The sequence below is a fragment of the Pseudonocardia nigra genome, from assembly GCF_019396355.1.
GTDB classification, from domain to species: domain Bacteria; phylum Actinomycetota; class Actinomycetes; order Mycobacteriales; family Pseudonocardiaceae; genus Pseudonocardia; species Pseudonocardia nigra.
In genome coordinates this window covers 20,303-75,754 of sequence record NZ_JAHKRK010000007.1, presented here as the reverse complement: position 1 = coordinate 75,754, position 55,452 = coordinate 20,303, and the positions used below count along the sequence as shown (strand labels likewise).

Annotated in this window: 52 protein-coding genes and 1 pseudogene (1 of these 53 running past the window's edge); 24 read left to right on the top strand and 29 right to left on the bottom strand. The window is 73.1% G+C overall.

Annotated elements, in window-relative coordinates; all coding sequences use genetic code 11:
- Nucleotides 1-856: the 5' portion of a D-mannonate dehydratase ManD gene (gene manD / locus KME75_RS03545; protein WP_308282527.1), read on the bottom strand. The gene continues 353 nt to the left of window position 1, outside the view; the window shows 856 of its 1,209 coding nt (coding positions 1-856); it begins with the start codon at nucleotides 854-856; the stop codon falls past the left edge of the window.
- A 154-nt stretch (nucleotides 857-1,010) separates the two neighbouring features.
- Here manD and KME75_RS03540 point away from each other — a divergent pair, with 154 nt between their 5' ends.
- Nucleotides 1,011-1,721, top strand: a complete 711-nt coding sequence (locus tag KME75_RS03540) for a GntR family transcriptional regulator (protein ID WP_219413056.1) — start codon at nucleotides 1,011-1,013, stop codon at nucleotides 1,719-1,721.
- Between the two features lie 123 nt (nucleotides 1,722-1,844).
- Here KME75_RS03540 and KME75_RS03535 read toward each other — a convergent pair whose 3' ends face one another.
- Together KME75_RS03535 and KME75_RS03530 are read right to left on the bottom strand one after the other, a co-directional pair.
- On the bottom strand, nucleotides 1,845-2,510 hold the full coding sequence (locus KME75_RS03535) for an NAD(P)-dependent oxidoreductase (protein ID WP_219413055.1): 666 nt from the start codon (nucleotides 2,508-2,510) through the stop codon (nucleotides 1,845-1,847).
- Nucleotides 2,507-3,439, bottom strand: a complete 933-nt coding sequence (locus KME75_RS03530; RefSeq protein ID WP_219413054.1) for an EamA family transporter — start codon at nucleotides 3,437-3,439, stop codon at nucleotides 2,507-2,509. The genes KME75_RS03535 and KME75_RS03530 overlap by 4 nt, the downstream gene beginning before the upstream one ends.
- Nucleotides 3,440-3,535: 96 nt before the next feature.
- Between KME75_RS03530 and KME75_RS03525 the strand changes: the two genes are divergently transcribed.
- The 3 genes from KME75_RS03525 (at nucleotide 3,536) to KME75_RS03515 (ending at nucleotide 5,651) form a co-directional block, all read left to right on the top strand.
- The gene (locus KME75_RS03525) at nucleotides 3,536-4,042 is read left to right on the top strand and encodes a MarR family winged helix-turn-helix transcriptional regulator (protein WP_219413053.1); all 507 of its coding nucleotides are present in this window, start codon (nucleotides 3,536-3,538) and stop codon (nucleotides 4,040-4,042) included.
- Between the two features lie 154 nt (nucleotides 4,043-4,196).
- Nucleotides 4,197-5,213, top strand: coding sequence for an anti-sigma factor RsbA family regulatory protein (locus KME75_RS44705; protein ID WP_219413052.1), 1,017 nt, complete (start codon nucleotides 4,197-4,199; stop codon nucleotides 5,211-5,213).
- Nucleotides 5,214-5,246: 33 nt separating this feature from the next.
- The gene (locus tag KME75_RS03515; RefSeq protein WP_219413051.1) at nucleotides 5,247-5,651 is read left to right on the top strand and encodes a GNAT family N-acetyltransferase; all 405 of its coding nucleotides are present in this window, start codon (nucleotides 5,247-5,249) and stop codon (nucleotides 5,649-5,651) included.
- On the opposite strand, the gene KME75_RS45580 is transcribed toward KME75_RS03515, so the two are convergent.
- Nucleotides 5,594-5,884 (bottom strand): hypothetical protein, encoded by a 291-nt coding sequence (locus tag KME75_RS45580; RefSeq protein ID WP_308282526.1) that lies wholly within the window; start codon nucleotides 5,882-5,884, stop codon nucleotides 5,594-5,596. The two genes, KME75_RS03515 and KME75_RS45580, sit on opposite strands and share 58 nt — an antisense overlap.
- Nucleotides 5,885-6,000: 116 nt before the next feature.
- Between KME75_RS45580 and KME75_RS03505 the strand changes: the two genes are divergently transcribed.
- Entirely contained in the window at nucleotides 6,001-6,744 is a 744-nt protein-coding gene (locus tag KME75_RS03505; RefSeq protein WP_219413050.1) for an SDR family oxidoreductase, read from the top strand.
- Between the two features lie 60 nt (nucleotides 6,745-6,804).
- Nucleotides 6,805-6,939, top strand: coding sequence for a helix-turn-helix domain-containing protein (locus KME75_RS03500; RefSeq protein WP_219413049.1), 135 nt, complete (start codon nucleotides 6,805-6,807; stop codon nucleotides 6,937-6,939).
- An 84-nt stretch (nucleotides 6,940-7,023) separates the two neighbouring features.
- Here the strand turns inward: KME75_RS03500 and KME75_RS03495 are convergent, their stop codons facing one another.
- The 5 genes from KME75_RS03495 to KME75_RS03475 all read right to left on the bottom strand — a co-directional run bounded on the left by KME75_RS03495 (nucleotide 7,024) and on the right by KME75_RS03475 (nucleotide 12,100).
- Nucleotides 7,024-7,875, bottom strand: a complete 852-nt coding sequence (locus KME75_RS03495) for a nucleotidyltransferase domain-containing protein (protein WP_219413048.1) — start codon at nucleotides 7,873-7,875, stop codon at nucleotides 7,024-7,026.
- 15 nt (nucleotides 7,876-7,890) lie between these two features.
- Nucleotides 7,891-9,210 carry an MFS transporter gene (locus KME75_RS03490; protein ID WP_219413047.1) on the bottom strand — a complete coding sequence of 440 codons (1,320 nt, stop codon included), beginning with the start codon at nucleotides 9,208-9,210 and terminating at the stop codon, nucleotides 7,891-7,893.
- On the bottom strand, nucleotides 9,207-9,662 hold the full coding sequence (locus KME75_RS03485) for a MarR family winged helix-turn-helix transcriptional regulator (RefSeq protein ID WP_219413046.1): 456 nt from the start codon (nucleotides 9,660-9,662) through the stop codon (nucleotides 9,207-9,209). Before KME75_RS03485 ends, KME75_RS03490 begins: the two co-directional genes overlap by 4 nt.
- A gap of 149 nt (nucleotides 9,663-9,811) precedes the next feature.
- Nucleotides 9,812-10,933, bottom strand: coding sequence for an endo-1,4-beta-xylanase (locus tag KME75_RS03480; RefSeq protein WP_219413045.1), 1,122 nt, complete (start codon nucleotides 10,931-10,933; stop codon nucleotides 9,812-9,814).
- 159 nt (nucleotides 10,934-11,092) lie between these two features.
- Nucleotides 11,093-12,100, bottom strand: a complete 1,008-nt coding sequence (locus KME75_RS03475; RefSeq protein ID WP_308282525.1) for a LacI family DNA-binding transcriptional regulator — start codon at nucleotides 12,098-12,100, stop codon at nucleotides 11,093-11,095.
- 196 nt (nucleotides 12,101-12,296) lie between these two features.
- Here KME75_RS03475 and KME75_RS03470 point away from each other — a divergent pair, with 196 nt between their 5' ends.
- Genes KME75_RS03470 through KME75_RS03445 form a run of 6 tightly spaced genes read left to right on the top strand, consistent with a single transcriptional unit; the run spans nucleotide 12,297 to nucleotide 19,130 of the window.
- On the top strand, nucleotides 12,297-13,370 hold the full coding sequence (locus KME75_RS03470) for an extracellular solute-binding protein (protein ID WP_219413044.1): 1,074 nt from the start codon (nucleotides 12,297-12,299) through the stop codon (nucleotides 13,368-13,370).
- The gene (locus KME75_RS03465) at nucleotides 13,259-13,609 is read left to right on the top strand and encodes a hypothetical protein (RefSeq protein WP_219413043.1); all 351 of its coding nucleotides are present in this window, start codon (nucleotides 13,259-13,261) and stop codon (nucleotides 13,607-13,609) included. Before KME75_RS03470 ends, KME75_RS03465 begins: the two co-directional genes overlap by 112 nt.
- Nucleotides 13,610-13,662: 53 nt before the next feature.
- Nucleotides 13,663-14,979, top strand: coding sequence for an extracellular solute-binding protein (locus tag KME75_RS03460; RefSeq protein WP_219413042.1), 1,317 nt, complete (start codon nucleotides 13,663-13,665; stop codon nucleotides 14,977-14,979).
- Nucleotides 14,976-15,884 (top strand): carbohydrate ABC transporter permease, encoded by a 909-nt coding sequence (locus KME75_RS03455; RefSeq protein WP_308282524.1) that lies wholly within the window; start codon nucleotides 14,976-14,978, stop codon nucleotides 15,882-15,884. Before KME75_RS03460 ends, KME75_RS03455 begins: the two co-directional genes overlap by 4 nt.
- Nucleotides 15,881-16,777, top strand: a complete 897-nt coding sequence (locus KME75_RS03450) for a carbohydrate ABC transporter permease (protein ID WP_308282523.1) — start codon at nucleotides 15,881-15,883, stop codon at nucleotides 16,775-16,777. The genes KME75_RS03455 and KME75_RS03450 overlap by 4 nt, the downstream gene beginning before the upstream one ends.
- 37 nt (nucleotides 16,778-16,814) lie before the next feature.
- Nucleotides 16,815-19,130 carry a beta-xylosidase/alpha-l-arabinosidase gene (locus KME75_RS03445; RefSeq protein WP_219413041.1) on the top strand — a complete coding sequence of 772 codons (2,316 nt, stop codon included), beginning with the start codon at nucleotides 16,815-16,817 and terminating at the stop codon, nucleotides 19,128-19,130.
- A gap of 89 nt (nucleotides 19,131-19,219) precedes the next feature.
- On the opposite strand, the gene KME75_RS03440 is transcribed toward KME75_RS03445, so the two are convergent.
- Nucleotides 19,220-19,447, bottom strand: coding sequence for a hypothetical protein (locus tag KME75_RS03440; protein ID WP_219413040.1), 228 nt, complete (start codon nucleotides 19,445-19,447; stop codon nucleotides 19,220-19,222).
- Nucleotides 19,444-21,171 (bottom strand): TPM domain-containing protein, encoded by a 1,728-nt coding sequence (locus tag KME75_RS03435; RefSeq protein ID WP_219413039.1) that lies wholly within the window; start codon nucleotides 21,169-21,171, stop codon nucleotides 19,444-19,446. The genes KME75_RS03440 and KME75_RS03435 overlap by 4 nt, the downstream gene beginning before the upstream one ends.
- A 117-nt stretch (nucleotides 21,172-21,288) precedes the next feature.
- Between KME75_RS03435 and yczE the strand changes: the two genes are divergently transcribed.
- A complete protein-coding gene (gene yczE, locus KME75_RS03430) occupies nucleotides 21,289-21,915 on the top strand; it encodes a membrane protein YczE (protein ID WP_372452553.1) in 627 nt (208 codons plus the stop codon).
- A gap of 65 nt (nucleotides 21,916-21,980) precedes the next feature.
- On the opposite strand, the gene KME75_RS03425 is transcribed toward yczE, so the two are convergent.
- A complete protein-coding gene (locus tag KME75_RS03425; protein WP_219413037.1) occupies nucleotides 21,981-23,222 on the bottom strand; it encodes a multidrug effflux MFS transporter in 1,242 nt (413 codons plus the stop codon).
- A 98-nt stretch (nucleotides 23,223-23,320) separates the two neighbouring features.
- Entirely contained in the window at nucleotides 23,321-24,445 is a 1,125-nt protein-coding gene (gene srmL / locus KME75_RS03420) for a PheS-related mystery ligase SrmL (protein WP_219413036.1), read from the bottom strand.
- Nucleotides 24,446-24,678: 233 nt separating this feature from the next.
- On the opposite strand from srmL, the gene KME75_RS03415 reads away from it, so the two are divergent.
- A complete protein-coding gene (locus tag KME75_RS03415) occupies nucleotides 24,679-25,854 on the top strand; it encodes a pyridoxal phosphate-dependent aminotransferase (RefSeq protein ID WP_219413035.1) in 1,176 nt (391 codons plus the stop codon).
- A 202-nt stretch (nucleotides 25,855-26,056) separates the two neighbouring features.
- Here the strand turns inward: KME75_RS03415 and KME75_RS03410 are convergent, their stop codons facing one another.
- The 3 genes from KME75_RS03410 to KME75_RS03400 form a co-directional block, all read right to left on the bottom strand.
- A complete protein-coding gene (locus KME75_RS03410; RefSeq protein WP_246631387.1) occupies nucleotides 26,057-26,521 on the bottom strand; it encodes a hypothetical protein in 465 nt (154 codons plus the stop codon).
- A gap of 101 nt (nucleotides 26,522-26,622) precedes the next feature.
- The gene (locus tag KME75_RS03405) at nucleotides 26,623-27,594 is read right to left on the bottom strand and encodes a zinc-binding dehydrogenase (RefSeq protein ID WP_219413034.1); all 972 of its coding nucleotides are present in this window, start codon (nucleotides 27,592-27,594) and stop codon (nucleotides 26,623-26,625) included.
- A gap of 88 nt (nucleotides 27,595-27,682) precedes the next feature.
- Complete coding sequence (locus KME75_RS03400) at nucleotides 27,683-27,952, bottom strand: helix-turn-helix domain-containing protein (protein WP_219413033.1); 270 nt, start codon at nucleotides 27,950-27,952, stop codon at nucleotides 27,683-27,685.
- Between the two features lie 34 nt (nucleotides 27,953-27,986).
- On the opposite strand from KME75_RS03400, the pseudogene map reads away from it, so the two are divergent.
- Nucleotides 27,987-28,789: pseudogene (gene map, locus KME75_RS03395) on the top strand (type I methionyl aminopeptidase).
- Between the two features lie 9 nt (nucleotides 28,790-28,798).
- On the top strand, nucleotides 28,799-29,686 hold the full coding sequence (locus tag KME75_RS03390; protein ID WP_219413031.1) for an MOSC domain-containing protein: 888 nt from the start codon (nucleotides 28,799-28,801) through the stop codon (nucleotides 29,684-29,686).
- 99 nt (nucleotides 29,687-29,785) lie between these two features.
- Here the strand turns inward: KME75_RS03390 and KME75_RS03385 are convergent, their stop codons facing one another.
- From KME75_RS03385 to KME75_RS03340, 10 genes are all read right to left on the bottom strand, one after another.
- The gene (locus KME75_RS03385) at nucleotides 29,786-32,614 is read right to left on the bottom strand and encodes a family 78 glycoside hydrolase catalytic domain (protein WP_219413030.1); all 2,829 of its coding nucleotides are present in this window, start codon (nucleotides 32,612-32,614) and stop codon (nucleotides 29,786-29,788) included.
- Between the two features lie 90 nt (nucleotides 32,615-32,704).
- The gene (locus tag KME75_RS03380; protein ID WP_219413029.1) at nucleotides 32,705-33,526 is read right to left on the bottom strand and encodes a carbohydrate ABC transporter permease; all 822 of its coding nucleotides are present in this window, start codon (nucleotides 33,524-33,526) and stop codon (nucleotides 32,705-32,707) included.
- Nucleotides 33,523-34,452 carry a carbohydrate ABC transporter permease gene (locus tag KME75_RS03375; RefSeq protein WP_219413028.1) on the bottom strand — a complete coding sequence of 310 codons (930 nt, stop codon included), beginning with the start codon at nucleotides 34,450-34,452 and terminating at the stop codon, nucleotides 33,523-33,525. Before KME75_RS03375 ends, KME75_RS03380 begins: the two co-directional genes overlap by 4 nt.
- A gap of 101 nt (nucleotides 34,453-34,553) precedes the next feature.
- On the bottom strand, nucleotides 34,554-35,879 hold the full coding sequence (locus KME75_RS03370; RefSeq protein ID WP_219413027.1) for an ABC transporter substrate-binding protein: 1,326 nt from the start codon (nucleotides 35,877-35,879) through the stop codon (nucleotides 34,554-34,556).
- Between the two features lie 184 nt (nucleotides 35,880-36,063).
- A complete protein-coding gene (locus KME75_RS03365; protein ID WP_219413026.1) occupies nucleotides 36,064-36,711 on the bottom strand; it encodes a GntR family transcriptional regulator in 648 nt (215 codons plus the stop codon).
- 38 nt (nucleotides 36,712-36,749) lie between these two features.
- Nucleotides 36,750-38,429: a dipeptide ABC transporter ATP-binding protein gene (locus KME75_RS03360; RefSeq protein WP_219413025.1), complete on the bottom strand. Its 1,680-nt coding sequence runs from the start codon at nucleotides 38,427-38,429 to the stop codon at nucleotides 36,750-36,752.
- 10 nt (nucleotides 38,430-38,439) lie between these two features.
- On the bottom strand, nucleotides 38,440-40,170 hold the full coding sequence (locus tag KME75_RS03355; protein ID WP_219413068.1) for a gamma-glutamyltransferase family protein: 1,731 nt from the start codon (nucleotides 40,168-40,170) through the stop codon (nucleotides 38,440-38,442).
- Between the two features lie 75 nt (nucleotides 40,171-40,245).
- Nucleotides 40,246-41,130 carry an ABC transporter permease gene (locus KME75_RS03350; protein ID WP_219413024.1) on the bottom strand — a complete coding sequence of 295 codons (885 nt, stop codon included), beginning with the start codon at nucleotides 41,128-41,130 and terminating at the stop codon, nucleotides 40,246-40,248.
- Nucleotides 41,130-42,083, bottom strand: coding sequence for an ABC transporter permease (locus KME75_RS03345; RefSeq protein ID WP_219413023.1), 954 nt, complete (start codon nucleotides 42,081-42,083; stop codon nucleotides 41,130-41,132). The genes KME75_RS03350 and KME75_RS03345 overlap by 1 nt, the downstream gene beginning before the upstream one ends.
- A gap of 1 nt (nucleotide 42,084) precedes the next feature.
- A complete protein-coding gene (locus tag KME75_RS03340) occupies nucleotides 42,085-43,695 on the bottom strand; it encodes an ABC transporter substrate-binding protein (RefSeq protein WP_308282522.1) in 1,611 nt (536 codons plus the stop codon).
- Between the two features lie 119 nt (nucleotides 43,696-43,814).
- Here KME75_RS03340 and KME75_RS03335 point away from each other — a divergent pair, with 119 nt between their 5' ends.
- Both KME75_RS03335 and KME75_RS03330 read left to right on the top strand, forming a co-directional pair.
- Nucleotides 43,815-44,546 carry a YoaK family protein gene (locus KME75_RS03335; protein ID WP_219413022.1) on the top strand — a complete coding sequence of 244 codons (732 nt, stop codon included), beginning with the start codon at nucleotides 43,815-43,817 and terminating at the stop codon, nucleotides 44,544-44,546.
- Between the two features lie 65 nt (nucleotides 44,547-44,611).
- Nucleotides 44,612-46,204 (top strand): acyl-CoA synthetase, encoded by a 1,593-nt coding sequence (locus KME75_RS03330; RefSeq protein ID WP_219413021.1) that lies wholly within the window; start codon nucleotides 44,612-44,614, stop codon nucleotides 46,202-46,204.
- A gap of 26 nt (nucleotides 46,205-46,230) precedes the next feature.
- On the opposite strand, the gene KME75_RS03325 is transcribed toward KME75_RS03330, so the two are convergent.
- Together KME75_RS03325 and KME75_RS03320 are read right to left on the bottom strand one after the other, a co-directional pair.
- A complete protein-coding gene (locus KME75_RS03325) occupies nucleotides 46,231-48,180 on the bottom strand; it encodes an acyl-CoA dehydrogenase family protein (RefSeq protein WP_219413020.1) in 1,950 nt (649 codons plus the stop codon).
- Entirely contained in the window at nucleotides 48,177-48,797 is a 621-nt protein-coding gene (locus KME75_RS03320; RefSeq protein ID WP_219413019.1) for a TetR family transcriptional regulator, read from the bottom strand. The genes KME75_RS03325 and KME75_RS03320 overlap by 4 nt, the downstream gene beginning before the upstream one ends.
- An 81-nt stretch (nucleotides 48,798-48,878) precedes the next feature.
- Between KME75_RS03320 and KME75_RS03315 the strand changes: the two genes are divergently transcribed.
- From KME75_RS03315 to KME75_RS03295, 5 genes are all read left to right on the top strand, one after another.
- Nucleotides 48,879-50,192, top strand: a complete 1,314-nt coding sequence (locus KME75_RS03315) for an acetyl-CoA C-acetyltransferase (protein ID WP_219413018.1) — start codon at nucleotides 48,879-48,881, stop codon at nucleotides 50,190-50,192.
- 72 nt (nucleotides 50,193-50,264) lie between these two features.
- Nucleotides 50,265-51,602, top strand: a complete 1,338-nt coding sequence (locus KME75_RS03310; RefSeq protein WP_219413017.1) for a 3-oxoacyl-ACP reductase — start codon at nucleotides 50,265-50,267, stop codon at nucleotides 51,600-51,602.
- Nucleotides 51,602-52,456: a MaoC/PaaZ C-terminal domain-containing protein gene (locus KME75_RS03305; RefSeq protein WP_219413066.1), complete on the top strand. Its 855-nt coding sequence runs from the start codon at nucleotides 51,602-51,604 to the stop codon at nucleotides 52,454-52,456. Before KME75_RS03310 ends, KME75_RS03305 begins: the two co-directional genes overlap by 1 nt.
- A gap of 169 nt (nucleotides 52,457-52,625) precedes the next feature.
- Nucleotides 52,626-53,276: a hypothetical protein gene (locus KME75_RS03300; RefSeq protein WP_219413016.1), complete on the top strand. Its 651-nt coding sequence runs from the start codon at nucleotides 52,626-52,628 to the stop codon at nucleotides 53,274-53,276.
- Between the two features lie 122 nt (nucleotides 53,277-53,398).
- Nucleotides 53,399-53,617 (top strand): hypothetical protein, encoded by a 219-nt coding sequence (locus KME75_RS03295; protein WP_219413015.1) that lies wholly within the window; start codon nucleotides 53,399-53,401, stop codon nucleotides 53,615-53,617.
- A gap of 221 nt (nucleotides 53,618-53,838) precedes the next feature.
- Here KME75_RS03295 and KME75_RS03290 read toward each other — a convergent pair whose 3' ends face one another.
- Entirely contained in the window at nucleotides 53,839-54,192 is a 354-nt protein-coding gene (locus KME75_RS03290) for a hypothetical protein (protein WP_219413014.1), read from the bottom strand.
- A 49-nt stretch (nucleotides 54,193-54,241) separates the two neighbouring features.
- On the opposite strand from KME75_RS03290, the gene KME75_RS03285 reads away from it, so the two are divergent.
- The gene (locus KME75_RS03285; protein WP_219413013.1) at nucleotides 54,242-55,231 is read left to right on the top strand and encodes a hypothetical protein; all 990 of its coding nucleotides are present in this window, start codon (nucleotides 54,242-54,244) and stop codon (nucleotides 55,229-55,231) included.
- Nucleotides 55,232-55,452 lie beyond the last annotated feature (221 nt).

Here is a 55,452-nt window from a genome sequence, read left to right as displayed (position 1 = left end):
CGGTCGTGCGCACGTAGTCGATCAGTTGCTCGGTGATGAGCCGCTGCACGTCCCAGATCGAGGTCAGCGCCTCGCCGACGGCGATCGGGGTGGTGGTGTGCTGCCGGATCAGCCGGAACGCCTCCTGGTCCTCGGCCGGGGTGGGGTCCTCCATCCAGAACAGCCGGCAGTCCTCCACGCGTTTGCCGAACCGGGCCGCCTCGATGGGCGTGAGCCGGTGGTGCACGTCGTGCAGCAGGTGGAAGTCGAACCCGAAGCGGTCCCGGACGGCCTCGAGGTAGGTGGGGGCGAAGTCCAGATAGGCCTCGGTCGACCACGGCTGCTCGTCGGGCAGTGCGCTCGCCGCCGGCTCGTACACCGACCCCTTGCGGACGCCGTACGTGCCGCCGACGTCGGGGACCGCGGCCTGGGCCCGCACCGCCCGGTAGCCGAGGTCGCGGAACCGGGCGACGTCGTCGAGCAGCGACGGCACATCGGTCCCGCTCGCGTGCGCGTAGACCATGACGGCGTCGCGCGAGCGCCCGCCGAGGAGCTGGTACACCGGCAGCCCGGCGACCTTGCCCTTGATGTCCCACAGCGCGGTGTCGACCGCCGCGATCGCCGTCATCGTCACCGGCCCGCGCCGCCAGTAGGCCCCGCGGTAGAAGTACTGCCAGGTGTCCTCGATGCGTGCGGGGTCCCGCCCGACGAGCAGCGGGACGACGTGCTCGCGCAGGTAGGCGGCCACCGCCAGCTCCCGGCCGTTGAGCGTCGCGTCGCCGAGGCCGGTGACGCCGTCGGACGTGGTGATCCGCAGCGTGACGAAGTTGCGGCCGGGGGAGGCGACGAAGACCTCGGCCCTCTCGATGGTGCTCACGGACCCACTTCCTCGGGCGATCGTACTGGTGTGGCAGTCCTGGTATACAAGCATCGGTCGCGAAGCGCGTCAAGGCGCTGGAGGCATGCGGATGCGGCGTGCGGCCTGGTCAGAGCACCGCGGTGCGGCTGCCCGGGTCGACTACGGTGGAGGAATGGCCGCCCCCCGCCCGCAGCGGACGAACCGCCGCACCGTCTACGAGGCGCTGCGGCGCAAGGTGCTGACGCTCGAGCTGCCGCCGGGGACCGCCCTGTCGGAGAACGAGCTCGCCGCGTCACTCGGGGTGAGCCGCACACCGGTGCGGGAGAGCCTCATCCTCCTCGCCCAGGAGGGCCTCGTTCAGGTCTTCCCGCAGGTGGGCTCGTTCGTCTCCCGCGTCGATCCGCAGCGGGTCGCCGACGCCCAGTTCCTGCGCGAGGCCGTCGAGCTGGCCGCGCTCGACGACATTCCCGCGGAGCCGGACCCCGACGTCGTCGGCCGGCTGCGCGCCAACCTCGACCGCCAGCTCTCCCCCGACATCGACGTGGAGGAGTTCTTCGCCCTCGACGAGGCGTTCCACCACGGGCTGCTGGAGCTCAGCGGGCACGCGAGCGCGTGGCCGACCGTCGTGTCGGCGAAGGGGCACCTCGACCGCGCACGGCGCCTCGGGCTCTCCGAGACGGACCCGGACGTGTTCGTGCACCAGCACGTCGAGATCTTCGAGGCCGTCGTCGGCGGGGACACCGCGCTCGCCAGGGGCATCATGCGCAAGCACCTCCGCGCGGTCTTCGAGGACATCGAGCAGGTCCGCCTGCGCTCGCCGGAGCTCTTCGCCGCGAACACCGGAGCGGCCCCGGTCCGGCGCAACGTCGTGGTCTGGGAATGAGCGAGCTTGCGAGCGAATCATCAATACAGCGCCCGCGCGAAGCGCCGGCCGAGCGCCAGCGAGGCCGAGCGATGAGCGAGCTTGCGAGCGAATCATCAACACAGCGCCTGCGCTCGGTCGCGGTCAGTACGCCACGGTGAACCGGGTCCGCCGGTGCCGGGCCTGCTCGGCCTCGTCGACCAGCGCCACTGCAAGGTCCTCCACCGAGATCGCCGAGCTGCCCTCCGCGTCGACGAGCAGCTCGTCGGTGCCCAGCCGGTAGCGGCCGGTGCGCTCGCCGGGCTCGAGCAGCGCGGGCGGGCTCAGGTAGGTCCAGTCGACCGCGGTCTCGGCGCGGCAGACCGCGAGCTGCTCGGCGCAGGCCAGCGCGATGGGGCGGTACTCGGGCGAGAGGAACCGCGGGTCGTCGACGACGGTGGTACCGCCCGTTCCGGGCACCGTCAGCGTGGCGGCGCCGCCGACGACGATCAGGCGTGTCCCGCTCCCGGCGAGGCCGGCCAGCAGCGCCTTGGTGGTCGTAGGGAGCGCGCTCTCGCCGCCCGTCACCGGGCGGGTCGCGCTGATGACGACGTCGTGGTCGGCGCCCAGCCCGGCGACGTCCTCGACGTTCCCGGCATCGCCGCTGCGGGCGCGAGCGGCGGGATCGAGCTCGGGGAACCGCGCCGGGTCGCGCACCACCGCGGTGACCTGGTGGCCCCGCGACAGCGCCTCGGCGACCACGCGGCTGCCGACGCTGCCCGCGGCGCCGATCACGGCGATCCGGAGGGTCGTGGGGGTCGTCGTGGTCATCGCGGGCTCCGTCGGGTGAGGCGGCGGATGAGCCGGCGTGCGGTGTCGGGGGTGAGCTGTGCGGCGGCGACCGCGGTCAGGGCGAGTGCGATGCCCAGGGTCTGGGCGGGGGTGAGGGACTGGCCCAGCGCGAGCCAGCCCAGGACGGTGGCCACGGCGGGCGAGAGCAGCGGGAGGAACGACAGCGCGGCCACCGGCAGCCGAGCCACACCGTGGAACCACAGGGCGTAGGCCAGCAGGGTGCCCACGATCGCCAGCCACGCGTATCCGGCGAGCGCCGGGACGTCCAGCGCCGGCGGCGGCCCCTCGACGGCGAGGGCGACCGGCGCGAGCACGAGGCCGCCCGCGGTGAGCTGCCAGCCGGTGAAGGTGACCACTCCGACCGGGCGGCCCCACCGCTTGGTGAGCACGATCCCGGCCGCCATCGCCGCTGTGCCGGCGAGGCCGGCCAGGATGCCGACGAGATCCAACGCGAGCTGCCCGCGCAGCACCATCAGCCCGACGCCCGCCGTTCCGGCCAGGCCCCAGCCGAGGCGCCAGCGCGTCGGGCGGTCCCCGAGCAGTGCGAACGCGAGCGCGGCGACCGCGAGCGGCTGCACTGCACCCAAGGTGGCTGCCACGCCACCGGGCAGCCGGTAGGCCGCCACGAACAGCAGCGCGAAGAACGCCCCGATGTTCAGCGTGCCCAGGACGGCCGAGCGCCACCACCATGAGCCGCGGGGCAGCGTGCGGGTGACCGCGAGCGCGGCCAGGCCCACCGGGAGCGCCCGGATCACCCCGGAGAGCAGTGGTCGATCCGGGGGGAGGTACTCCGTCGTCACCAGGTACGTGGTGCCCCAGGCCACCGGCGCCAGTGCGGTCAGGGCGGTGATTGTCCAGACCGCGCTGCGGACCTCGCGCGGCGCGGCCGCCTCACGAACCAGAACCATCGTCGCTCCTCAGTGTTGAACTATTCAATATTAAGACGAGTAGGACGCTAGCGCTCCTGCTACTGTTCGTCAAACAGTTCAACGTTGAGGAGTCCCGTGGCTGACCACGTCGACCGCGTGCTGGAGCAGTGGGCCGCCGAGCGACCGGACGTCGACGCCGCGCCCATGGGCGTCGTCGGTCGCATCCAGCGGACCGCCCGGTTGCTCGAGCGCGGGCTGCGCGACCACTTCGCCGCTCACGACCTGCAGACCTGGGAGTTCGACATCCTGGCGACGCTGCGCCGGTCGGGGCATCCGTACCAGCTGACCGCCGGTGGGCTCGTCGAGTCCGCGATGGTCACCTCCGGCGCCATCACCAACCGGATCGACCGGCTGGTCGCCCGCGAGCTGGTGACCAGGGAGACCGACCCCGGCAACCGCCGGTCCGTGCTGATCACCCTCACCGAGCGGGGTCGCCAGCTCGTCGACGAGGTCGTCGTCTGCCACGTCGAGAACGAGGCGCGGATGCTGTCGCCGCTCGCCGCGCCCGATCAGGAGCAGCTCGCCGGCCTCCTGCGCACACTGCTCGTGGGCCTCGGGGACGAGTCCGTCGACGCGGCGTGAGGCCCGTCCCACCGCGTGCAGGGATTCCCGTCATGGATCCGAAAGGATTACCTCGCGGGCGCCCGAGTGGCCGACATCACCGGCGGGTACCTGGCGGAGGTGCGGCGAGCAGACAACGGCAGCGAAGCCCCGGGGGAACACCTCTGCGAACCCGGTGGGAACCCAGGACCGGCTGATCGGTGACCCGGACATGGTCGACGAGCACGCGTCCGACGGGAGCGCCCCGTCCCGTTTCGTGCACGAGGCGGCGATCTACGACTCCGACGAGGCCTTCCTCGGAGTCGCCGTGCCGTTCCTGCGGGACGGTGTGCTGGCGGGCGTGCCGACCCTGCTCAGCATCGGTGCCCGGCAGCACCGGCTCGTGCGGGAGGCGCTGGGCGACGTCGCCGGCGTGACCGTGCTCGACGACCGGTACGCCCAGCCGTTCACGGCGTTGCAGCTCAACCACGAGATGTTCCGCGAGTACGTCGCGGCGGGGGTGCGGCAGGTCCGGATCCTCGGCGAGGTGCCGCATCCGGGGACGGGTGCGCCGTGGGACGGCTGGGTCCGCTACGAGGCCGCGATCAACCACCTCTTCGCCGCGTTCCCCGTGTGGGCGATCTGCCCCTACGACCTGCGCAACACGCCCCCCGACGTGCTCGTTGACGTCACTCGCACCCACGACAGGCTCGCGAGCGCCGACGGGGGCCACCGCGCCAACCCGGACTACGCCGAGCCCGCCGAGTTCCTTGCCGAGCGGGTCCGCCGCGAGGTCGACCCGCTCGAACGCACCCGGCCCGACCTGGACCTGGTGGACGCGTCCCCGGCAGCGGCCCGGCGCGCGGTCGCGCAGCTGGGTCGCTCCACCGAGGTCCCCGCGAGCCGGGTGGAGGACCTCGTGGTCGCGGTGAACGAGGTGGTCACCAACGCCATCGTCCACGGGCGGCCCCCGGTGGTGCTCCGCGCGTGGGGCGTGCCGGACCGCGTCGTGGTCGCAGTGCGCGACCAGGGCGCCGGGCCGGCCGATCCCTACGCCGGCCTCCTCCCGGACACGAGCGCCGGCGTGCCGGAACGCCACGGGCTGTGGATGGCCCACCAGCTCTGCAGCCGGGTGAGTCTGACCAGGGCGTCGGACGGTTTCACCGTGCGGCTGGTCGCGGGTACCCCGCGGCCGATGACCAGCGGCGCCTGACGGCGGCACCCGAGCGCGCCTACCGTCGCTCGCATGGACGCAACCGTCGTGCTGCGTGAGCGGTTCCCGGTGGACGACGCGGTGCTGTCGGCGCTGCACGCCGCAGCGTTCGGCGGGACCGACGGGCGGCAGCGGTGGGCGCAGCGGCTGGACGGGCACAGCCTGACGTGGGTGGGCGCGTTCGAGGGCGAGCGCCTCGTCGGCTTCGCGAACGTGGCCTGGGACGGCGGGGTGCACGCGTTCCTGGTCGACGTGATGGTCGAGCCGGAGCGGCAGGGCTGCGGCCTCGGCGCCGCAGTGGTCGCCGAGGCCGTACGGCTCGCGGCAGCGGCCGGATGCGCGTGGCTGCACGTCGACTTCGTGGCCGACCTCGCCCCGTTCTACCTCGGCCGCTGCGGGTTCTCCCCGACCGCGGGCGGTCTGATCGCGCTGCGCTGAGCGCCAGGCCGGACCCCGAGCACCGGTGTCGTCAGCCCTTCGCCGAGCAGGTCGTCGAGCATGCCCTTGCGCACGTCGGCCACCAGGTCGGCGAGCTGGCCGAGGCTCATGTGGATGCGCTGCCCGAAGTCGTCGGTGATCACCACCCGCTTGTCGTCCGGCGCCGCGTCGTCGATGAACAGCTCCGGGCATCCGCAGTTGCACTGGCCGCAGAACGTGGCGATGTGGCGCATGGCGAACCTCTCGACGGAAACGGGCGGTCGTGCACCGGGTCGGCCCCGCCGGGCCGCGGGTTCCGCGCCGACGGCAGGATCGCCCGATCGGGTGCGAGGATCTCGGGAGGCGTGCGATGGCGGACGGTGGCGTGGCGGTGGTGACCGGGGCGGGCTCGGGCATCGGGAGAGTGGTCGCCGAGGCCCTGCTCGGCGCGGGGTACCGCGTGGCGCTGGCCGGGCGGCGCCGGGAGGCGTTGGCCGGGACGGCCGCGGGGCACGACGACGCGCTGGTCGCCCCGACCGACGTCGGCGACCCGGCGTCGGTGGAGGCACTGTTCCGCACCGTCCGGGACGCGTGGGGCCGGGTCGACCTGCTGTTCAACAACGCCGGGACGTTCGGCCGCGGGGGTCTGCCCGACGAGGTGTCGGACGAGGACTGGCGCACGTGCGTGGACGTCAACCTCACCGGTGCGTTCCTCTGCGCCCGCGCGGCGTTCGCGATGATGCGGGCACAGGAACCCGGCGGCGGCCGGATCGTCAACAACGGTTCGGTCTCCGCGCACGCTCCGCGGCCCGGCAGCATCGCCTACACGGCGACCAAGCATGCCGTCACCGGCCTGACGAAGTCGCTCTCGCTCGACGGCAGGCCGTACGGGATCGCGTGCGGGCAGATCGACATCGGCAACGCCGCCACCGACATGACCGCCGGGATCGCTCGCGGCGCGCGCCAGGCGGACGGGAGCGTGCGACCGGAACCGACGTTCGACGCGGCCCACGTCGCCGAGGCGGTGCTGTTCATGGCCGGGCTGCCGCTGGACGCGAACGTGCAGTTCCTGACGGTGACCGCCACCGCCATGCCGTTCATCGGACGCGGGTGATCGAACAGCCGTTCGGCTCATCCACCGCGTTGTCCACACGTGTGGACAGTTCAGGTTTCCGTGTCGAACCGGCTGCGGATCTGCGCGCTGCTCGACGCCCTGGAGCAGGCGGAGTTCAGCCTGGTCCAGGAGCGGCTCGGGTTCAGCGCGTCGGTGCTGAGCAAGCACGTGAGCGTGCTCGGGGACGCCGGCTAGGTCGCGCAGCGCCGCGCCGTCCGCGACACGCGGCAGCGGGTCTGGGCTGTCCCTGACCGAGTCCGGACGTGCCGCGTACCGCGATCACGTCGCGGCGCTGCGCGAGCTGTTGGGCGAGTCGCCCGGGCGGTGAGGGGCGCCGGCGCAGGCCTCCGCCGTGGCGCGGACCAGCTCGCCGGCCCGGTCGATCGCACCCTGCAGCTGCCCGGGTTCGGTACCGAGCGAGCCCAGGACGTGCCGGGCTCGGTCGCCGAACCGCGGCGGGGCCCCGGGGAGCCGGGCGGCAGCCGTGACCAGCCAGCGCCCGGCGCTCCCGTGCAGGGCGTGCGCGCAGATCGTGACCACCCGGAACAGGCAGCCCGCGACGTAGGTGGTGTCGGCCCGTGACATCGCCTTGCGGGCGAGGTCGAGCAGGAAGTCGGCCTCCCAGAGCCCGGCGACCAGCGCGTCGCCGAGGGCGTCCGGATAGTCCTGCAGCTCGGCGCGGAGCGCGGTCAGCGTCCCGTCCGGGTCGGCCAGGACGACGCCGAGTGCGACCTCGCCCGCGTACGCGAAGTCCGGAACACCCAGCGGGTGCCCGACCTGCTGATGGAAGTCGTAGCGGCTGTCCCGGGCGGCGGCCCACGACGAGCGCACGCGCGCGAGGTCGCGGTAGATCCAGTCGACCGCGGTCCCGTCGATCCGCAGCCAGCCGCCGCCGTCGACCCACGGTCCCCACTCGCCGCGCCCGGTGACGCGGGCGCCGGGGCCTGCGACGTCCCTGGCGAGCGCGCCGAGGGCGTCCACGTCGAGGTCGTCCTGGTAGTAGAGGCCGAGATCGACATCGGAGTCGGCCGCATGGTCACCGCGGGCCCGGCTGCCGCCGAGCATGACGCCGACGACCCCGGGCACGCGGACCAGGCGACCGGCGAGCTGCCGCAGCGTCGGTTCGTCCACGTGAGCAGTGTCCCGTCAGGCAGGGGTGCCACGCGTGGCGGCGACGGGGGCCGCGGTGTCCCCCGCGGGCACCGGCACCGTCGCCGCGGGTGCCGCCGCTGCGCTCCGGCGGGCCACCAGCGCGCCCATCACCGCGGCGACGAGGCAGGCGACCGCGCCGAGCGCGAGCCCGGCCCGCCCGCCGAAGTGCTGGCTCACGGCGCCCGCGATCGGGCCGCCGATCGGCGTCGAGCCGAGGAACGCCACGGCCCACAGGGCCATCACGCGGCCGCGCATGTGCGGGGCCGAGGCGAGCTGCAGGGTGCTGTTGCCCGTGGACAGGAACGCCACGCTCGCCGCGCCGACCAGGCCCATCGCGACGATCGCCACGGGCAGCGTGGGGGCGAGGGCCGCGGCCAGCATCGACACCCCGAACGCGGTGACGGCGCCGACGAGCGACCACAGTCCGGTGCGGCCGCGGGCCGCGACGAACAGCCCGCCCGCCACGGCGCCGACGCCCATCGCGGCCGTCAGGAAGCCGTAGGTGCGGGCGTCACCGCCGAACGTGTCGCTCGCGACCACGGGGAGCACCACCTGGAACTCGTACGCGAGGCATCCGACGAGCGCCATCATCAACAGCGGCACCGCCAGCTCGGGGGTCCGGCGGACGTAGGCCAGGCCCTCGCGCAGCTGGCCCGGCGCGCGTGGCGTCGGGACCGACGGGCGCAGCGCGCCGACGTCGAGCCGGGCCAGGGACACGACGACGGCGACGAAGCTCGCCGCGTTGAGCAGGAAGCACACGCCGAGCCCGCCGGTGGCGATGACGATGCCGGCGATGGCCGGGCCGACCGCCCGCGCGACGTTGACCAGCACCGAGTTGAGGCTCACCGCGTTGCGCAGGTTGTCGGAACCGACCATCTCCAGGATGAACGCCTGCCGGGCCGGGTTCTCGAAGCAGCTGTTGAGGCCGAGCAGGAACGCGAGCGCGTAGACCTGCCACAGCTGGACGACCCCGGTGATCGTCAGCACGGCGAGCAGCAGCGCGAGCACACCCATCGCCGACTGCAGGCCGATCATGAGCCGGCGCTTGTCCAGCCGGTCGGCGACCACGCCGGCGTACGGGCCGAGCACGAGCGTCGGCAGCGTCTGCAGCGCGACGACCACACCGAGCGCGGTGGGCGAGCCGGTGAGCTCCAGCACCAGCCAGGACTGGGCGATCGTCTGCATCCAGGTGCCGACGAGCGACACGGACTGACCGAGGAAGTAGCGGCGGAAGTTGAGGTTGGCGAGGGCGGCGAAGGTCTGCTTGCGCAGTGCGTCGAGCGGGGCGAGCGCGCGCTCGCCGATCAGTGTCATGAGCTCTCCGTGGATCGGTTCTCCGGCTGTTCGGCGAGGCACTCGAGGGCGGGCAGCGCGGCGAGCAGCTCCGCGGCGTGGGCCTCGGGCATCGCGGTGAGCCGGGCGGTCAGCAGCTGGGTGCGTTCGGTGCGCAGGCGCCGGTGCTCGGCGGCCCCCGCGTCGGTCACCTCGACGAGCGCCGCCCGGCCGTCGGCGGGGTCGGGGCGGCGCCGCAGCAGGCCGGCGTCCTCCAGCTTCGCGACGATCCGCGAGAGCATCGTGGGGTTGACGCCCTCGATCTCCGCCAGCTCGCTGATCCGCACGGGGCCGAGCCGCGCGACGGTGCCGAGCACGGACGTCTGCGTGCGGGTGAGCGAGTCGCCGCGGGACTGCCGGTCGAGCATGCGCGAGATGCGGGCGAGCGCGATCCGGAGCCGGGCGACGTCCTCGGCGTCGAACGCGTCGGACATGCCGGCCTCCCGAGATAATTGCCTGCCAATAGGCAAGTATACGCCCGAGGATGTGGGAGCGCTCGTGGGCGGGGGACCCGGGTTGCAGCAAAGCCACTTTCACGCAACGTGGTTGCCTGAAAGTGGCTTTGCTGCAAGGGGGAGCCGCGTCAGCCCCGGCCGTGGCCCCGCTTGCCGCGCACCGGCTCGGTGAGCAGCAGGTCGTTGCGCATCGCCTCGTAGGCGGGCTTGGCCTGCAGGTTCTCGTCGAGGAAGAGCGCGGCGCCCTGGCCCTCGAAGGTGTTGGGCACCCACGAGTACTTGTCGGTGAAGCCCCAGCTGGTGAACGAGATGCAGCTGCGCTCGGCCAGGCAGCTCGACAGCAGCACGCTGAACACGTTGGCCTGGGCCTGCAGCTTCGTGCCGTCCACCGGCAGCTGCATGCGCACGTCCGCCTCGGTCACCGCGGTGACGAGGCCGAGCGCGGCGAACCGCTGAATGTTCTCGCGCATCGTGGTGGGCGCGTAGTTCGCGGAGTGGTGCGCCTGCATCCCGAACCCGTCGATCGGCACGCCCGTGGCGACGAAGTCCTTGATCAGCGCGTACGCCTCGTTGCTCTTCCGGTTGACGTCCTCGGCCGAGTAGTCGTTGTAGAACAGCGTGGCCTTGGGGTCGGCCTCGTGGGCCCAGCGGAAGGCGTCGGCGATGTAGCCAGGACCGAGTTTGCGCAGGAAGATGCTGTCGCGCAGGCCGCCGGTGTCGGAGAACGCCTCGTTGACCACGTCCCACTCGGCGATGCGGCCCTTGTAGCGGCCCACCACGGTCTGGATGTGGTTGCGGACGATCTCCCGGAACTCCTCGGTGCTGATCGAGGCCTCGTTCTCGGTGAGCCAGTCCGGGAGCTGGCTGTGCCAGATCAGGACGTGGCCGCGCACCTGCTGGCCGTTGGCCTCGGCGGTCTCGACGAGCCGGTCGGCGGCCGCCCAGTCGTACTGCCCGCGCTCGGGCTCGAGTGACTCCCACTTCATCACGTTCTCCGCCGTGACGGAGGAGAACTCGGTGGTGATGTCCTCACGGTAGGCCGCGTCGCTGGTCAGGGCCGCGTCGTCGGCCGCGGTGCCGATCGGCAGCCGGTGCCGGTCGGCGAGCTGGCGCAGGCTCGCGTCGGTCCGGTGGCTCGTGTCGGCCTCGTGGGGCGGCGCGGCCGCGGCGACGCCGGGTGCGGCCAGCACGGCCCCCAGGACGATGGCCGGAACGGCGAGGCGGAGGCCACGTCGTCGTGGTCTGAGCATGGGGCTTCCTCTCGATGCAGAGGGAGGGTGAGCAGCCCGTCGACGGCATGCTGCGGATACGGCGCCCGATCGGGTGTGACCGCGATCGCAGGGCGTGCCGACTCTCGCACAGCTACTTGCGACATCACAAGCAGCAATATTTCCGAAAGTATCGGAACGCTACGCCTTCGCGGGGCCTGTGCTCTCCCGCACCACGAGGGAGGTGGCGAGCTCCACGCGCGGCGCCGGTCCTGTAGGGACGCTCTCGTCGTCGGAGTCGGCGGCGAGCACGAGCCGCACGGCCTCGCCCGCCATCCGGGCGAGCGGCTGGCGTACGGTGGTGAGCTGCGGGCTCATGTGCTCGCAGAAGGCGATGTCGTCGAAGCCGACGACGCTCAGGTCGTCCGGGATCCGCAGGCCGAGGCTCGCGGCCACCTGGTAGACGCCGACGGCCTGCATGTCCGATCCGGCGAAGATCGCGGTGGGTGGGTCGGACAGCGCGAGCATCGCCTCGGCCCCGCGCCTGCCGCCCGCCGGCCGGAAATCCCCGAAGTGCACGAGGTCCTCGTCGACGGGGATGCCCGCTCGGCCGAGCGCGGCCCGGTAGCCCTCCACCCGCTCCTGGCTGCAGGTCAGGCGGGGTCTGCCGGACACCACGCCGATCCGTCGGTGGCCGAGCGTGACCAGGTGCTCGACCGCGCTGAGCGCGCCCGCCCAGTTCGTGGCTCCGACGGTGGCGAAGGCCGGGTCGCTGCCGCCGACCGGGTCGAGGAGCGCGACCGGGGTGTGCAGGGCCGCCAGTTGCTCGACGGCCTCCGGCAGGGGCTCGTTCACCACGAGGACCAGGCCGTCGGAGCGCCGGGCGGTCAGCCGGTCCAGCCACTGCCGGTCACCCGCCGGCCCGCCCTCGGTGGAGGTGAGGACGATCTGGCACCCCGCCCGTCTGGCCTCGGCCTCGGCGCCGCGCAGCACCTCGACGACCCACGGGGAGTCGAGGTTGTCGAGCACGACGTCGACGAGGCCTGCGCGGCTGCGCGCAGCAGGCTTGCGGCGCTGGTAGCCGCGGTCGGCCATCGCCTGCTGCACCCGCTTGCGGGTGGCTTCGGCGACGTCGGCGCGGCCGTTGAGCACCTTGGAGACCGTCGGGACGGACACGCCCGCGTGCTCGGCGATCTCGGCGATCGTCACGCGGCTGCTGGGCCTGGGCAGGGGTCCTCCCGGGGTTCGGCGACGTCCGACGAATGCTAGCGAAACTTTCTCAGTGGGGTCACCGGGGCGTATCAGCCGAATCTCCGCCTTGACGTCCGTCGCCACTGGTCATACGGTCGCATCCACTTCCGCAAGTCTCGGAAAGTTTCGGACCGAACTCAAGGGAGAGAGTCCGATGAAGCGACGGTCCTTCCTGCGCGCCGCTCTGGCGGCGGGCACCTTTGCCGTCACCGCGGGCAGCACCGCGGCGTGTGGCACCTCCGGTCCGGGCGGAGCGCCCGGGGCTTCCGGGGCGCTGCAGTTGTGGACCCTCGGGTCCCCCGGCCAGAACGAGCTGCTCCAGGAGGCGGTCGACGCCTTCGTCGCGGCAGGCCGTCCCGAGATCGAGATCAGCACCTACGTCAACGATCCGTACAAGGCGAAGCTCCAGACAGCTGTCGGCTCGCCGAATGCCCCGGACATCTTCTACAGCTGGGGCGGCGGCAACCTCGCCGGATACGTCGAGGCGGGCCAGGTCGTGGACCTGACCCCGGCGCTGGACGCCCAGCCGGCGACCCGCGACCGCTTCATCCCGAGCATTCTCGAGGTCGGCAGCCTGGACGGGCGCGTGTACGGGTTGCCCATGGCCGGCACCTCACCGGTGTCGTTCTTCTACAACACCGCCGCGTTCGCCACCGCCGGCATCGAGCGGTTCCCGCGAAGTTGGTCGGAGTTCCTGGCCGCGGTCGAGGCGCTGAAGGCCGCGGGAATCCAGCCGATCGCGCTCGCGGGCTCGCAGGCCTGGACCGAGATGATGTACGTCGAGTACTTCCTCGACCGGATCGGCGGGCCGGAGAAGTTCCGAGCCGTGCTCGCCGGGAGCCCGGGCGCCTGGCAGGACCCGGCGATGACCGAGGCGATGACCTACGTGCGGCAGCTGGTCGACGTCGGGGCCTTCGGCACGAACTTCGCCGCGGTGAACTACGACAACCAGGGCACGCTGGCGCTGGTGAGCTCCGGCCGCGCGGCCATGGAGCTGCAGGGGCGTGGCAGATGCCCAACCTCAACGACTACTTCCCCGACTTCGTGGCGAGCGGCGACCTCGGCTGGGCGCCGTTCCCCGGCATCGAGGGCGGAGCCGGCGACCCGCGGAACGTGGTGGGGAGCCCGAGCAACTACTACTCGGCGACGACGCAGTCCGCCGACGTCACCGCCGCTGCCGACTTCCTGCTCACCCAGCTGGCGAATGACCTGTACGTCGACGGGCTGATCGCCACCGGCCAGGTGCCACCGCTCACCGGCCTGGAGGAGCGGGTCGCGGTCGGCGAGTTCGCGGAGTTCAACAGCTACACCTACGACCAGGTGCTGCAGGCCCCCGCCTTCACCCAGCAGTGGGACCAGGCGCTGCCGGCCGACCAGGCGCAGACCCTGCTCACCGCCATCCAGCAGGTCTTCAACGGGCAGCTGACCCCGCAGGAGTTCGGCGACGCCATGGCCGCCGCCACCTGATGCCGCCCCGACCACGGACCCACCCCCACCGTTCCACGCTCGAGGGAGAGCTCATGTCACCCTGGTCCCGCGCCCGCTCGGCGCTCACCGCCGGAGCCGTCGCGCTGACGCTCACGGCCGCCGCGGCATGCGGCACGGCAGGCCCCGCAGGCGCGGGCGGCGGCTCAGGCGAGCTGGCCCTGTGGACGCTCGAGAACGAGGGCATCAACGCGGTGCAGCAGGCCGCGGTCGACGCGTTCAACCAGGGCGAGGGCGCCGACATCGAGCTGAGCACCTACGTCAACGACCCATACAAGGCCGCCCTGCAGACGGCGATCGGCTCGCCCAACGCGTCCGACATCTTCTACAACTGGGGCGGCGGCAACCTGCAGGGCTACGTCGACGCGGGCCAGGTCGCAGACCTGACCGCGGCGCTGGACGCGAACCCCGAGGTCCGCGACGCGTTCCTGCCCAGCGTGCTCGACGTCGGCACGATCGACGGCCAGGTCTACGGCATCCCGATGCAGGGCGTGCAGCCCGTGTCGTTCTTCTACAACAAGGACGTCTTCGCCGCGGCCGGCATCGCGGAGTTCCCGAGGACGTGGACCGAGTTCCTCGACGTGATCGAGCGGCTCAAGGCCGCCGGCATCCAGCCGATCGCGCTCGCGGGCTCGCAGCCGTGGACCGAGCTGATGTACCTGGAGTACCTGCTCGACCGCGTCGGCGGCCCGGAGAAGTTCCAGGCCATCGTCGACGGCACGCCCGGCGCGTGGAGCGACCCGGCGGTCGTCACGTCGCTGCAGATGATCCGCGAGCTCGTCGACCGCGGTGCGTTCGGCACCAACTTCGCGGCCGTGAACTACGACAACCAGGGCTCCCAGGCGCTGCTCACCAGCGGCCGTGCGGCGATGGAGCTGATGGGGTCGTGGGAGGTCACGAGCCTCAACGACAACTTCCCCGACTTCCTCGAGGCGGGCACGCTCGGCTGGGCCGACTTCCCGGCCGTCGAGAGCGGCACCGGCAACCCGGCCAACATCGTCGGCAACCCGAGCAACTTCTACTCCGTCACCTCGAGCTCCTCGGACGTCGACGCGGCCACCCGCTTCCTCATGGAGCACATGACCAGCGACGCCTACGTCCAGGGCATGATCGACGTCGGGCAGGTGCCCGCGATCGAGGGTCTGGAGGAGGAGGTCGCGGTCGGCGAGTTCGCCGACTTCAACTCCTACGTCTACGAGACGGTGCAGAACGCGCCCACGTTCACCCAGTCCTGGGACCAGGCGCTGCCCGCCGACGTCGCACAGGCGATGCTGACCAACCTCTCGCAGGTCTTCCTCGGCCAGATCACCCCGGAGGAGTTCGGGGCGGCCATGGAGGCGTCGGCGCAGTGACGGCGAAGTCGACGCGCGCCGCAGGCGTCGAGGCGGGGCGCCCGGGCATCGCCTGGGCCGCCCCGGCCCTGCTGTTCTTCGGCTTCTTCGCCCTGGTGCCGATGCTGGCGGTGGTCTACCTCAGCTTCACCTCCTACGACGGGTTGAACCCGCCGCAGTGGGTCGGGCTGCAGAACTGGCTCGCCCTCGCCGGCGACTCGGTGTTCCTCGACTCGCTGCGGCTGTCGGGCACGCTCACCGTGCTGTCCTGGGCGGTGCAGACCGCGATCGCGCTGCCGCTGGGGGTCTACCTCGCCGGCCCGGGGCGCAGCCGTGCGGTGCTGGCGGCGATCTTCTTCGTCCCGCTGTTGATGTCCGGGGCCGCGATCGCCGTGCTCTGGCGCACCCTGTTCGACCCGAACTTCGGCCTGGCGAGCGTGCTGGGCCCGCTGGTCGGGGTGGACGACGGCAACTTCATCGGCGACGAGTCGCTCGCGTTCTACTCGGCGCTGTTCGTCATCTCATGGCAGTTCATGCCGTTCCACACGCTGCTGTACCAGGCCGCGACGCGCGCGATCCCGGAGTCGCTGTACGAGGCGGCGACGCTGGACGGTGCGAACCGGTGGCGGCAGTTCCGGTCGGTGACGGTGCCGCAGCTGCGCGACACGATCATCACCTCAAGCGTGCTGATGATCGTCGGGTCGCTCACCTACTTCGAGGTGGTGCTGATCCTCACCGGCGGCGGCCCGGGCACCGCGACGCGGATCCTGCCGCTGCACATGTACCTGGAGGGCTTCCGCAGCTTCCAGATGGGCTATGCCAGCGCGCTCGCCGTGGTGCTGCTGGTGATCGGGACGGTGCTGTCGCTCGTGATCACCCGGGTCACCGGCTACCGGAGGATGACCAGCCAGCGGGAGGGCATGTGACCGCCACCGTGACCACGCCCCGGGAAGCGCCCGGGGCAGGCGCGCCGCTGCAGCAGCGCCGTCGCCGGTCCGTCACCCACAAGTCCCCCAACATCCTGGGCGGCATCGGGGCGGGCGTCTGGCTGGTGATCGTCGGTGTGCCGCTGTACTTCCTCGCGGTCACCAGCATCCGGATCTCCAGCGGCTACCTCGCCGACGGGCCGATGGCGCCGCCGACGAATGTCACCGGCGAGAACTACGTCGAGGTGCTGACCTCGGAGTTCCCGCGGTACTTCGTCAACAACGTGCTCGTCACCGTTGCCTGCGTCGCGATCGTGCTGGTGCTGGCGCTCCCGGCGGCGTACGCGATCGTGCGCAGCCGCAGCAGGCTGGTGTCCACGGGCTTCTCCGTGATGCTGCTCGGCCTCGCCGTCCCGAACCAGGCGGTGATCGTCCCGCTGTACCTGATGATCACCCAGATGCGGCTGTACGACAGCCTGCTCGCGATCATCCTGCCCACGGCGGCGTTCGCGCTGCCGCTGTCGATCGTCGTGCTCACCTCCAGCCTCCGGGACGTGCCGAAGGAGCTCTACGAGGCCATCACGATCGACGGTGCCGGGGCGGGGCGTGCGCTGTTCTCGCTGGTGCTGCCGCTGTCCCGGCCAGGGCTCGCGACGGTGGGCATCTTCACCGCGCTGCAGGCGTGGAACGGGTTCCTGTTCCCACTGGTGCTCACCCAGGACGCCTCGGTCCGCGTGCTGACCCTGGGCCTGTGGGACTTCCAGGGTCAGTACGGCACGAATGTCCCACTGGTGACGGCGGCGGTGACCCTGTCGCTCGTCCCCCTCCTGGTGGTCTACCTGCTGGGCCGCCGCTACCTGCTCGCCGGCCTCACCGCAGGCGCCGGCAAGTGATCCGCACTCGTTCGATCCCCATTGGCGAAAGGAACCCATGAGCACGGACGTGTCTCCCCGCACCACAGCGGGTGACGACCCCCGGGTCGCCGAGCTTCTCGCGCGCATGACCCTGGAGGAGAAGCTCGCCCAGCTGGTCGGGTTGTGGGAGGGGCGTGGCGGCTCCGGTGAGGGCGGCGACGTGGCTCCGATGCAGGACGCGATGCAGCAGGAGGAGAGCGAGTTCGCCGCCTTCGCCCGGCACGGCCTGGGCCAGCTGACCCGCCCGTTCGGCACCGCCCCCGTGGATCCGGCCGAGGGCGCGCTCGCGCTCGCGGCCAAGCAGCGCTGGCTCGTCGACAGCACCCGCCTGGGCATCCCCGCGCTCGTCCACGAGGAGTGCCTCACCGGGCTCGCCGCGTGGAAGGCGACGACGTTCCCCGCGCCGCTGTCCTGGGGCGCGAGCTTCGACCCGGGGCTCGTGGAGGCGATTGGTGCCGCGATCGGCGCGTCGATGCGCTCGCTGGGCGTGCACCAGGGCCTCGCGCCGGTGCTCGACGTGGTCCGCGACGCCCGCTGGGGTCGTGTCGAGGAGTGCATCTCCGAGGACCCCTATGTCGTCGGCACGGTCGCCACGGCGTACGTCCGCGGCGTGCAGTCCACGGGCGTGGTGGCCACGCTCAAGCATTTCGTCGGCTACTCGAACTCCCGCGCCGGGCGCAACCTGGCTCCCGTGCACGCGGGGCCGCGCGAGGTCGCCGACGTCCTGCTCCCCCCGTTCGAGATGGCCGTGCTCGACGGCGGCGTCGGGTCGGTGATGAACTCCTACGCGGAGGTCGACGGGCTCCCCGTGGCGGCGGACGCCGGGCTGCTGACGGCACTGCTGCGCGACCGCTGGGGCTTCGAGGGCACGGTCGTGGCCGACTACTTCTCGGTTGCGTTCCTCACGACGCTGCACGGTGTGGCCGCCGACCTCGGGGATGCCGGCGCGCAGGCGCTCACGGCCGGAATCGACGTCGAGCTGCCCACCGGCAACGCCTACCTCGGCCCGCTGGCCGAGCGGGTGCGGTCGGGCGAGCTGCCCGAGGACGTCGTCGACCGCGCGGTCCGCCGAGTGCTGGCGCAGAAGGCGCGGCTCGGGCTGCTCGACGCCGCGTTCGGGGACGTGGACACCGAGCGCATCGACCTCGATCCGCCCGCGCACCGGCAGCTCGCGGCCCGGCTCGCGGAGGAGTCGGTGGTGCTGCTCGGCAACGACGGCACGCTGCCGCTCGACGCCGGCGCCCTCGGCCGGGTGGCCGTGGTGGGCCCGAACGCGGACGACACCTCCGCGCTGTTCGGGTGCTACAGCTTCGCCAACCACGTGCTGTCTCAGCATCCGGGCGTCGAGCTGGGACTCGACGTTGCGACCACGCTCGAGGCGCTGCGGACCGAGCTGCCCGGCGTCGAGCTGGTGCACGCCCGCGGCGCCGACGTCGACAGCGCCGACACCAGCGGGTTCACCGCCGCCGTCGAGGCCGCGCGGGACGCGCAGGTGTGCGTGGCGGTCGTCGGCGACCGCGCCGACCTGTTCGGCCGCGGCACCTCCGGGGAGGGCTGCGACGCCGAGTCCCTGGAGCTGCCCGGCGTGCAGCGCGCGCTCGTCGAGGCACTGCTGGACACCGGCACCCCCGTGGTGCTCGTGCTCCTCACCGGCCGGCCGTACGCCGTCGGCTGGGCGCTGGAGCGCTGCGCCGCCGTCGTCCAGGCGTTCTTCCCCGGGCAGGAGGGCGCGGCGGCGACCGCCGGCGTGCTGTCCGGGCGGGTGAACCCGTCCGGGCGGCTGCCGGTGAGCCTGCCGCGTTCCGTCGGCGTGCAGCCCTACAGCTACCTGCACCCGAAGCTCGGCGGCGCCAGCTCGGTGAGCAACATCGACACCGCCCCGGTGCGCCCGTTCGGGCACGGGCTGTCCTACACGTCCTTCGCGCACAGCGACCTGCGGCTCGCGACGGACCACGTGCCCACCGACGGCGCGATCGTGGCCACCTGCCGGGTGACGAACACCGGTGACCGGTCGGGTGCGGACGTCGTCCAGCTCTACGGCAGGGACGTGGTCGCCTCGGTGACCCGGCCGGTGGTGCAGCTGCTCGGCTACGCGCGGGTCGAGCTGGCCGCCGGTGAGTCCGCCGAGGTGACCTTCGACGTGCCGACGCACCGCCTGGCGTTCAGCGACCGGCGCATGGTCCGCGTGGTGGAGCCGGGGACGGTCGAGCTGTTCGTGGGGACGAGCTGTGCCGACCCGGTGCTCACCGCGACGGTGGAGCTGACCGGTCCCGTGCACGAGGTGAGCACGGCGGACCGGCGGGTGGTGGACACGGAGATCACCCGGTCCTGAGCCGCCCCGTACTGGCAGGAAAGCCACGTTCCTGACGTTCAACGACAGGAACGTGGCTTTCCGGACACTCGGGGTCGGGATCGGGCGGGTCAGAACCGGCCGCCGCCTCCGCGCCTGCCGCGCGTGGCCGAGCCGCCGAAACTGCCCGGCGAGCGGCGGCCGCCCCCGAAACCACCCCCGCCGCCGAAGCCGCCGCCACCGAAGCCGCCGCGGTAGCCCCCGCCGCGCGCGGCGCCGGACAGGATCCCGCCGAGGACCAGGCTGCCGAGGTCGACGCCCCCGCGCCTGCCGCCGGTCGCTGCCGCCCACTGCGTCACGTCCGCCCGGGCCAGCCGCAGCGCCTCCTGTGCGAGTGCGTCCGCGTGCTGGGCCTCCCGGAGCGCCTCCACGGGGTCGCCCCCGGCACCGGCTCGCTGCAGGTGCCGCTGGGCCTCGGCGAGCCGCGTGCGGGCCCCGCTGCCGACGGCGCCGCGGCGGGTGCCGATGAAGTCGGCGGCCGCGGCCACCGCCGAGCGGGCCGTGAGCAGGGCGTGGTCGAGCGCGGCGGCCGACCGGCGGGCGCGGTCCTGGGCCTCGCGCGCCGCGGCCAGCGCCTCGTCGAGCGCGCTGCCGGCCTCGTCGAGCAGGTGCAGCGCGGCGATCGGGTCCGGCATCGGGGCGTGCGCGGCCTCGTCGGCGGCCCGCAGTGCGGCCTCGGCCCTGGCCACCAGCGGGGCGGGCGCTTCGGGGAAGCGCCGGCCTCGGCCAGGTCCTGCTCGACCTCGGCGCGGGCGGCGGGGATGCGGGTGGCGGCATCGGCGAGCTCGCCCTCCCGGCGCGGGACGCCGTCCAGCAGCACCTCGGCCTGGGTCAGCGCGTCCTCCGCGACCCGGCCCGACACCACCGATGCCGCACGCGCGCCGCGCGTCAGCTCGGCCTGCGCCTCGGCCACCTCGGTGCGTGCGTCGGCGAGCAGCTGCCGGGCCCGGTCGAGGTGGTCGGCCACGGGTTCCAGCGCGGCCGCGGCGTAGCGGGCCACCAGCCGCGCCCACGCCGACTCCGCGGCCGGCACACGCGCGGTCACGGCGTCCAGCCGCGTCCCGAGGCCGCCGACGAACTCCTCGGCCCGCACCTCCAGGCCGCGGAGCCGGTCGAACGCCTCCGCCTGCGCGTCGAGGCGCTCGTCGGCGGCCCGGCAGCTGCGGATGATCTCTGCGTACAGGGCGCGCTGCGCAGCCTCGTCCTCGGGCTCGTCGTCGTCGAGGCGTTGGCGGGTCGCGAAGGCCGCGAGCATGTCCGCCTTGGACTTCTCGAGCGCCTCGGCGAAGCCGGCGACGGCCTCGGCGCCGAAGTGCGCGCGGGCCGCGGCGAGCTCCTCCTCGGACGTGCGCACGGCGTCGTCCACCTCGATGAGCGCCGAGCTGACCCGGTAGGCGAGGTCGGCGGTGGCCACCTCGCCGAACTCGTCGCCCGGGGCGGGCGCGGCGGCGGGCGGTGGCGCCGTCCGGGACCGCCTGCGCCTGCTCAGCAGGAAGAACCCGCCGATCACGACGACGGCACCCGCCAGCGCCACCAGCGTCCACGCGACCGCGCCACCGGAGCCACCGGAGCCGCCGCCCAGCTCGTCGGCGAGCGCGACGGCGGCACCGGCCCAGTCGTCCGCGGCCAGCCGGTCCTCCGCGGCGGTCAGCGCGTCGTCGATGGCCGACTGCGACAGCGACACCTCCGGGTCGACGTGCACGCCGTAGGCGCGGTCGCCGACCGCCACCGCGAACAGCACGTCCTCCCGCCCGAGCTGCGAGAGCCGGGCCGCCTCGGCGGCCCAGGTGGGTCCGTCCGCGCCGGAGAAGCTGTCGACGTAGACGACGAAGAGGTCGATCCCCTCGTCGGCGCGCAACTCGCCGACGGCGTCGGCGACGGCGGCCGTGCCGGCCGGGTCGAGCACGCCCGCGCGGTCGGTGACCCCGTCGGCCAGCCGGAACGGCGGCTCGGCCGGCGCTGTCGCGGCGCCGCCCAGCAGCAGCACCGCCAGCACGGCCGCGATCGCGGAGAATCTGCGCACGACGACCTCCACCCTCGGCAACAGCGCCATCATGGCGGCTCGGCCGACGCCACGAACGGTCCACTCGCCGCGGATTGGCCCATGGCGGCCCCGGCGGAGCGACGCAGGATGGGAGGCATGGCATCCGTCGAGCTCCGCCCGCTCCCCGTCACCCGCGACCCGGCTCGTCGGATTCCCCAGCTGATCGGCGGCCTCACCCTCTACGGCACGAGCATGGCCATGCAGATCCGCGCCGGCCTCGGCCTGAACCCGTGGGACGTGCTGCACGAGGGCCTCGCGAAGCAGACGCCGCTGAGCTTCGGTCTGATCACGGCGATCACCGGGGTCATCGTGCTGCTGCTGTGGATCCCGCTGCGCCAGCGCCCCGGGCTCGGCACGGTCGCGAACGTGCTCGTCATCGCCGTGGTCGTCGACCTGGCACTCGCCGTGATGCCGGCGGCGGAGGCGCTGCCCGCGCGGATCGCGCTCCTGGTGGGCGGGGTGGTGCTCAACGGGCTGGCGACGGCGGCCTACGTGGGGGCACGGCTCGGTCCCGGCCCGCGTGACGGCCTCATGACCGGGATCGCCGCCCGCACCGGATGGTCGCTGCGCGTCGTGCGGACCGGGATCGAGGTGACGGTGCTCGCGGTCGGGTGGCTGCTCGGCGGTACCGCCGGTATCGGCACCGTGCTCTACGCCGTTGCGATCGGCCCGCTCACCCAGGCGTTCCTGCCGCTGGTGGCGGTGCGGGACCGGCAGCCCTGAAACGCCAGCAAGGTGGCCTTACTGCCACTGGGCGGCAGCATGGCCACCTTGCTGCGAACGAGCGGTCAGTGCGCCGCCGCGGTGGCCGGGACGGGCGACGGCTCCACGTTCGGCAGCTGCCAGGGGCGCACGACGGTGACGAGCACGAGGAGCGCGAGCGTGAGCCCACCGGCCACGGCGGTGGCCATGGCGGCGGCGGTGTTGCCGAGCACCCCGACGATCGGGGAGATGATCGCCCCGGTCCCGAACTGGACGGCGCCCAGCAGGGCCGCCGCGGTGCCCGCCGCCTCACCGTGCCGGGACAGCGCGACGGCCGGGGCGTTCGGGCCGGCCATGCCCACCGCGAACAGCACCATCCACAGCGGCAGCAGCACGCCGGGCAGGCCCCCGGTGCCGGTGGCCGCGAGCACGACGAACAGCAGGCCGCCCACCGCGCCGAAGCTGACGGCGGCGAGCAGCAGCTGGCGCGGCTCGAAGCGGCGCAGCAGCACCGGGTTGAGCTGGCTGGCGGCGATCAGCCAGATCGCACCGGCGCCGAAGAGCAGGCCGAACTGCTGCTCGTCGAGGCCGAACTGGCCCTGGAACACGAACGAGGCGCCCGAGACGTAGCTCATGATCGCCGACATGCTCAGCCCGGCGACGATCACCAGGCCGACGAACGTGCGGTCGCGCAGCAGGCCGCGGTAGGTGCGCAGCGTGCCGGCCAGGCTCGCGGGCCTGCGGCGCTCCACGGGCAGCGTCTCGCGCAGCCCGCGGGCGGCAAGCAGGACCATCAGCAGCCCGTAGAGCGCGAGCACGGCGAAGAGGCCGCGCCACGAGGTGACCTGCAGCAGCCAGCCGCCCAGGGTCGGGGCGATCACCGGCGCGGCGCCCATCACCAGCATCAGCCGGGACAGCAGGGTGGCCGCGGCCCGTCCGCTGTAGAGGTCGCGCACGATCGCCATTGCGACGACGGCGGCCGCCGCCGTCCCCAGGCCCTGCAGGACGCGCAGCCCGCCGAGCACGGCAATGTTCGGCGCGACCAGGCAGAGCACCGAGGCGAGCACGTGCAACGACGTGCCCATGAGCAGCGGCACGCGCCTGCCTAGCGTGTCCGACAGCGGGCCGATGAACAACTGCCCGAGGCCGAGGCCGAGCAGCGTGCCGGTGAGCGTCAGCTGCACTGCCGACTCCGACGTCAGCATCTCGCGGGTGATCGTGGGCAGCGCGGGGAGGTAGAGGTCGATGGTCAGCGGGCCGAGGGCGACGAAGGCACCCAAGGTGAGGATCAGCCGGAGGCGTTCCCCCCGGGTGTCCGGTACGGCCATTGGGACACGATCGGGAGTCAGCGTCACGGATCGATCAAGACGGGACGGGTGGGCGACTGTTCCCGATCGGGCCGCACTGTGGGCGGGAACACGATCACCTACCGCCACGTCGTCCACTCTCCGACCGGGCCTTCGTGCAGGGCGGCGTACACGCGGTCGCGCAGCGCGTTGGCCTGCGAATCGGTCAGGGTGTGAGCCACCGGGCGCAGGCTGATCCGGACCAGCGCGTTGACCTGCCCCGGCCGGATCAGCAGCCGCTCCCGGACGTGCGGCGGCAGGTCGTCGTGCGGCACGACGGCCGGCACGGAGAGGTCCTCGAGCACGTCGGCATCGCCGCCGAGCGCGTCGCGGGCGCGGTCACCGAGCAGTTCCGCATCGACATCGCCGTCGACCACGATCGACAGGTCGCGGCGCACCGGCGGCATCATCGACACCGGCCGCCACGGGTCGAGGTCGAGCAGCTGCCCGGCAATCCGCGGTTCCGCCGCCCGCAGCAGCCGGATGTCCGGGATGCCCTTGCGCAGCATGAGCGCCCGGTCCAGCCCCATGCCGAGCGCGAGGCCGTGCCAGCGGCCGGGGTCGAGCCCCGCCCCGGCGAGCACGTGCGGGGCGGCGAGGCCGCACTCGGCGACCTCGACCCAGCCGTCGGAGGTGTGGACGTCGACCTGGCGCCCCCGCTCGGTGTAGGGGTGCTCGGCGGGTTCGGCGCGCCACCGCACACCGGGCAGGATCGCGCTGACGAGCGTCTCGACCATCTCCTGCAGGTCGGAGGCGGTCGCCGGGCCGTCGTCGCGGATCCGCCACAGGTCGAGCTGGTGCGGGCTGCCCACGTGCAGCCGATCGATGACGTCGCGCCGGTGGACGAGACCGGGGAGGACGAGCAGCACGTCGGCGCCGCCCGGGCGGGCGGCCAGCTCGCGCAGCAGCGGCGGCACGCCCGCCGTGGTGTGGCTGCGCAGCATCGTGGTCTCGCTGACGTAGCGCGTGTAGCGGCTGTCGCGGGTGATGGCGGAGCGCTCGTACCCGAGCCGGTCGTAGTTGTCCTCGACGGCGACGACCGGCCGCGGCCGCCGGACGTCGACGGCGCAGCCCCAGCGGGCGGCGAGGGCGTCGACGGCGCGGTCGAGCAGCAGCTGCATCGCGTGGGGGCCGTGGGCGGGATCGGACAGGTCGCGCAGCTGCAGCGCCGACGCGATCTCGGAGGGGGAGAGCAGGGTGACCATGGGTGCGTCCTCGCGAAGCGGTGGGCGGTGGCGGAACACCCCCCGGCCGCTGCGGCGCGAGGACCGTCAGGCGAGCAGGCCCTCGCGGCCGCGCGGCGGCCGGGGGCGGGGAAATCGCTGCTCGTGACGCATGGGTGCCGCGACGGTAGCGGCGGACGCGGCGCGGATCGAGCGGGTTTCGGGCGGTGCGGGGAGCGTCGGTGGCGCGCGGACCGGCGGGTTACCGTGCGCGCATGCTGGTGGAGCGGATGCGCCCGTTCACGTCGACGATCTTCGCCGAGATGTCTGCACTCGCCGTGCGCACCGGGGCGATCAACCTGGGCCAGGGCTTCCCCGACACCGACGGGCCGCCGTCGCTGCTGGCCGACGCCGCGGCGAACATCCAGTCGGGGGTCAACCAGTACCCGCCCGGCCCCGGAATCCCCGAGCTGCGGGCTGCTGTGGCCGAGCACCAGCGGCGCTTCTACGGCCTCGACGTCGACCCGGACGCAGTGCTCGTCACCACCGGCGCCACCGAGGCGATCGCCGCCGCCGTGCTCGCGTTGTGCGGCCCGGGCGACGAGGTGGTGACCTTCCAGCCCTACTACGACTCCTACGCCGCCACGATCGCGCTCTCCGGCGCGACCCTGCGGCCGGTGCCGCTGCGTCCGCAGTACGGCTCGGACGGGCAGGCGGCGCCGGACTTCGCGTTCGACCCGGACGAGCTGCGGGCCGCCTTCTCGCCGCGCACCCGGGTGGTGCTGGTCAACACCCCGCACAACCCGACGGGCACCGTCCTCGACCGCGAGCAGCTCACGCTCATCGGCGAGCTCGCCGCCGAGTACGACGCCGTCGTGGTCACCGACGAGGTCTACGAGCACATGGTCTTCGACAGCGGACGGCACGTGCCGATGGCGACGCTGCCGGGGATGGCCGAGCGCACCCTCACGATCTCCTCGGCCGGCAAGACGTTCTCCGTGACCGGCTGGAAGGTCGGCTGGGTGCACGGCCCCGGCGAGCTCGTCTCCGCGGTGCGGGCGGCCAAGCAGTTCCTGACCTACGTCAGCGGAGCGCCGTTCCAGCCGGCGATCGCCGCCGCACTCGGGCTGCCCGACACCTTCTACTCGGGCCTGGCGGAGGAACTGCAGGGCAAGCGGGACCTGCTCTCCGACGGGCTGCGCGCGGCCGGCTTCACGGTGTTCCGGTCGGCGGGCACCTACTTCGTCGTCACCGACGTGACGCCGCTCGGGTTCGGCGACGGCGCCGAGCTCTGCTGGAGCCTCCCCGAGCGGATCGGCGTTGCCGCCGTGCCGGTGTCGGTGTTCTGCAGCGACCCGGACCTCGGCCGCACGCTCGTGCGCTTCGCGTTCTGCAAGCGCGCCGAGGTGCTCACCGAGGCCGTGTCGCGGCTGGGCGCGCTGCGCGGCTGACCGCCCGATCCGGCCGCCGTGTCACCGGGGGGCGACCCGGGCCGGCGAAACCCGGCGACTCGCAGGGCCAGAACGGGCGACTCGCGTGGCAGAACCGGGCGACTCGCGGGGCAGGAACGGGCGACTCGCGGGGAGTTCCGTGAGTCGCCCGTTTTCTGCGCGCGAGTCGCCCGTTTTCCGCGGGCGAGTCGCCCCGCGGTGATCAGCCCGCGGTCCGGGTCATCGTCGACGGGTAGCCACCCCCGCCCGGGTAGACCCACTCGCCGGCCATCACCTGGTCGCCCTCGTCGAAGGTTCCCGTGAACTTCGCGGCCGAGCCCTTCGCCCCGGCCCAGATGTGCAAGGTGTCTCCCTCGAGCTCGTAGACGTAGTCGAACGTGTTGCCCGCCGCGTCGTAGAAGCGGGAATGCATGTCGGCGCTGGCTCCCTCGCCGAACGGGCGGAGGTGGCCGATCACCTCCAGCCCCGTGATCCGCTGCCCGTACTGCTCGAGCGCGACCCGCTGCAGGAGGAAGTGGCCCCCCTCCATCCACTCGTAGGTCACCTTGCCCTCGGCTCCGCCGGTGACCCGCCACGTCCCGACGAGCCGGTCCAGGGCGCGGACGGCGTCGCTGGGAGCGGCGGCCTCGTAGGCGGGGAACTGGTCGTCGTGGGCGATGTCGGTCATGTCCTGCTCCTTCAGTGCGGTTCGTCCTGCGTGCACCGCTACCTCGGAGCCGGCGGCCGGGTTCGGACGCCGGCGTCGGCGGCCGAACCGAGATCACCCGATCAGACCAACAGCAGGGTCTTTCCGAACACCGTGCGGGCCTCGATCGCCGCGTGCGCGTCCGCGGCCTTGACCAGCGGGAACGTCTGCCCGATGACGGGTACGACGCGGCCGGCGGCGGCCTCCGCCAGCGCCTCCGCGGTCAGGCGCATGAGGGCGGTGTCGTCGAGCTGGACGTCGCCGATCCCGCGCACGGTGATCCCGCGGCGTTCGGCCTCGGCCGGGTCGACCTCCGCGAACCGCCCGCTCGGGGTGCCGTGCGCGGAGAACCGGCCGCCCGGCGCGAGCGTCGCGAACGCGGCCTCGCCGACCTGCCCGCCCACGTTGTCGAGGACGACATCGGCGCCGGATCCGCCGAGCGCGGCGCGGGCCTGCCCCACCCAGTCGGGCGTCTCGGAGTCGATGACGGCGTCGGCGCCCAGCTCGCGAATTCGGGCGAGCTTGCGCTCGTCGCGGGCGACGGCGACGACCCGCGCGCCCCGGGCCTTCGCGAGCTGGACGGACACGATCCCGAGCCCGCCGCTCGCACCCACCACCAGCACGCGGTCCCCGCTGCCGATCCCCGCGCCCTCGAACAGCGCGAGCGCCGTGACCGCATCGTGCAGCAGCGCCGCCGCCGCGGGGAGCTCCACCCCGTCGGGCACGGGCACCAGCCCGGCGGCGGGCGCGACGACCCGCTCGGCGTACCCGCCGTACCCGCCGGTGCGGGCCGCGACCACCCGGCCGACCCAGTGAGTAAGGACGCCGTCGCCGACCGATCGGACGTGCCCGACGACGGCGCCGCCCGGCACGTAGGGCGGCGTGACGGGGAAGTAGGCGCCGCCCAGGCCGCGGCGCACCATCGTCTCCACCCACAGCACGTCGGCGGCGGCCACATCGACCACCACCTCGCCGGGCCCGGCCACCGGGTCAGGTGCCTCCCGCGGCACCAGCACCTCGGGGCCGCCGAACTCCGTCACCTCTACGACCTGCATGTCCCTGTGCTCCTCGACTCGATCTCCGTGGTCGAGGAGAAGCCTGGAAGATGAGCTTGAGTTCAGGTCAAGCAGTGCGACCGGCCGCTCACACGGCCCGCTTCTCCTCCTCGGGCGGCGGGGCCGCCGCGGCGACGAGCGTGTCCAGGGACAGGCCGAGCGCTCCGGCCAGTGCCGAGACCGTGAAGAACGCCGGGGTCGGGATCCGGCCGGTCTCGATCTTGCGCAGCGTCTCGGCCGAGATGCCGGCAGCGCCCGCGACCTCGGTGAGGCTGCGGTCGGCCCGGGCTTCCCGCAGGAGGCGGCCGAGCCGCTCGCCGCGCTCGCGGTCGGCCGGAGTGAGGGGGACGCGCACCATGACGCCCAATAGTAATACCGGTATAGTTATCGGCATGATCGAGTTGAAGACCCGGGCGAACTGGACGCGATGGGCGCCGCCGGGAGGGTCGTGGGAGACGTCCTCGCCGCGGTGAAGCACCGTGCCGCGCCCGGGGTCACCCTCCGCGAGCTGGACGTCCTCGCCGCCGACCTCATCGCGCAGGCCGGCGCGCGGCCCACGTTCCTCGGCTACCACCCCGACTGGGCGCCGCGTCCCTACCCCGGCGTGATCTGCGCCAGCGTCAACGACGCCGTGGTGCACGCGATCCCGGACGCGAAGCCGCTGCGCCCCGGCGACCTGCTCAGCGTCGACCTCGCGGTGCACGTCGACGGCTGGTGCGCGGACGCGGCGTTCAGCGTCGTGGTCGGGCGCGCCGACCCCGTCGACGTCGCGCTGATCGAGGCCACCGAGCGGGCGCTGGCGGCCGGGATCGCCGCCGCTGTGCCCGGCGCGCGGTTGGGCGACGTCGCGCACGCCATCGGCAGCGTCGGACGTGCCGCCGGGTTCGGCCTGCTCGCCGACCACGGCGGGCACGGCGTCGGGCGCGCGATGCACGAGGCGCCGTTCGTCCCCAACGAGGGCCGCGCCGGGCGCGGGCTGACCCTGCGGCCCGGGCTGGTGCTCGCACTGGAGCCGATGCTCGTGGCGAGCGGCGCCGACGCCTACCGCCACGACCCCGACGGCTGGACGGTGCGCACCGCCGACCGCAGCCGCGCGGCGCACGTCGAGCACACGGTGGCGATCACCGAGGACGGGCCGCGGGTCCTCACGCTCCCGTCCGATCGAGCAGTGGCCGGGGCGCACGGCCACTGCTAGAACCGGGAGATGCCCATCACGGCGATCCACCGCTATCCGGTCAAGTCCATGCTCGGCGAGTCGCTGGCGAGCTGCGTCGTCGACTCGAGGGGGATCCCGGGCGACCGCGCGTACGCGGTGGTCGACGCCGGGACGGGCACGGTGGCGAGTGCCAAGGTACCGCGCCGCTGGTCGGGCCTGCTGGACTTCTCCGCGCGCTACGTGGCGGAGCCCCGCCCGGGGGAGGCGCCGCTGCCGGTGGAGATCACCTTCCCGGACGGGTCGGTGCTGCGCAGCGACGACCCCGGCATCGACGAGGCGCTCTCGGCCATCCTGGGCCGTCCGGTCCGGCTGACCACGGCCCGACCCGCCGAGGCGCACTTCGAGGAGGTCTGGCCGGAGATCGAGGGGCTCGCGCCGCAGGCGGTGATCGACGGCACGCAGGTGCGCCGGGAGGACACCGGGGAGGCGGTGAGCCGGTTCGACGTCGCGGCGATGGCGCCCGGGTCGACCGCGTTCTTCGACCTCGCGGTGCTGCACGTGCTCACCGGCTCGACGCTGGACCGGCTGCGCGAGCTCGCCCCGGACGCCACCTTCGACGCGCAGCGCTACCGCCCCAACCTGGTGCTCGACGGCGCGCCGGCGGGCTTCGCCGAGAACGAGTGGCCCGGGCGAACGATCGCGTTCGACGCCGGTCCGCGGATCACCGTGTCGATCCCGACCATGCGCTGCGTGATGACCACGCTCGCGCAGGGCGACCTGCCCCGCGACCCCGTCACGCTGCGCACCATCGCCAAGCACAACCGCGTGGACATCCCGAACCTGGGCACGTGGGCGTGCGCGGGGGTCTACGCCGACGTCACGGTGGCCGGCGAGATCGCGGTCGGGGACGACCACCGGGTCGAGCCGGTGGCGTGACGCCGGCGGTGCACACCGGCCGGCGCCCGTGCACACCTCCGGCGCTGTGCACCGTCGGCGTCCGGTGTGCACTGCCGCGACGACCATGGATGTAACGTTTCAGCCAGTTCCGCGGGAGCGGCTCACGGTCTCCAGCGCCTTGGCCACGTCGGCCTGGACGACCGGGGGGATCCGCCGCATCACGTCGGCGAGCCGGCTGCCGCGCACCCATCGCGTCGTGTCGCGGAACTCGCGCGCCTGCCCCTCGTCGTACTCGCGCAGCGTGCCCATGACGGCGGCGTACGCCGCCGGGTCGTCGACGATGTCGGCGAGCTCGGACTCGAGCGAGACGACGCCGTCGGCCGCGGCGGGGGCGGCCACGGCGACGGTCCAGGAGTGCGAGCCCGAACCGACGGCGACCGGGTCCGACCCGTCCGGCAGGTGCACGGTCGCCGTGGTGCCGGCCGGCACCTGCGCGGTGACGACCACGCCGTCCGGGGTGCGCTCCCAGCCGGCGGCCGCTCGCCCGTACGGCGTCTCGTGCGCGGCCCGGGCGAAGTCGAGCCCGGCGATCGGCTGCGGCGCGATCCGCAGCTCCCGGTACCCGGGCGCGGCGGGCGCCAGGCCGGCGACGGTGCGGTGCATCCAGTCGGCGATAGCGCCGAACGCGTAGTGGTTGAACGACGTCATCTGGCCCGGGTTGATCGACCCGTCCTCCAGCATGCTGTCCCAGCGCTCCCAGACCGTCGTCGCGCCCATCGTCACGGGGTAGAGCCACGACGGGTTCTCGGTCTGCAGCAGCAGGCGGCCCGCGACGTCGACGTGCCCGGTGCTCGTCAGCGCGTCGCAGACGATCGGGGTGCCGACGAAGCCGGTGGCCACCCGGTAGCCGGCCGCGCGGACCAAGTCGGCGAGGCGGTCCCCCATCTGCCTGCGCACCTGCGGGTCCGTGGCGATCCCGTACTCGAGCGCCATCGCGTACGCGGTCTGGGTGTCCGACAGCATCCGGCCGGCGCCGGTCACGTACTCGCGCAGGAACGCGGCGCGGACCTCCTCGGCGATGCGCCGGTACCGCTCGGCGTCGTCGGTGTACTCGAGCAGCGCCGCGGTGCGGGCGAGGATGTCGGTGGACCGGAAGACGTGCGCGCTCGCGACGACATCCGGGTCGGTCTTCGCCTCGCCGGGCCGCTGGGGCGGCGCTGCCGGGTCGAGCCAGTCGCCGAACTGGAACTTCCCCTCCCAGAGCCGGCGCTCGCCGGCGAGCGCGAGGATCGTGTCCACCCACGAGCGCATGCTCGGGTACTGGTCGACGAGCACCTGCCGGTCGCCGTAGCGCTCGTGGAGCACCTGCGGGACGACCGTCGCGGCGTCGCCCCAGGCAGCCGCCGGGATGGCCCGGCCGAGGACGTGCGGGACCACGAACGGCACGATCCCGTTCGCGGCCTCCTGCTCGAGCGCGAGGTCCTCCAGCCAGCTCACCAGGAAGCCGTTGCAGTCGAAGAGGTCGGTGGCGGTCGGTGCGAAGACCTGGATGTCGCCGGTCCACCCGAGCCGCTCGTCGCGCTGCGGGCAGTCGGTCGGGACGTGCAGGAAGTTGCCGCGCATGCCCCACACGACGTTCTCGTGCAGCCGCTGCAGCTGCTCGTGGGAGCACGTGAACTCGCCGGTGCGGCGCATGTCGCTGCTCAGGACGACGGCGACGACGTCGGCCGGGTCGAGCTCGCCGGGCCAGTCGTCGATCTGTGCGTAGCGGAAGCCGTGGAACGTCGACCACGGCTCCCAGGTCTCCTCGCCGGTGCCGGCGAGGGTGTACGTGTCGGTGGCCTCGGCCGCGCGTAGCGGGCGGGTGCCGAGCTCGCCGTGCTCGAGCACCTCGGCGTGCTTGAGCGTGACCGTGGTCCCGGCCGCGCCGCGCACGGTGAGACGCAGCCGGCCCACGAGGTTCTGCCCGAAGTCGAGCACCGTCCTGCCGCTCGGGGTCGTGATGACCTCTCGCACCGGCAGCTCGGCGACGCGGCGGGCCCCCGGCGAGCGGCGCGCCTGCGGCACCGGGAAGTCCCCGTCGACCCGGACGGGCGACCACGCGCCGTCGTCGAAGCCGGGGCTCGACCAGCCGGTGGCCTCGCGCCGCGCGTCGAAGCGCTCGCCGAGATAGATCCCGCTGCGGGTCGTCGGCCCGTCGCCGGTCGCCCGCCAGCCTTCGCCGCTGGCGATCGTCTCGCTCGTGCCGTCCTCGTACTCGACGACGAGCTGCACCGCGACCGCAGGCTGCTCGCCGTAGACCGGCGCGGCGGCGTCCCGGAAGCCGAAGCGCTCGGTCCACCACCCGCCGGCGAGGCGCACGCCGATGGCGTTCTCGCCCGCGGCGAGGAGGTCGGTGACGTCGGTCGTCTCGTGCACCAGGCGCCACCGGTACGCGGTCCAGCCCGGCTTGAGCACCTCGTCGTCGACGTCGCGGCCGTTCACCGCGACCTGGTAGACGCCGTGCGCGGTGGCGAACAGGCGCGCCCGCCGCGCCGGGCGGTCGAGGGTGAAGGCGTGCCGCACGAGTACCGGCTGCGCAGGCCGCTGCGGGTCGGCGAGGCCGACCATCCGCGCGGTCCAGTCCCCGTCGGCGAGGAAGCCTGCGACGACGGGCAGCGGCTCGCTCCACGCGGAGGTCCCACCGTCCGCGCCGGTGACCCGCGCCCGGACGGCGACCTCGTCGCCTGCCGCGAGCGGCTCGAACGGCCAGTCGACGAGCACCGACTCGGGCCCGTCGAGGCGGACCGTCGTCGGGCCCGCGGCGCGCGGGTGTGCGAGTTCGAGCTCGGCGGACGCCTGTCGCCAGTTCGGGACGTCGGTCTCGACGACCCACGACAGGCGTGGTGTCGGCGTGGCGACGGTGCTGCGGTCGGTGGCGTGCTCGGCGGTGGTGCGGACGACGCGGGTCGACGGCGCGGCGGTCACGGGTTCCCTCCTGGGAGCGGTGCGGGCCGTGAGTGGATACGAGTGCTCCAGCACTCGTTTCCACTCACGAGGGCGAAGGCCGGGATGTTCTCAGCCCTTCACAGCGCCGGCGGTCATGCCGGCGACGATCTGCCGCTGGAAGAAGATGAACATGATGAGCGGCGGGATGGTGATGAGCAGGATGTCCATGAAGAGCAGGTTGTAGCTCGTCTGGAACTGGCTCTGGAAGTTGTAGAGCGTGAGCTGGACGGTGGGGTTTCCGGGCAGGAAGTACAGCGGGTTGACGAAGTCGTTGAAGACCTGCACCGCCTGCACGACGACGACCGTGACGACGACCGGCTTCAGCAGCGGCAGGATGATCCGGAAGAAGACCCGCAGCGGGCTCGCCCCGTCGATGATCGCGGCCTCGTCGATCTCGCGGGGAATCGTCGAGATGAAGGCCCGGAAGAGCAGGATCGAGAACGACAGGCCGAACGCCACCTCGATGAGGATGAGCCCGAACATCGTGTCGAACAGGTTGATCCCCTGGAGCACCCAGATCGTCGGCACCACCGCCGGCGGGATGATGAGCCCGGACAGCACGAGGAAGTTGATGAACGCGTTCCAGCGCGATTTGCGCCGTTGCAGGACGAACGCCACCATCGCCGAGAGCACCACGATGCCCGCCACGCTGGCGACGGTCAGGATGGTGCTGTTGATGAAGGCGATCACGAGCATGAAGTCGCGCGCCTGGATCACTTCGGCGAAGTTCTCGACGAGGGCGATCTCCGTGGGCCAGGAGAACCCGAGGAGGCCGGCCTCCTGTCGCGTCTTCAGCGAGGTGAGGAGGATGAAGGCGAACGGGACGACGAAGACGATCCCGGTGAGGACGAGGCCGAGCGTGCTGGCCCAGTAGCGGTAGGTGCGGCTCACATCTCCACCTCTCGCCGGTTGAGGAAGAGCGTCAGCGGCAGGACGATCGCCGTGACGACGAGGAACAGCACCACGTTGCCGGCCGTCGAGATCCCGTAGAAGCCGGCCTGGTACTGCTTGTAGATGACCGATGCGATGACGTCGGACGTGAATCCCGGCCCGCCGCGCGTCATCGCCCAGATCAGCTCGAATGACCGCAGACCGCCGATGAGCGACAGGATGATCACCGTCGCGGTGGCGGGTCGCGCCAGCGGTAGGACGATGTGCCAGAAGTTCTGGAGCGACCCTGCGCCGTCGACCTTCGCGGCCTCGTAGTACTCCTGCGGGATGGAGACGATGCCGGCGATGTAGATGACGGTCGCCAGGCCGACCCCCTTCCAGATGTCGACCGCGGCGACGGACAGCAGGGCGAGGGCGGGGTCGGTGAGCCAGCCGGGTCCGTCGATCCCCAGCAGTGCCAATGACTCGTTGATGAGCCCTTCCTGCGGATCCATGAGGACCTGGAACGTGATGCCGACGCCGACGGTGCTCACGAGCACCGGGAAGAAGATCACCGACCGCAGCCAGTCGCGGGCGATGATCTGCGACGTGAGGAACACCGCCAGCAGCAGGCCCAGCACCACCTTCGCGCCTGAGGTGACGAAGGCGTAGATCATCGTGTTCGTCAGGCCGGTGACGAGCTGCGGTTGCTCGAAGAACGTGACGAAGTTGTCGAAGCCGATGAACTCCGTGTCGAACAGCGTCCACCGGGTGAGGCTGAAGTAGAAGGACGCGAAGGTGGGGATCAGGAAGAGCAGCGCGTAGACGATCCCCGCCGGGAGGTAGAACCAGTACGGGTAGAAGCTCTTCCTCCGGCCGCCCGCCTTCACCTGTCGAGCGCTGCGGCCCGGCGGGGCCGCAGGTTGTGCTGTGGTCTTCGTCGCCATCGTGCGCCTCCCTGCGCGGGTCCGGCGCCGCGCCCGGCTCGTGCTGTCACGAGCCGGGCCCGGCGACCGGACCGGGTCTGCCGGCGCTCAGCGCGCCGCGGTCACCAGCCCTCGAGGCCGAGCTGCTGAGCCTGCTGAGCGACGTCCTGGTCGTACAGCGCGGCGGCGTCCTCAGCGGAGCGGATGCCGGAACCGACCTCCACCGTGAGGTTCTCGAGGTTCGGACCCTTCACCGGCGACAGGAACTCGAGCGCCGGGCTCGCCGCGCCCTTCTCGAGGTAGGCCCGGATGTCCTCCACCGCGGGCGGCACGTCCGCGGGGAGCTCGCAGCCCTCCACGACGTAGGGGCCGACCGGGGTCGCCGCCTCGGTCATCGCCGCACAGCCCGCGGGGCTGGCGATGAAGGCCAGGAAGTCCAGCGCCGCCTCGCGCTGCGCGCCCTCCGTGGTCTGCGGGATGTAGGCCGCGCCGGGCGTCCAGACGGTGATGCCGTGCGTCGCCGGGTCGGGGCCCGGCAGCCCGAAGACGCCGATGTCGTCGACCGCGTCCGGGTAGCTGGCGACGATCTCGGCGAGCGCGCTGGTGAGGATCGGGTAGTGCACGCCCTCGCCCTGGGCCAGCATCCGCAGCCCTTCCTCGTAGGTGGCGGAGGCGAAGTCCTCGTTCATGTATCCGGCCTCGTGCACGGCCTGCTGGTGCTGGAAGCCCCGCAGCGCCGCCTCGGACGTCGCGTACTTCAGCTCGCCCGCGGTGTAGCGCTCGGGGAAGTTCGGCTCGGCCTGCAGGACGTTGTGGAAGTCACCGAGGACGAACAGCTGGGAGGTCCAGGTCTCCTGGTAGGTCTGGATCACCGGCGCGGCGTCGGTCCGCTCGGCGATCACCGCGTTGTTCGCCATGAACTCGTCCCAGGTGCGGGGGACCTCGAGCCCGAGCTGCTCGTAGACGGCCTTGTTGTACATCACGGCGCCGGCCTGCACGGTGCCGACCGGGGCGCCGAAGACCTCGCCGTTCGCGGACACCGCGTCGACGAACGTCTGGTCGAGGTCCGCGACCCACGGCTGGTCCGTGACCGGCACGAGGGTCTGCGTCGGGTTGAGGGCCTGCAGGAGCGAGCCGGAGTTGTACACGAAGACGTTCGCCATGTCGCCGGTCGCGAGGCGCGTCTTCACGAGGTTGTCACCCTCGGTGCCGCCGGGGCGCGTCTGGACCTCGACGTTCACATCGGGGTTCTCGGCCATGTAGGCCTCGGCCAAGCCCTCGGCGAGGGCTACGTCGTCGGGGTTGTTGCCGGTGAGGAACGACAGCGCGACGCCCTCGCCGTCGCCCCCGCTGGAGCCGAGGCTGCCGGCACTGCAGCCGGTGGCGACGACGGCAGCGGTCGCGAGGGCGATGAGCATCCGGGTGCGTCGGGGTGTGGGCTTGCGCATCGTATGACCTCTTCGTCAGACGTCGGCTGCGTCTTGAATCGTTTCAAGCCGTGTGCGGGGATGGTAGGGACGCGCATCGGCCAGCGTCAAGGCGTAGGTGCGAGCCGATCCCGAGTTGCAGCAAAGCCACTTTCCTGCCACCTGGTTGCAGGAAAGTGGCTTTGCTGCGATGCCGGGCGCGGCGTCAGGCCCCGCGCGCGGACAGGAAGCCCTGCCGGGAGTTCGCGATGTGCTCCCGCGCCCGGCGCGCCGCTGCGGCCTCGTCGGCAGCGGCGATGGCATCGACGATGCCGCGGTGCTCGGTCCAGGACCGCCTGCCCTGCACCGACACGTTGGTCGCGTAGATCCACTGGATGCGGTCGGCGACCTGCCGGAACAGCGAGAGCAGGCTCGCGCTGCCGCTCAGCTCCGCCATCGTGAGGTGGAAGCGGGTGTTGAGGACGGGCAGCTCGCCCGCCCGACCGGCGGCGACCGCGGCCAGCCCGGTCTCGACGATCTCGTCGAGCCGGCTCACCAACCCGTCCGCACCGGTGGCTGACGCGGCCACCAGCGCGGCGCACCGGCGGGCGGTGATCTCCTCGATGGTGCACCGCACGGCGTAGAGGTCGTCGGCGTCGTCGGCGGAGATCGTCGCAACAGTCGCGCCGAGGTTGGGGCGCACGGCGACGAAGCCCTCCGCGGCGAGGGTCCGGATGGCCTCCCGCACCGGCACCCGCGAGACCTCGTAGCGGGTGCACAGGCTCGTCTCGGTCAGCCGCATGCCCTGCTCCAGCTCACCGCTGAGGATGTCCCTGCGCAGGGCCCGCAGCACCCGGCCCGCCGCACCACTCATGTTCTCCCCGTCCGTCCCCTCCAGCTTGCCCGCTGCGCTCAGGCCACCGCGCCGGCGCCGGGGATCGCGTCGAGCAGGGTGCGCGTGTACTCGGCCTGCGGCCGGTCGAAGATCTCCGCCGTGCTCCCGTGCTCGACGACCTGGCCGCGCCGCATCACCACGACGTCGTGGGCGATCAGCCGCACCACGGCGAGGTCGTGGGTGATGAACAGGTAGGACAGGCCGAGGTCGCGCTGCAGCTGGGTGAGCAGCTCGAGGATCTGGTCCTGCACGAGCACGTCGAGCGCCGACACCGCCTCGTCGCAGATCACCAGCTTCGGCGCGAGGGCGAGCGCGCGGGCGATCGCCACGCGCTGGCGCTGTCCGCCGGAGAGCTCGACGGGGTGCCGCTGGGCGGCCCCCCGGGGCAGGGCGACGTGGTCGAGCAGCTCGGCCACCCGTCGCCGCCGCGATCCGGGGTCGCCGATGCCGAACACCCGCAGCGGCTCGTCGATCAGCCGTTCCACCGGCAGCACCGGGTCCAGCGACCCGTACGGGTCCTGGAACACCGGCTGCATCTGCCGCCGGATCGCACGCCTGCGCGTGCGGTCGGCGCCGTCGAGGGTCTGGTCGGCGATGCGGATGTGCCCCGCCGTCGGCCGCTCCAGGCCGAGCACCAGCCGGGCCGTGGTGGTCTTGCCGGAGCCGGACTCGCCGACGATGGCCGTGGTGGTGCCCTGCGGCACGGCGAAGGAGACCCCGTCCACGGCCCGCAGCGGCTCCCGCTGGCCGCGCACCTTGTACTCCTTGACGAGGTCGGTGACCTCCAGCGCGGGCACCGGGGACTCCTCGGTGACGGCCGGGACCACCACCCGGCTGCGGCTGCCCGCCACCGACGGGGCCGCCGCCACCAGCCGCTGCGTGTACTCGTGCTGCGGGTCGCGCAGGATCTGCGCGGCCGGGCCGGTCTCGACGACCCGGCCCTGGCACATGACGACCACCTCGTCCGTCCGGTCGGCGGCGAGCCCCAGGTCGTGCGTGATGAGCAGCATCGACGTGCCGCGCGCTGCCATGAGCCGTTCCAGGTGGTCGAGGATCTGCCGCTGCACGGTGACGTCGAGCGCGGACGTCGGCTCGTCGGCGATGAGCAGCTGCGGCTCGCACGCCAGCGCGATCGCGATTAGCACGCGCTGGCGCATCCCGCCGGAGAACTCGTGCGGGTACTGCCGGGCGCGCCGCTCGGCGTCCGGGATGCCCGCCTCGGTCATCAGCTCGACGGCCCGCCGCTTCGCCGCCTGCCCGCGGGCCAGCCGGTGTGTCACCAGCGTCTCGGCGATCTGCCGCCCGACCCGCGCCACCGGGTTGAGGTTGGACATCGGGTCCTGGGGCACCAGCCCGATCTGGCGGCCGCGGAGCCTGCGGAGCCGCCGCTCGTCGCCGGCGGTGATGGCCGTGGTGACGTCCTCGCCGTCGAACTCGATGGTGCCGCCGGTGACGCGGCCGGTGCCCGGCAGCAGGCCGATCGCGGCGGCGGCGCTGGTGGACTTGCCCGATCCCGACTCGCCCACGATCGCGACCCGCTGACCGCGGCCCACGGTGAGGTCGATCCCGTGCACGACGGGCCGGAGCACCGCGTGGTCGGCGTAGCTGACCTCGAGGTCGCGAATCCGCAGCAGCGGCGCACCGCCGCTCTTCCGGGGGCCGCTCTCCTGGGTGCCGCTCTCTTGGGTGGTCGTCATGAACTCGCTCCTAGCGACCGGCGGCGTAGCCCTGCGCGCCGCGGGGGTTGGCGGCGGCCGACAGCACGCCGGTCTCGGGGTCGCGGCCGACGCTGGACAGGCGCCCGAGGCTCCAGTCGCCCGCACGTGTGATCTTGTGCCCGCGGCGCTCGAGCTCGGCGATGACTTCCTCGCCCAGCCGGTCCTCGACGACGGCGCCCCCGGGCGTCCAGGTGCGCGGCCAGAACGACCCGGGCATCGACGTGGTGTGCAGGGCCGGGGCGTCGATCGCCTGCTGCGGCGAGTAGCCGCCGACGAGCGTGCGCAGCAGGTACAGCAGCTGCCACTGGTCCTGCTGGTCGCCGCCGGGGGAACCCAGGGCGCACACCGGCTTCCCGTCGCGCAGCAGCAGCGTGGGGGTGAGCGTGGTGCGGGGCCGCTTGCCCGGCGCCAGCGACGACGGCGCACCCGGCTCCAGCCAGTTCATCTGCAGGCGCGAGCCGAGGCAGAACCCGAGCTCCGGGATGTTCGGGGAGGACTGCAACCAGCCGCCGGACGGGGTTGCGGAGACGATGTTGCCCCAGCGGTCCACGACGTCGATGTGGCAGGTGTCGCCGCGGGTCTCCCCGGACAGGACGACCGTCGGCTCGCCCACGCCGGCGGTCTCGCCCACGGGCTCGGCCAGCAGCGGCGGCAGGAACGGCTCGCGCCCGTCGGGGCGCCCCGGCCGGAACTCGTGCGACGCCTCGGCGCCGATCAGCTCCCGGCGCTGCCGCGCGTAGTCGTCGGACAGCAGCACGTCCAGCACGCCGTCGGCGATGTCCTCGCCGTAGTGCGCGTCCCGGTCGGCGAGCGCCAGCTTGAGCGCCTCCAGCACGTGGTGCGCGCCGGCGGCGGTGGACGGGTCCATGGCCTCGTCCGGCAGCCCGTCGAGGATCGCGAGGGCCTGCAGCAGGACCGGTCCCTGGCCCCAGGGGCCGATCTTCGCGACGGTCGTGCCACGGAACTCACGGGTGAGGGCGGGCTCGTACGACGCGGAGAACTCCGCGAAGTCGGACACCTCGATCACGCCGGCGTGGTCGGTGCCCGACGAGTGCCGGTGCGGGGTGCGGAGGAACTCGACGGCCTCGCGCGCGACGAAGCCCTCCTTCCACTCCTTGCGGGCCGCGGCGATCCGTCCGCGGCGGTCCGCGGCACCCGAACCGGCCTCCAGCAGCCGCTCGAGGGTCCGCGCGTAGGCCGGGTTCCGGATGATCTCGCCCTCGCGGGGCGCCCGCCCGTCCGGCATCCACAGCTCCGCCGACGTGGGCCAGTGCTCGGTGAACAGCTGCGCAACCGTCTGGATCGTGCTGCCGACCCGGCCGATGACGGGGTGGCCGTCGCGGGCGTAGCCGATCGCGAAGGCGAGGACGTCGGCGAGCTCCCAGGTGCCGTGGTCGTGCAGCAGCATGAGCCACGCGTCCGCCGAGCCCGGGACGGCGGCGGCGAGCCCGCCCGCGCCGGGGACGAGGTCGAGGCCCTCGCCGCGGTAGTGCTCGATCGTGGCGGCGGCGGGCGCGGGCCCTTGCCCCATCAGCACCTGCGGCCTGGGGTCGTCGGCCGTCGCGAAGATCGCGGTCATGTCGCCGCCGGGGCCGTTCAGGTGCGGCTCGACGACGTGCAGCACGAACCCGGCCGCGGTCGCGGCGTCCACGGCGTTGCCGCCGCGCTCGAGCACGGCCTGGGCGGTCGCGGTGGCGAGCCAGTGCGTGGTGGCCGACATCCCGAACGTCCCCTGCAGGTTGGGGCGGGTGGTGAACTCGGCGGGCGGGACGAAGCTCACGAAGATCCTCTCAGGTCAGCGGCGGGAGCCGGGGCTCAGCACGTCACGCAGTGCGTCGCCGAACAGGTTGAAGGCCAGGCAGATCACGACGATCGCGAGGCCGGGGAAGACGGCGGCGTACGGCGCCCGGACGATGTACTGCTGCGCATCGGACAGCATGATGCCCAGGCTCGGGCTCGGCGGCTGGATGCCGAGCCCGAGGAACGACAGCAGCGCCTCGCCGATCACCGCGACCGGCATGATCACCGTCGCCTGCACGATGATCGACGACACCGCGTTGGGCAGCACGTGCGTGGCGAGGATGCGCACGCCGGAGGCGTCCATGCTGCGGGCGGCGAGCACGAACTCGTGGCCCTTGAGCCGCAGCGTCTCCGCGCGCACCACCCGGATCATCGTGGGCACCTGCGCGAGGCCGAGCGCGATCGCCGCGTTCGTCAGGCTGGCGCCGTTGATGGCGGCGAGACCGACCGCGACGATGAGGAACGGGAACGCGAGCAGCAGGTCGGTGAACCGCGAGATCAGTCCGTCCAGCCACCGCCAGTAGCCCGCGAGCAGCCCCAGCGGGGCGCCCACGACGATCGCCAGCGCCACGGCGAGCACACCGACCTGCAGCGATGCGCGCGTCCCGTACAGGATGCGGGACAGGATGTCGCGGCCGAGGTCGTCGGTGCCCAGCGGGAAGCCCACGGTCCGCGGCAGCTGGAACGGGGTGGCGAAGTGCACCTCGCTCGGCGGGTACGGCGCGAGCCACGGGGCGAGCACCGCGGCGAGCACGACGACGAGCAGCATGCCGCCGCCGACCACGCCGAGCCGGTTGCGCAGCAGTCCCTTGACGATCCGCCCGCGCCTGCTGCCGAGGTCGGTGTCGGTGGGGCCCACGGTGGGCGTGACAAGAGCCATCAGGCCGTCCCTCCGACGCGGATCCGCGGGTCGATCACCGAGTAGAGGACGTCGACCGCGAGGTTGATGAGGATGTAGGCGAGCGTCACGACCAGCACGACCCCCTGGATCACGGGGTAGTCCCGGCTGAAGACGCTGTCGAGGGTGAGCTTCCCGAAGCCGGGGAGACCGAAGATCCGCTCCGTGACCACGGCCCCGGAGATCAGCCCGCCCAGCTGCAGGCCGACGATCGTCACGACGACGACGAGGCTGTTCCGCAGCGCGTACCGGACGATGACGGTGCTGCGCGAGGAGCCCTTCGCCCGCGCGGTGCGCACGTAGTCGGCCGCGAGCGCGTCGATCATCGATGCCCTGGTCTGGCGCATCACGATCGCCGCCAGCCCGGTGCCGAGGATCAGCGCCGGCAGCGTCAGGTGCCACAGCGCCCGGAACGGCTCCTCGGTGACCGGCACGTATCCCGACGCCGGGAACCAGCCGAAGCCGACGGCGAGGTAGAGGATCGCGAGCAGGCCCAGCCAGAAGTTCGGCACCGACAGCGACAGCAGCGACGCGCCGTTCACGGCGAGCTCCTGCCACCGGCCGCGCTTCACCGCGGCCAGCACGCCGGCCGCCATCCCGACGACGACGGCGATGACGATCGCGTAGAGCGACAGCCACGCCGTGACCGGCAGCGTCGTCGCAATGAGCTCGGTGACCGGCGTGCCGGTGCGCACCGAGCTGCCCAGGTCGCCGGTCAGCGCATTGCCCAGGAACCGGAAGTACTGCACGACGAGCGGCTCGTCGAGCCCGAGCTGCGCCCGGATGGCGGCCACGATCTCGGGCGTGGCCTCCTCCCCGGCCAACGCGAGGGCGGGGTCGCCCGGGAGGGCGCGCACGCCGGCGAACACCACGATCGAGGCGAGCAGCAGGGTGATGAGGCCCTGGCCGAGGCGGGTCAACAGGTAGCGGCCCATGTCAGTCTTCCTCCTCGGCGAGGAAGGCGGCCCGGCCGAGCCGCACGACGCCGTCGGCGTAGGTCGCGATGCCGGCCACATCCGTGGTGTAGGCGGTCAGGTTGCGCTGCCGATAGAGGTAGAGGATCGGCAGCTCCCGCTGGATGATCTCCACCACCTGGCCGTAGAGATCGGCACGGACGGCCTGGTCGTTCACCTGCGTCGCCTCGCGGAGCAGCCGGTCGACCTCCGGGTTGCTGTACCCGGCGACGTTGTTGCCCGCCCCGGTGGACAGGAAGGTCGACATGTTGCTGTGCGGGTCGATCCGCCCCGACCAGCCGAGCTGCAGGATCTCGAAGTCGCCGCGATCCTGGGTGTCGAGCAGCGTGGAGTACTCGACCGGCTGGATGGTGACCTCGAAGCCCCCGTCGCGGACGCTGGCCTGCAGCGCCTGGGCGAGCCGCAGTGTGTCGGGGTTGTTGCTGACGAGCATCGTCACCGGGTACGGGGTGGCTACCCCGGCCTCGGCCAGCAGCTGCCGCGCCCGGGCCGGGTCGTGCGGCTGGCACGCCTCGCTCGCCGGCGTCGAGTAGGGGCTGTCCGGGGAGATCGGCGAGCACGCGGGCTCGAACCAGTTGTTGAACACGGAGTTGACCAGCGTCGTCCGGTCCACCGACAGCGCGAACGCCTGCCGCACGCGCGGATCGGACGCGATGGGCGTGTCGATCGGCTCCGGCGGCTCGCCGACGCCGTTGACATTGCCGAGGTTGAACGTGACGCCCTGGTAGCCCAGCGACCCGATCTGCAGCACGCCGATCCCGCGCTCCTGCTGGAGGGCGTCGACGTCCTGCGGGGAGATGCTGTCGGCCACCTGGACGTCGCCGGAGCGCAGGTTGGCGGCGCGGATGTTCGCGTCCGTCATGATCCGGTAGGTGATCGAGTCGAGGTGCACCTGGTCGGCGTCGTAGTAGTTCGGGTCGCGCTCCACGTTGATCGACGTCTGTGGCACGCGCTCGGTGAACCGGAACGGCCCGACGCACACCGGGGACTCCCCGAAGTCCGCGCCCAGCTCCGCGATCGCGGCCGGTGACATGATCATGCCGGCGCGGTCGGCGAGCGAGGCGGTCAGCGGCGCGAACGGCTGCTCGTAGCGGACGACCACGGTGGCCGGGTCCGCGACCTCGATGCTGCTGATCGGGCCCAGCTCGCTCTTGCGCGCCGAGGTCTCCAGCGTGAGGTGGCGCTGCAGGGTCGTGGCCACCGCGGCCGCGTCGAACGGCGTGCCATCGCCGAAGGAGATCCCGGTGCGCACCGGGATGGTGACCGTGAGGCCGTCGGCGGAGACGGTGGGCAGGGCCGTGGCCAGCTGCGGGACGAGCTCGCCCTCGGCGTCGATGTCGTAGAGCTTCTCGCAGATCGTGTTCATCACGTACCGCGTGTAGAGCGACGACGACGTCGTGGGATCGAGGCGGTCGGGCTCGGCGGACAGCGCCATGACGAGATCACCGCCCTCGCGGACGGGGCGCCCGTCGATCGGCACCGCCGGGACGTCGGGGCGGGGCGGCGCGGGCTCGACCGGCTGGACGGGGATGCACCCGGTCAGCCCGATCGCGAGCAGGACACCGAGGCTCACTCGAGCGGCGCGGCGGCGCGAGGGGTGGTGCACGGATCGGCCCTTCGGCGAGGGGGAGATGTATACAATCGCACCGTACGCAGCGGATGTTTCCTCTCTGTTAAGGAGCGTCGACCTCGATGTCGTCCACGAGTGCGGCCGCACCGGCGGGGGCAGCCGTCCGCTCCCGCCGCGACAGCTGGTCGCTGGCCCTGATGCTCGCGCTCACGTTCTCCACCGGTGTGATCGACGCCGTCGGCTACCTGGGGCTGGACCGCGTCTTCACCGGGAACATGACCGGCAACGTGGTCATCCTCGGCATGGGGCTCGCCGGCGCGGAGGACCTGCCGGTGCTGGGCCCCGTCGTCGCGCTGGTGGCGTTCCTCGCCGGGGCCGTCGCCGCGGGCCGCGTGCTGAAGGGTGCCCCGGCGGCCTGGACGGTCCGTACCACGGTGCTCCTGCTGCTCGTCGGGCTGGTGCTGGCGGCGCTCGCCGTGGGCGCCGCGCTGCTCGGCATCGACGGCGCCGAGCCGGGCGAGCCGGGCACGGTGTCCGCGCCGCTGCTCCTGGTCACCGCGGCGCTCGGGTTCGTGATGGGCGCGCAGGCTGCGACCGCCCGGAAGCTCGCGGTCAAGGACGTCACCACGGTGGTGGTCACCTCGACGCTCACCGGCCTGGCCGCCGACTCCCGGCTGGCCGGCGGCACGGGCGCCGCGTGGCGGCGGCGGGCGGGTGCGGTGGCGCTGATCCTGCTGGGCGCGGCCGCGGGTGCCGCGCTGCTGCGGTGGCACCTGGCAGCCGGCCTGGCGCTGTCGGCGGTGATCACGATCGCCGTGGTGGTAGCGGGCCACCTGACGGCCCGCCCAACCTGAGCCGCCCCCGCCCCACTCCGCCCCGGGTGCTGCAATTCGCGGCGCTCCTCCGGCAGGATCCGGGCATGTCCTTCAGCCCCGGCACCGCAGCCGCGATCGACCGCGCCCGCCAGCACGCCGTCGGCGACCTGCTGCACCGCACCGCGCGCCGCTACCCCGACAAGCTCGCCGTGGTGGCGGGCGACCTGCGCGTCACGTACGCCGAGTTCGACGTCGCGGTGAACCGCACCGCGCACGCGCTGGCCGGGCGCGGCGTGCGCAAGGGCGACCGGTTGGCGTTGCTCTCCCACAACTGCTGGCAGTACGCGGTGCTGGCGTTCGCCACCGCGAAGCTCGGCGTGGTGCTGGTGCCGGTGAACTTCATGCTCACCGCCGACGAGATCGCCTATATCCTCCGCCACTCCGGCGCCTCGGGGATCGTCGCGGAGGACGCGCTGGTGGCGACGGCGGCCGACGCTCTGACGGCGGCGGGTGTCGAGCGCGGCGTGCGCGGGGCGATCCCGCTGTCCGGCGCGGCCGCGGCCGAGGGGTGGGAGGACGTCGACGCGTGGTGGAGGGACGGGCCGGTCGACGCGCCGGACGTCGTGGTCGCCGACGACGACCCGCTGCGACTGATGTACACCTCGGGCACCGAGTCGCGGCCCAAGGGCGTGATGCTGTCGTCCCGGTCGCTGATCGGGCAGTACGTGTCGTGCATCGTCGACGGTGGGATGGAGGCCGGCGACGTCGAGGTGCACGCGCTGCCGATGTACCACTGCGCGCAGCTGGACTGCTTCTTCTCCGTGGACGTCTACCTGGGCGCCTCGAGCGTCATCCTGCCCGGCCCGGACCCGGCGGCGCTGCTGGCGACGATCGCGCGGGAGAAGGTGACGAAGCTGTTCTGCCCGCCGACGGTGTGGATCTCACTGCTACGGCACCCGGACTTCGACGCGACCGACCTGTCGAGCCTGCGCAAGGGCTACTACGGCGCGTCGCCGATGCCGGTGGAGGTGCTGCGCGAGCTGCAGCGCCGGCTGCCGGACGTGCAGCTGTGGAACTTCTACGGCCAGACCGAGATGGCCCCGCTCGCCACGATCCTGCGCCCGCACGAGCAGCTGGAGCGGGCGGGCAGCGCGGGCCGGGCGGCGCTGAATGTCGAGACGATGCTGGTGGACGAGCTGGGCGAGCCCGTGCCGCCGGGCGAGGTCGGCGAGATCGTGCACCGCAGCCCGCACGCCACGCTGGGCTACTACGAGGACGAGGAGAAGACCGCCGAGGCGTTCCGCGGCGGCTGGTTCCACTCCGGCGACCTCGGCGTGATGACCGAGGACGGCTACCTGTCGGTGGTCGACCGCAAGAAGGACATGATCAAGACCGGTGGCGAGAACGTGGCCAGCCGGGAGGTCGAGGAGGCCATCTACGAACTGGACGGCGTTGCTGAGGTGGCGGTGTTCGGGATCAGCCACCCGCACTGGATCGAGGCCGTCACCGCCGTCATCGTCCCCAAGCCGGGGGCGACACTCACCGCGGCGCACGTCGACGCCCACACGAAGGAACGGCTGGCCGGCTACAAGCGGCCCAAGTACGTGGTGCTCGCCGACGCGCTGCCGAAGAACCCCAGCGGCAAGATCCTCAAGCGGGCCCTGCGGGAGGAGCACGCCGACCTGGCGCAGCACTGACCCTCGTCCCCCCACTCGGGCCGGGGTCACCCCACCGAGGCCAGGTCGGTCGGCTCCTCCCGGGACGGCGCGGGGTCGGTGGCGGCGGCCGTCGGGTCGTGCTCGCCGTCCAGCAGGGGGCAGGCGAGCCACGGCTCGGGGATGCCGAAGCCGTCCACGAGCGTCCGGGCGTGCGGGCGCAGCCGTCCGCACAGCGCGTTGACCGCCTGCGTCACGGCCTTCGCCCGCCCCAGCGTCAGGTACGCGTGCTCGACGAAGAACGCCCGGTCGCCCTCGAGCACCGACAGCGCGTACAGGGCGTGCACCTGCGCCAGCAGCGCGCGCACGCCGGGGTCGGGCACCCGGGCGACGGCCGCGGCGAACGCGTCGAACACGACCCGGTCGACGTGGGCCCGCGCCGCCACCAGCAGGTGGTCCTGGGCATCGTTGAACACCGCGAACTGGTCGGCCCCGGGCGCGAGCGCCTTGCGCATCCGCTGCGCCGCGTTCGCCAGCAGGTGCTCCTCGCGCTCGACGAGCAGCCACCGCTGGTACGCCCGGTCGCGCACGTCGCCGCGCCGCAGCACCGCGCGCAGCCCGGTGCGCTCGGCCACCGCGTCGGCGGCCAGCCGCGCCCCGAACCGGGCCTTGCCGAGCAGGTCGAGCTTCCCGACCCGGCGCCCGTAGTCCGACAGCAGCGTCTTCGCGACGAGCTGCAGGAGCACGGTGTTATCGCCCTCGAACGTGGTGAACACGTCGGTGTCGGCCTTGAGCTGCGGGAGCAGGTTCTCGGCGAGGTAGCCGGCGCCGCCGCACGCCTCCCGGCACGTCTGGATCGTCGCCGTGGCGTGCCAGGTCGCGGCCGCCTTGATCCCGGCGGCACGCGTCTCCAGGTCGCGCTGCCGCCGCTCGTCGCCCGCCGCGCCGAAGCCCTGCAGCTCGTGCATGTCCGCGACGAGGTCGGCCTGCGCGAAGTGCAGCGCGTAGGTCGTCGCGAGCGCGGGGAGCAGCTTGCGCTGGTGGGCGAGGTAGTCGAGGACGACCACCTCCTCGCCCGTCGCGGGATCGCTGAACTGCCGCCGTGTGGCGCCGTAGCGGATCGCGAGCGCGAGCGCCTTCTGCGTGGAGCTCCCCGCCCCGCCCGCCACGCTGATCCGGCCGCGGACGAGCGTGCCGAGCATCGTGAAGAACCGCCGCGACTCGCTCGCGATCGGGCTCTCGTACGTGCCGTCCTCGGCGATGTCGGCGAAGCGGTTGAGCAGGGCCCCCCGCGGCACGCGCACGCGGTCGAAGCTCAGCCTGCCGTTGTCGACGCCGTTGAGGCCCGCCTTGCGGCCGCAGTCGCCGATCGTGACGCCGGGCAGCGGCCGCCCCTCGGAATCCCGGATCGGGACGAGTAGGGCGTGCACCCCGTGGGATGTTCCCTGTGTGATCAGCTGCGCGAAGACCACGGCCATCCGCCCGTCGCGCGCGGCGTTGCCGATGTAGTCCTTGCGCGCCCCCGCGTCCGGCGTGGAGATCTCGAACTCGCGCGCCGCCTGGTCGTACGTCGCGGTGGTGCGCAGGTGCTGCACGTCCGAGCCGTGCCCGGTCTCGGTCATCGCGAAGCAGCCCAGGAGCTCCCCGTCCATGATCGGCTTCAGGTACTCGTCATGGTGCCGCGAAGTGCCGAGCGCCTGCACGGCGCCGCCGAACAGGCCCCACTGCACCCCGGCCTTGACCAGCAGTGACAGGTCGCCGTAGCCGAGCATCGCGAACGCCGTGACCACCCCGCCGACATCGCCCCCGCCGCCGTAGGCCGGGTCGAAGCCGAGGTGCGGGCGGCGGCTCTCGGCCAGCAGGCCCAGGTTCGCCGTCGTCAGCGCGCGGTACTCCTCGGTGCTCAGGTCGGGGTCCGGGTGCAGCGACCGGTCGCCGAACTGGGTGCGGACCTCCTCGCGCACTGCCGCCCAGCGGCCGTCGAGCACGCGCTGGAGATCTCGGGGATCGACGTTCACTTGTCCTCCTTCTGGGGAGCCACGACGCCGGAGAGTCCGGCCCAGGCCAGGTCGGTGATGTGCGTGGCCAGCTGCGTACGGGTCATCCCGGCGGGGCGCGCGATCCAGTTGTCGGCCGCGGCGCGCACGAGCCCGACGACGCCGTGGCCCCACGGCACGGCGGGGGCCGGGTCGAGCCCGACGCGGCGCAGTTGTTCGGCGATGATCTCGGCGGCCTCGTCGCCGATCAGCGAGACGAGGTCGGTGACCGGGCCGGCGGCGGGCGCACGGTGCACGACGAACCGGTAGACCTCCGGGTCGTGCTCGATGAGCCGTAGATAGGCCTCGATCCCCGCGGCGGCCTTCCCGCGCGGCCCGGTGGCGGCGTCCATCGCGGCGCGCACCTGCCCGAGCAGGTGTTCGGCGACCCGGGCGCACACGGCGACGTAGAGCTGGGTGCGGTCGGTGAAGTGGCGGTAGACGACCGTCTTGCTGGTGGCGGCCTGCGCGGCGACGTCGTCCATCCCCACGCCGGCCCCGTGCGCCCGGATCGCGGCGATCGCGGCGTCGGTCAGCTCGGCGCGGCGGCTGCGCCGGTGGGCGTCCCACCGGCTGGCCCGACGATCGCGCGGCTTCACGGCACCGACAGTACCCGGTACTTTTGGTATCGGCTACTCGCGGGTAACCTTGCGACCGACGGCCGACCCCGGGAGGAACCGATGGCCAGCGACAGGCGGAGGGCTGCCGTGATCGGCGGCAACCGGATCCCGTTCGCGCGCGCGAACGGCGCGTACGCCCGCGCGTCCAACCTCGACATGCTCACCGCCACCCTCGACGGCCTCGGCGCCCGCTTCGGGTTGGCCGGCGCGCGGCTCGGCGAGGTGGTCGGCGGCGCCGTGCTCAAGCACAGCCGCGACCGCGACCTCACCCGCGAGGCGGTGCTCGGCAGCACCCTCGCCCCCAGCACGCCCGCCTACGACGTGCAGCAGGCGTGCGGCACCGGGCTGGAGACGGTCGTCCTCGTCGCCAACAAGATCGCGCTCGGCCAGGTCGAGAGCGGCATCGCGGCGGGCGTGGACTCCGCGAGCGACGCCCCGGTCGCGCTCAACGACGACCTGCGCCGCGTCCTGATGGAGCTGAACGCGGCGAAGACGCTCGGCGCGCGCCTCACGGCACTGCGCGGGCTGCGGCCGGGTCAGATCGTCCCCGAGATCCCTCGGAACGCCGAGCCGCGCACCGGCCTGTCCATGGGCGAGCACGCCGCGCGCACCGCCCTGGACTGGCAGATCGGCCGGGAGGAGCAGGACGAGCTCGCCGCCGCGAGCCACCGCAACCTGGCCGCCGCCTACGAGCGCGGCTTCTTCGACGACCTGGTCACGCCGTTCCTCGGCCTCACCCGCGACGGCACCCTCCGCCCCGACTCGACGCCCGAGAAGCTCGAGAAGCTGAAGCCGGTGTTCGGCCGCGGCGAGAACGCCACGATGACGGCGGGCAACTCCACCCCGCTCACCGACGGCGCGTCCGCCGTGCTGCTCGGCTCCGACGAGTGGGCCGCCGAGCACCGGCTGCCGGTGCTCGCGCATGTCGTGGACGCCGAGACGGCCGCCGTCGACTTCGTGCACGGCGACGACGGGCTGCTCACCGCCCCGGTCTACTCCGTGCCGCGGCTGCTGGAGCGCAACGGGCTGACGCTGCAGGACTTCGACTTCTACGAGATCCACGAGGCGTTCGCCTCCACGGTGCTCGCCACGCTCAAGGCGTGGGAGGACCCGGCGTTCGCCAAGGAGAAGCTCGGCCTGGACGCCCCGCTGGGCGCGATCGACCGATCGAAGCTCAACGTCGCGGGCTCATCGCTCGCCACCGGGCACCCGTTCGCCGCCACCGGCGGCCGCATCGTCGCGACGCTGGCGAAGCTGCTGCACGAGAAGGGCGCCACTGCCGAGGCACGAGGCGGTCATCGACCTCGCCGCGGCCTGATCTCGATCTGCGCGGCCGGCGGCCAGGGCGTCGTCGCGATCCTGGAGGCGGCGTGAGCGAGCTTGCGAGCTCACAAATCAACACAGCGTCTCGGGCATTCGCCGACGAGGCGCTGGCGAGGAGAACGAATGTCCCACGACACGCTGCGTGATCTGTCGCAGAACTCGCTCGTCCGCAGGCTCGGCGTGCCCCGGATCCCGGTGCTGCGCCGGTACGCACCCGGACAACCGCTGCTCGACGCGCCCGCGCTCGTCGGCGCCGTCGGGAACGGCCGGCTCGCCGACGGCGTGCGCGCACTGCTCGCCGAGGCGGGCGTGCCCGAGGCGGCCGAGGCGGAGAAGCCCGCCGCCGTCGTCCTGGACGCCACCGGCGCCCGCACGCTCGACGACCTCGCGGCCGCCCAGCAGTTCCTCACCCCGGCGGTGCGGCGCCTCGCGCCGTCCGGGCGGCTGCTGATCCTCGGCCCGGTCGCCGACCCCGGCTCCGAAAGCACCGACGCCGAGGCCGCCGCCGTCGCGCAGGCGTTCGAGGGGCTGGTCCGGTCCGCGGGCAAGGAGGTGCGGGCCGGGGCCACGGCGAACCTGCTCGTCGTGGCGCCGGACGCCGGGCCGGAGGCGCTCGCGTCGACGCTGAGGTTCTTCCTGTCGGCCCGCTCGGCGTTCGTGTCCGGGCAGGTCGTGCGGGTCGGCGCGCCGGTCGGTCCGGTCGAGCCCGGGGATCCGGCCCGTCCGCTCGCCGGGCGGATCGCGGTGGTCACGGGTGCCGCGCGGGGCATCGGCGAGGCCATCGCCCATACGCTGCACCGCGACGGCGCCACGATCGTCGCCGTGGACGTCCCGGCGGCGGGCGACGCGCTGGCCCGGGTCGCCAACCGCACGGGCGGCACGGCGGTGCAGCTCGACATCACCGCCGCCAACGCCCCGGCCCGGTTGCTCGCGCACCTGCGGGAGCGGCACGGCCGCGTCGACGTGGTGGTGCACAACGCGGGCATCACCCGCGACAAGCTGCTCGCGAACATGGACGCCGACCGCTGGAACGCCGTCCTCGCGGTCAACCTGCGCTCCCAGCTCGCGATCAACGACGCGCTGCTGGCGGATGCCGACCTGCTCGGCGACAGCGCGCGGATCGTCGGCATCTCGTCGATGAGCGGGATCGCGGGCAACCGCGGCCAGACCAACTACGCGGCGAGCAAGGCGGGCGTGATCGGGATGGTCCGCGCGCTCGCCCCGCGCTTCGCCGAGCGGGGCGCGACGATCAACGCGATCGCCCCGGGGTTCATCGAGACCGCGATGACGGCGAAGATGCCGCTCGCCACCCGCGAGGCGGGCCGGCGGGTCAACAGCCTGCGGCAGGGCGGCCTGCCCGTGGACGTCGCCGAGGCCGTGGGCTGGCTCGGCCAGGCCGCGTCGGCGGGCGTCACCGGCCAGGTCGTGCGCGTCGACGGCCAGAACATGCTGGGGGCGTGATGCGAACCGTGCTCGACGCACCGCCGCGGCTCGGCGCGCTCTACGCCAAGGCCGCGCTCGGCGCGGTCGGCCGCCGGGGCTCGGCGCTGCCCGGCACGGAACTGGCGCGTGCGGACGTGGCTGTCGACCGGGACCACCTCGCCGGCTACGCACGGGTGTGCGGGTTCGCCGTCGGCGACGCGCTCCCGCCGGCCTACCCGCACGTGCTGGCGTTTCCGCTGCAGGTGGCGCTGATGGCCGACCGGGCGTTCCCGCTGCCGCTGCCCGGGCTCGTGCACGTGCGCAACGCGATCACCGTGCACCGGCGGATCGACGCCGCTGAGCGGCTCGACGTGCGGGTGCGGGCCGAGCGGTTCGTCGCGCATCCGAAGGGTGCACAGGTCGACCTGGTCGCCGCGGTCGCCGTGGACGGCGAGCCGGTGTGGGACGGGCGGAGCACCTACCTGGCCCGCGGGGCGACGGCACCGGAGGGATCGGGCGAACCCGCGGCGGAGCCGGCCGCCGTCCCCGAGGGGGCGCCCACGGCGACCTGGCGCGTCGATGCCGGCACCGGCCGCCGCTACGCGCGGGTCAGCGGGGACGTGAACCCGATCCACCTGCACCCGCTCACGGCGCGGGCGTTCGGGTTCCCGCGCGCGATCGCCCACGGCATGTGGACGGCTGCCCGCTCGCTCGCCGCGCTGCAGGGGCGGCTCCCGGACGCGCTCGGCTATGACGTGGCGTTCGGCAGGCCGCTGCTGCTCCCCTCCACCGTCGAGCTGCGGACCCGATCCGCGGACGATGGGTGGGACCTGGATGTCCGCTCCCGGAAAAGGACGCACCTGACCGGCGCGATCCGGCCGGCAGCCGGGTAGCGGACACAAACGATCGGGCCCCGGCGGGTGGAAGCCGCCGGGGCCCGATCGTGTCGTGCGGGTCAGGGCCGGCCCTGACCGGCAGTCGTCAGCCGCCCAGCACGGACGACAGCGCCTTGCCGATCTGGCTCTGCGAGGTGCTGTTGCTGTTGCCCTGGGTGTTGCTGGAGTGGACCGAGTTGTCCTGCTCGATGTCCTGGTCGCCCTCGGACCCGCCGATGTTGATGGCCGGGTTGAACTGGGTGACCGGGGCGAAGTTCAGGTTCTCCTGCTCGGTGCTGTTGCTCTGCTCCTGGTCGACGACCGCGCTGCCGTCGGCGTCGCCGCCGCGGTTGTCGGAGTCGTGCTTGCGGTGCTTGCCGCCGGTGGCGTCGCCGCCCTCGGCCTTGGCGTGGGCGTCGCCGTCCTGGTGCTGGCCGGTGGCGTTGCTGTTGCCCTGGGTGTTGCCGGAGTGGACCGAGTTGTCCTGCTCGACGCTCTGGTCACCCTCGCTCAGGATGCTGGCGAAGTTGAACGCCGGGTTGAACTGGGTGACCGGGGCGAAGTTGACGTTCTCCTGCTCGGTGCTGTTGTCCTGCAGCTGGTCGACGATGGTGAACGCCCCGGCGTCACCGCCGCGGGAGTCGTCGCCCTTGCGGTGCTTGCCGCCGGTGGCGTCGCCGCCCTCGGCCGTGGCCTCGGCCTCGGCGTCCTGGCTCTGCGAGGTGCTGTTGCTGTTGCCCTGGGTGTTGCTGGAGTGGACCGAGTTGTCCTGCTCGATGTCCTGGTCGCCCTCGGAGCCGAACCCCGCCGACGTTCACGGCCGGGTTGGACTGGGTGACCGGCGCCCAGTTGCTGTTGGACTGCGTGGTCTCGTTTCCCTGGTCCTGGAGGACCTCGGAGAGAGCCGAGGCGTTGCCGCCCTCGCTGCTGGAGTCGTCGTGCTTGCGGTGCTTGCCGCCGGTGGCGTCGCCGCCCTCGGCCGTGGCGTGGGCGTCGCCGTCCTGGTGCTGGCCGGTGTGGTTGGCGTTGCCATGGGTGTTGCTGGAGTCGACCGAGTTGTCCTGCTCGATCTCCTGGTCGCCCTCGGAGCCGAACCCGCCGGAGTTGCGTGCCTCGTTGTTCTGCGAGACCGGCGCCTGGTTGGTGTTCGACTGGGACGTGGAGTTGTCCTGCGTCTGAACGACCCCGGCGGCGCCCGAGGCGCGTCACCACCGCGGCTGTCGGCAGTGGCGATACCCGCGCCGGCGAGGGCGAGCAGGCCCGCGCTGGCGACCACGGCGAGAATGCGACGTGCGTTTGTACGCATGAGGAAATTGCCTCTCGAAGAAATGGTGCGAGTGGTGTCGGAAAACCCCGTGCGACCGGACGGCCGACGGTGAACGGATCGGGCGGCGCCGCGATCAGTCGGGGCCGACGGCCACTTCGGGATACCACCAGGTCATGCGCTGCGTGGCGCGGGCGGCGAGCAGGGCTGCGCCGGCGAGCAACGCGGCGAGCACGGCGTCGAGGACGGGCGGCTGCAGCGCGAAAGGTGTGCCGGCCGCGCCGACCGACGGGGTCGGGGCGGCGGGTGCAGGCAGGTTCGCGGGGACGTGCTGTCCCACGGGGGACACGGGTGCGGAGTCGGACGACTCGACGGCGTGGTGGCCGCCCCGCGCCGCCACATCGACGGCCGCGGCGAACAGTGCCGGATCCGGGACGGGGCGGAGGGCCGGCGGGCTGCCGTGCTCGGCGACGACCACCGGCGGCGGCAAGGCCGCAGGCGGTACCGGCGGCGCGGTTGCCGACCCGGCTGCCGTCGCGGTGGGCCGGGCGCCGTGGCGCGTCGCGTCGGGCGCGAGCTGCTGCACGGTCGTTGCCACGGCATCGGTCAGCGGTGGGAGGGCCGGTGCGAGGAGCCTGATCACGTTCTCGACGGCCGGCGCGACCGGCTCGACCGCAGCGCCGACGATCGGCTCCAGGACGCGACTCGCCCGGCGCGGCGACGTCGGCGGCCGCTTCGACCAGCGGTTGCGCGGTACGGGCGACCTGCTCGACGACGGGGGCGGCGGGTGCTGCAACGGCTTCGACCACCGGCTCGGCGGCTGTGACGACGGGGTCGACGACCTGGTCGACGGCCCGGGTGGAGGGGGCGGCCGCGTCGGCCACCGACTCCGTGACCTCGCCGAGGTCCTGGACGGCCTCGCCGGCCGGGGCGGTGACCGCATCGAGGGTCGCCTCGACCGTCGGTGTGGTGCTCCGGGTGAGCGGCGCCGTCGCGTCGGCAACGGCCTCGCGGACGGCGTCCACCGCATCGTCCCGGTGCTGTTGTTCGGCGCCGGTCTCGTGCCCAGCCGCGGCGTCGCTTGCCTCCGACCTGGCCGAGGCGTCGCGCTCCGAGGTGTCGTGGTCGAAGCCGCGCGTGGCCGCAGCCGCGTCGGCCACGAGGGACCGCGTGACATCGCGCGCCGCCTCCCGGGCGGAGCCCAGCTCGTCGACTCTGTCGATCACGTCGTCGAGTGGGCCGTCGCCCTCGTCGGCGTGGGCGCTGCCCGCACCGAGAGCAGCGAGAACGAGCACGCCGGCGAGCAGCCCGAGGAGCAGCAGGCAACGACGAAATGCACGGGTAATCAGCGATACGCCGACGTCATTCACCCCCCCTCGTCGGGCTCGTTCCATTGCAGCCGGTCGAGCATACGGTTCCTACCATGCCTGCGGTTCGATGCAACCACACATTCTCCGACGAATCCGGAGTACTCGTGGGAGGAGCGCGGTTACTGCCCGGTAAGAATCAAGGACTTCTTTCACGAATAGAGGACGGCTTCGGTGGTGCCGGGTCATCGGTTCACGCGCAGCCCGCGGCGCTGCGCACCGATGTCCGCGAGTCGGGCTGTGAGGGTGCGCGAGTCGGGCTGTGAGGGTGCGCGAGTCGGGCTGTGAGGGTGCGCGAGTCGGGCTGTGAGGGTGCGCGAGTCGGGCTGTGAGGGTGCGCGAGTCGGGCTGTGAGGGTGCGCGAGTCGGGCTGTGAGGGTGCG

Excerpts from the sequence above, each read along its gene's own strand:
- KME75_RS03540 (WP_219413056.1), top strand. The coding sequence starts at position 1,011 with ATGGCCGCCCCCCGCCCGCAGCGGACGAACCGCCGCACCGTCTACGAG.
- KME75_RS03535 (WP_219413055.1), bottom strand. The coding sequence starts at position 2,510 with ATGACCACGACGACCCCCACGACCCTCCGGATCGCCGTGATCGGCGCC.
- KME75_RS03530 (WP_219413054.1), bottom strand. The coding sequence starts at position 3,439 with ATGGTTCTGGTTCGTGAGGCGGCCGCGCCGCGCGAGGTCCGCAGCGCG.
- KME75_RS03515 (WP_219413051.1), top strand. The coding sequence starts at position 5,247 with ATGGACGCAACCGTCGTGCTGCGTGAGCGGTTCCCGGTGGACGACGCG.
- KME75_RS45580 (WP_308282526.1), bottom strand. The coding sequence starts at position 5,884 with ATGCGCCACATCGCCACGTTCTGCGGCCAGTGCAACTGCGGATGCCCG.
- KME75_RS03505 (WP_219413050.1), top strand. The coding sequence starts at position 6,001 with ATGGCGGACGGTGGCGTGGCGGTGGTGACCGGGGCGGGCTCGGGCATC.
- KME75_RS03490 (WP_219413047.1), bottom strand. The coding sequence starts at position 9,210 with ATGACACTGATCGGCGAGCGCGCGCTCGCCCCGCTCGACGCACTGCGC.
- KME75_RS03485 (WP_219413046.1), bottom strand. The coding sequence starts at position 9,662 with ATGTCCGACGCGTTCGACGCCGAGGACGTCGCCCGGCTCCGGATCGCG.
- KME75_RS03480 (WP_219413045.1), bottom strand. The coding sequence starts at position 10,933 with ATGCTCAGACCACGACGACGTGGCCTCCGCCTCGCCGTTCCGGCCATC.
- KME75_RS03470 (WP_219413044.1), top strand. The coding sequence starts at position 12,297 with ATGAAGCGACGGTCCTTCCTGCGCGCCGCTCTGGCGGCGGGCACCTTT.
- KME75_RS03460 (WP_219413042.1), top strand. The coding sequence starts at position 13,663 with ATGTCACCCTGGTCCCGCGCCCGCTCGGCGCTCACCGCCGGAGCCGTC.
- KME75_RS03445 (WP_219413041.1), top strand. The coding sequence starts at position 16,815 with ATGAGCACGGACGTGTCTCCCCGCACCACAGCGGGTGACGACCCCCGG.
- yczE (WP_372452553.1), top strand. The coding sequence starts at position 21,289 with ATGGCATCCGTCGAGCTCCGCCCGCTCCCCGTCACCCGCGACCCGGCT.
- KME75_RS03425 (WP_219413037.1), bottom strand. The coding sequence starts at position 23,222 with ATGGCCGTACCGGACACCCGGGGGGAACGCCTCCGGCTGATCCTCACC.
- srmL (WP_219413036.1), bottom strand. The coding sequence starts at position 24,445 with ATGGTCACCCTGCTCTCCCCCTCCGAGATCGCGTCGGCGCTGCAGCTG.
- KME75_RS03415 (WP_219413035.1), top strand. The coding sequence starts at position 24,679 with ATGCTGGTGGAGCGGATGCGCCCGTTCACGTCGACGATCTTCGCCGAG.
- KME75_RS03410 (WP_246631387.1), bottom strand. The coding sequence starts at position 26,521 with ATGACCGACATCGCCCACGACGACCAGTTCCCCGCCTACGAGGCCGCC.
- KME75_RS03405 (WP_219413034.1), bottom strand. The coding sequence starts at position 27,594 with ATGCAGGTCGTAGAGGTGACGGAGTTCGGCGGCCCCGAGGTGCTGGTG.
- KME75_RS03400 (WP_219413033.1), bottom strand. The coding sequence starts at position 27,952 with ATGGTGCGCGTCCCCCTCACTCCGGCCGACCGCGAGCGCGGCGAGCGG.
- KME75_RS03390 (WP_219413031.1), top strand. The coding sequence starts at position 28,799 with ATGCCCATCACGGCGATCCACCGCTATCCGGTCAAGTCCATGCTCGGC.
- KME75_RS03375 (WP_219413028.1), bottom strand. The coding sequence starts at position 34,452 with ATGGCGACGAAGACCACAGCACAACCTGCGGCCCCGCCGGGCCGCAGC.
- KME75_RS03370 (WP_219413027.1), bottom strand. The coding sequence starts at position 35,879 with ATGCGCAAGCCCACACCCCGACGCACCCGGATGCTCATCGCCCTCGCG.
- KME75_RS03365 (WP_219413026.1), bottom strand. The coding sequence starts at position 36,711 with ATGAGTGGTGCGGCGGGCCGGGTGCTGCGGGCCCTGCGCAGGGACATC.
- KME75_RS03360 (WP_219413025.1), bottom strand. The coding sequence starts at position 38,429 with ATGACGACCACCCAAGAGAGCGGCACCCAGGAGAGCGGCCCCCGGAAG.
- KME75_RS03355 (WP_219413068.1), bottom strand. The coding sequence starts at position 40,170 with ATGTCGGCCACCACGCACTGGCTCGCCACCGCGACCGCCCAGGCCGTG.
- KME75_RS03350 (WP_219413024.1), bottom strand. The coding sequence starts at position 41,130 with ATGGCTCTTGTCACGCCCACCGTGGGCCCCACCGACACCGACCTCGGC.
- KME75_RS03345 (WP_219413023.1), bottom strand. The coding sequence starts at position 42,083 with ATGGGCCGCTACCTGTTGACCCGCCTCGGCCAGGGCCTCATCACCCTG.
- KME75_RS03335 (WP_219413022.1), top strand. The coding sequence starts at position 43,815 with ATGTCGTCCACGAGTGCGGCCGCACCGGCGGGGGCAGCCGTCCGCTCC.
- KME75_RS03330 (WP_219413021.1), top strand. The coding sequence starts at position 44,612 with ATGTCCTTCAGCCCCGGCACCGCAGCCGCGATCGACCGCGCCCGCCAG.
- KME75_RS03315 (WP_219413018.1), top strand. The coding sequence starts at position 48,879 with ATGGCCAGCGACAGGCGGAGGGCTGCCGTGATCGGCGGCAACCGGATC.
- KME75_RS03310 (WP_219413017.1), top strand. The coding sequence starts at position 50,265 with ATGTCCCACGACACGCTGCGTGATCTGTCGCAGAACTCGCTCGTCCGC.
- KME75_RS03305 (WP_219413066.1), top strand. The coding sequence starts at position 51,602 with ATGCGAACCGTGCTCGACGCACCGCCGCGGCTCGGCGCGCTCTACGCC.